Here is a 57,671-nt window from a genome sequence, read left to right as displayed (position 1 = left end):
TTAGGGAGAGAAGTAAAGGGATTACCTGAAACACAGCAAGAATTGCTACGTTTAAAACGTGATGTTGAGGTCAATAATGAGATTTACACATTATTACTAGCTAAAACACAAGAGTTAGATATTGTGCGTGCAGGTACAGTCGGTAATGTTCGTATTATTGATGAAGCGCAAGTCAATGTTTCAAGTCCAGTCAAGCCAAAAAAAGCGCTTATCGTACTTATGGCGACTTTACTTGGTAGTCTTTTAGCAATTGTAATTACGATTATTCAAAAGGCAATACATAAGGGAATTGAAGACCCAAGTGAAATTGAAGGGCTAGGCTTGCCAGTTTATTCGAGCGTGCCTTATTCCGAATATCAAGTTAAATTGACTGGTTTCGCTAAAGCAAGAAAGGGAAAAACGGCAAAAGCGAAGTCAATTCTTGCAGTGGATAACCCTGCCGACTTATCAATTGAGGCTTTGCGTAGTCTAAGAACAAGCTTACATTTTGCTATGATGGAAGCTAAAAACAATATCATAGCAATATCAGGTCCAAGTCCAGGTGTTGGTAAATCATTCATTTCTGTAAACTTAGCAACCGTTTTAGCGCAAAGTGATAAAAAGGTATTGATAATCGATGCCGATATGCGAAAAGGCTACTTGCAAACTCAATTTGGTATGCAATGGGACAATGGGTTGAGTGACTACTTGTCAGGCGCGATTACGCTTGAGCAGGCAACGAAAAAGACTCAAGTTGAAGGGTTAGATTTGATTACTCGAGGGCAAATCCCGCCAAATCCATCCGAGTTGTTAATGCATGAAAACTTTAGCAAGTTAGTCGAAGAAATTACTGCCAAATATGACTTAATACTCATAGATACACCACCTATTCTTGCTGTAACAGATCCTGCGATTGTCAGTGCACATGCAGGAACAACTCTTCTTGTTACTCGCTTTGGTCAAAATCACGTGAAAGAGCTTGAATTAACCCGAAACCGCTTTGAACAGAATGGTGTAGATGTAAAAGGAGTAGTATTCAATGGCGTTGTTAAGAAAGCGAGCAATGCATATGGATACTACGGTTATTACAACTATGAATATAAATCCGATAAAAAATAAGAGCTTCATTTAGGAAGAATATAATGATGTTTCCAAATTCAGATACTCGTATCGCAATCGTTGGCCTTGGTTATGTAGGGCTGCCATTAAGTGTTGAGTTGTCAAAGAAATATAATGTGTTAGGTTTTGATATAAACTCAACCCGGGTTGAGGAGCTCCAAGACAAACATGATTCTACTCTTGAAGTTTCAGACGCTGATTTGCGTGCTGCAACTGAATTGAAGTTTTCTTGTTCTAAATCAGACTTAAAAAGTGCAAATGTTTATATTGTTACGGTACCGACACCAATAGATGATAGTAACTCGCCGGATCTTACTCCTTTGCAAAATGCATCTCAGATGCTAGGGGATTATGTGTCAAAAGGCGACATTGTGATCTTTGAGTCAACGGTGTACCCAGGTGCGACTGAAGAAGTTTGCTTGCCAATTATCGAAAAGGTATCGGGTCTGAAGTTTAATAAGGACTTTTTTGCCGGTTATTCACCTGAACGTATTAATCCTGGTGATAAAGTAAACACGTTAACAAAAATTAAGAAGATTACTTCAGGGTCAACGCCTGAAGTGGCCACTTTTGTGGATAAGCTGTACGGTTCGATAATTGACGCTGGTACGCATAAAGCCAGTTCTATTAGAGTTGCAGAAGCTGCTAAGGTAATTGAAAACACTCAGAGAGACTTGAATATTGCGATTATAAATGAGTTCGCAAAAATATTTAACCGCTTAGGAATTGATACTGAAGAGGTACTCGATGCGGCTGGAACAAAATGGAACTTCTTGAAGTTTAAACCTGGACTGGTCGGAGGTCACTGCATCAGCGTGGATCCTTATTATTTAACTCACAAGGCGCAAGAGGTAGGTTACCGCCCTGAAGTCATTTTAGCAGGTCGTCGCATAAATGATGGTATGGGTGAGTATGTCGCCACTCAATTAGTTAAGAAGCTCTCAAGTAAAAAAATTCACATCGATGAAGCAAAAGTACTGATACTCGGATTTACATTTAAGGGAGACTGCCCTGATGTTCGCAATACCAAAATTGTTGATATTGTCAATGAATTAAAAGACTTCAATATGTCGGTTGATGTCTACGATGGTTGGGCTAATTCGGATGAAGTTAAACACGAGTATGGTATTGAGCTTATAAATGAACTTGAAGAAGGAAAGTATGATGGCATCGTACTTGCCGTTGATCATTCAGAGTTAAAAGAAATGGGCGAAGAAAAGTTACGATCTTTTGGTAAAGCAAATCACGTTCTTTATGACGTGAAGCATGTATTAAAACCATCAGAAGCAGATTTAAGACTTTAGGGGATTATTAAGTTATGAAAAATTTTGCATTAATTGGAGCGGCAGGTTACATAGCTCCGCGTCATCTTCGCGCCATAAAAGACACCGGTCATAATCTGGTTGTAGCGATGGATGTGAATGATTCAGTTGGCATCATGGATAGCCACTTCCCTGAAGCTGAGTTTTTTACCGAGTTTGAAGACTTTACAGCATTTGTTGAAGATCAAGAAATGCAAGGTCGCAAATTAGACTATATCGCAATTTGTAGCCCTAATTACCTTCACGCTCCACATATGAAATATGCGCTTAAAAATGGCATAGATGTGATTTGCGAGAAGCCATTGGTTCTTAACTCAGAAGATATGGATATCCTTAAAGAGTATGAAAAAAAGTACGGTGCAAAAGTAAACTCAATTCTGCAATTACGTTTACACCCTTCAATTATCGCATTGAAAGAAAAAGTTGCAGCGGCTCCAGCGGATAAGGTGTTTGATGTAGACCTTACTTATATGACTTCACGTGGTAAGTGGTATATGAAGTCATGGAAAGGGTTTGATCATAAGTCTGGTGGCGTGGCAACAAATATTGGTGTGCATTTTTACGATATGCTGCACTTTATTTTTGGCGAATTGCAAAGCAATGAAGTACATTATCGCGATGAAAAAACAGCGAGTGGTTACCTTCAGTATGAGAGAGCTCGTGTAAAATGGTTTTTATCAATTGATGCGAATAATCTGCCGGAAAACGCAGTTAAAGGCGAAAAGCTGACTTATCGTAGCATTACAATTAATGACGGCAACTCGACTGAAGAGTTAGAGTTTTCTGGCGGTTTCACAGATTTACATACTCAAAGTTACCAGCATATTTTAGCAGGAAACGGTTTTGGTGTGGATGAAAACCGTATTGCCATTGAAACGGTAGAAAACATACGAGTTCAAGATATTGTTGATGCCGGCGATAAAGCTCACCCATTGTTAACAAAGGTACTTTAATTTATGAACTACCAAGTGCATGCAAGTGCGATAATTGATGATGGTGCACAAATTGGTGATGACACTCGAGTTTGGCACTTTGCGCATGTTTGTGGCGGGGCTCAGATTGGTAAAGGTTGTTCACTTGGGCAAAACGTTTTTGTCGGGAATAAAGTTACTATAGGGAACAATGTCAAAGTACAGAATAATGTGTCCGTATACGACAACGTATATTTGGAAGATGATGTGTTTTGCGGTCCTAGCATGGTGTTCACAAACGTTTATAACCCACGCTCTTTTATTGAACGAAAAACAGAGTACCGCGACACGATAGTGAAAAAAGGCGCTACGCTAGGTGCCAATTGCACGGTTGTCTGCGGTGTCACGATAGGTGAATACTCATTAGTTGGCGCGGGAGCTGTCATTAATAAAGATGTAAAACCTTTCGCATTAATGGTTGGAGTCCCTGCAAAGCAAATAGGCTGGATAAGTAAGTTTGGAGAACAACTTGATCTGCCTTTGATAGGTAATGCTACAACTGAATGTGCACATACAGGACAAGTATATAAGCTTGTTGATGGCACAATTGAAACAGATTAAAGCTTATTAACAGAGAGTTTAAAATGCAATTCATTGATTTAAAAACACAGTATTCCCAACTTAAAGAAAAAATTGATAGTAATATCCATAAGGTCCTTGACCATGGGCAATATGTGATGGGCCCAGAGGTAATCGAATTGGAGCAAAAGCTTGCTGAATTCGCAGGGACCAAATACTGTGTGTCTTGCTCTTCAGGTACAGATGCTCTAGTAATGGCATTAATGGCATATGGCATCAGTGAAGGTGACGTTGTCATCACAACGCCTTTTACTTTTATAGCGACAGCAGAAGCAATTAAGTTTGTTGGTGCGACCCCATTATTTGTTGATATTGATAAAGATACTTACAATATTTCCCCTGAGAAACTTGAGCAAACACTAACATCAATTGCGGACAAAGAGTCAACAATTCACGACAGTATTTGTACAGATATAGGGAAAATTAAAGCCGTCATCAGCGTAGACCTTTTTGGCCTTCCAGCTGATGCGACGGAAATAAATCGAATTGCAAAGAAACATAATTTAATCGTCATTGAAGATGCTGCTCAAGGCTTCGGTGGTGCTATTGATGGTAAAAGAGCCGGCTCATTATCTGATATCGGCTGTACTTCATTTTTCCCTGCTAAACCATTAGGTTGTTATGGTGATGGTGGCGCAATTTTCACTGATTGTGAAGAGACAGCTGCAAGGTTGAAGTCTATTAGAGTACACGGTCAAGGTGAAGACAAATATCAAAATGTTCGCCTCGGTTTGACCGGTCGTCTTGATACCATTCAGGCAGCGGTGCTATTACCAAAGCTAGAAGTGTTTGAAACAGAAATAGAACAGCGACAGAGTGTTGCAGAGTCATATTCTAGTCAACTTAGAGATATTGAAGGTTTAACAGTACCTTCAGTGCAAGCCGGGTATGTAAGTGCTTGGGCACAATACACATTGATGGCAAAAAGTGAAGAGCATCGCTCTCAGATTATGGAACACTTGAAGAGTAATAATATTCCTGTGGCTGTTTATTACCCTATCCCACTTCACGAGCAAAAAGTTTTCGAATCCTTAGGCTATCAGTCAAATGATTTTGAGGTGTCTTCTTTTGCTGCGAAAAGAGTATTTAGCTTACCTATGCACCCTTATTTACGCAATGAAGAGATTGAACATATTTGTAAGCTAATCAAGGAACTGTAATGGATATTGAGGCATATATTGACCCTACGGCAAATGTAAGTCCTAACGCCAACATAGGCCGAGGAACCAAAATTTGGATTAATGCTCAAGTTAGGGAAGGCGTATCTATTGGTGAAGGCTGCATTTTATCTAAAGATGTTTATATTGATGCTGGTGTAAGTATTGGTAGCGGATGCAAAATACAAAACTCAGTCTCGGTATATCAGGGCGTCACTATAGAAGATGATGTGTTTGTAGGGCCAAACGCCTGTTTCACAAACGATAAGGTTCCACGTGCTTTTAACCAAGATTGGCAAATTACAAAGACTTTAGTTCGTTGTGGCGCGAGTATCGGTGCCAACGCAACGATCGTATGTGGCGTGGAACTTGGTGAGTACTGCATGGTAGCTGCAGGCTCTGTTGTTACAAAAGACGTACCTCCGTATTCATTGGTAATGGGTAATCCAGCTCGAGTTGTCGCAAAGGTCGACAAAGCTGGTAATAAGGTTTCATAGAGGGAATAAAGTTATGCCAATAAAAGCAGCTATTCTAGGTGTTGGAAATATGGGGAAGAATCATCTCCGTATTTTGAGCATGCTAAAAGATGTCGAAGTTAAGCATATTTTTGATTTTAACGAAGATTCACTAAAAAAGCTTTCTGAACAATATGGTGTTCCGTACACGACAGATGCCAAAGAGGCAATCGAAGGTGCAGATGCGGTTGTTATTGTAACACCGACTAGTACTCATTTTGAGTACTTTAAATTGTGTGCAGGTAAAGTTAAAAACGTTTTCATTGAAAAACCTTTAGCTGAAACACTTGAAGAAGCATTAGAAATCAAAGCACTCGCAGAACAACACGGTATGTTTGTTCAATGTGGCTTTATTGAGAGATTTAATCCAGTAGTTACGGAGTTGAAGCGGGTTTTAGAATCAAAGCAAGTTCTTAACGCTGACTTTACTCGAACTAATCGTTTAAGTTCTAGAATTACAGATGTTGATGTCGTACTTGATTTGATGATCCATGATATTGACTTAGCACTATTTTTGAATGGTCCAGTTGAAAAGGTAGTGGCTTATGGGCAAAGAGAAAATGGTCTAGTTGCTTTTGCATCTGCACTTTTACAGCATGAAAATGGTTCACTATCTCGTGTTCTCGCAAGTCGAATGACAGAGAAGAAAATGCGCTCCATTCAGGTTACAACGGCTGATGCATATATCGATGCTGAGTTAGTGAAAAAAGAACTAGTGATGCATACCCAATCGTCTCATAGTAAAGAAGAAGATAGACCGTATGTTGTGTCATCTTTAGAGCAGCAAATACAGGTTGTACCCCAAGAAGCTCTGTTAAGTGAGCACCAGGCTTTTGTTGCTTCTTGTATGGGTAATTCACCAGTCAATGTGCCTGATATTGAAAGTGGTGTTGAATCTTTGAGAGTAAGTGAAATGATTTTGGAGCAGATAAACAATGCTTAGAGAAAGCTATGTAAATAAGACGGTATTAGTGACTGGCGGTGCAGGATTTATTGGTAGTCATTTAGTTGATCGCTTAATCTCGGATGGTGCAAAGCAAGTTATTATTGTAGATAACCTATTTTTAGGTTCAGAAGATAATATAGAAGAAGCTGTTTCTAAAGGTGCTATTTTCTATAAAGAAGACATAGAATATAAAGACAGTCTAGAATACATATTCAACGCACATGACGTGGATGTTGTATTTAACTTGGCAACGAAAGCGCTTAACTATTCTTTTATTAATCCTGGAAATGCATTTACTACAAATGTAACGGGCACAGTCAATCTTTTAGAGCTGCAAAGACAAGGTAAATTTAAAACGCTTTGCCATTTCTCAACTTCAGAAGTCTACGGCACAGCTGTTTATGAGCCAATGGATGAAGCGCATCCAAAAGCGCCAACAACTACATACGCAGCAGGAAAAGCCGCGGCCGATTTGGCCGTAGAAAGCTATGTAAACATGTTTGATGTAGATGCTTTCATTGTAAGGCCTTTTAATAATTATGGCCCTAGGCAAAATCACAAAGGCATGCTTGCGGGCATCATTCCGATCACAGCGTGGAGAATTCATAACGCTATAGAGCCTGAGTTGCACGGAGATGGGCTGCAAAGCAGGGACTTTATATTTGTATTAGATACCGTAGATGCTGTAGCAAAACTGTTTACAGTTATGCCTCAAGGCGAAAGTGTGAATATCTCTACTGATAATTGCTGCTCAGTCAAAGACTTGCTCGATAAAATTATTAGTCATTACAACTATACAGGTAACCTTGTTAGAAAAGAGGCAAGAGGCGCTGATGTTTTGACTCATAATGCGAGTAATGAAAAGGTTAAAACACTTATCTCCTATAACTTAACACCATTTGAAGAAGGTCTAGCGAAAACACTAGACTGGTATGCAGTACAATTTTCGGATAAGTAACGTGAACGAAAGAATAAAGCTAATAAAACCATATATCTCTTATGAGGAAGTTACTGAAGAATTGAAAGAAGTATTTGATTCTGGACAGTTAACTAAAGGGCAGCATGTAGCAAAGTTTGTCGAATCACTGCAATCTTATACTTCGGCTAAGCATGCATTCTTAATGACTTCTGCCACTACTGCACTGACAATGTGTTTAAAAGCGATTGGTGTAAAAAAAGGGGATAAAGTCGCAATTTCGGATTTCTCTTTCCCTGCGACAGCAAATGTTGTTGAAGATTTAGAAGCGATACCTGTTTTTATTGATGTTGATAAGCAGACTTACAACATGTCGCCTGATGATCTTAGAAGCAAAATGGATGAGAGCGTTAAAGCTGTAATTTTTGTTGATGCTTTAGGGAATCCTTCAGGTATCAAAGATATCTTATCAATTTGTCGGGAATTCAATATCCCTCTTATTGAAGATGCTGCTTGTGCGATTGGAAGCGATGTTGATGGTGATAAAGTAGGTGCTATTGCTGATTTAACTTGTTTCAGCTTCCACCCTCGTAAACTGCTTACTACAGGTGAAGGTGGTGCGATTCTGACTAATAACTCAGAATACGCCAAGTGGTTTGACGTTAAATTGAATCATGGAGCTTCAGGCCTTAGAGGTAAGGTGTTTGATTTTGTCGATTTTGGCTTTAATTATCGCATGAGTGAGATACAGGCTTTAATGGGATGGAAGCAAGTCTTAAAGCTTGATGAGATAACCAAACAAAGAAATGCAATAGCAGAAAAGTTCTCGGATGAATTAGAAGTGGTAGGTATGAAACGCCAAAAGGCGCATGAAAATGCTTATCACAATATTCAATCTTTGGTTTTTACTGTGCCAGAAAATACAGACCGTGATGAGCTAATTGATTTTCTAAACTCAAATAATATTGAATCAACAATTGGCACTTACTGTTTAAGTGGTACCACTTATTTTCAAAATAAGTATGACCAAGTTCAGCCAGTATCAAAGTGGTTAGAAGACAATACGATTACTTTACCGTGCTACGACGGTGTTGACGTATCTCGAGTTTGTGCAGCTATTAGAACTTATTTGTCATGAACAAGAAATGCTTCTTTCACGGAATAAAGTTTAAAAGGGGATAGGTCGATGTCGGTTGTCGTAATTGGTTGTCTAGAAGAAACCTTAGATACATTGAATTGCTTGTATGCAAAGGGGGGGAAGGTTGATGCCTTGATCACGATCTCCGAGGATACAGCAAAAGCGGCTGGTACTACAAACTGGGTATGTTTAGAAGCGTTTTCAAAAATGCATGACATACCTTTGTTATATGCCGAGCAATACTCGATGAAGAACGAACGCGATTATGCATTGGTAGAAGGGCTGAAGCCCGAAGCTATCATTGTTTTAGGCTGGCAGCGACTGATTCCGGAAAACATCATTCAACTCTCAACATGTGGATGTATAGGGTTTCATGGTTCGGCGAATTTTTTACCTTGGGGAAGAGGGCGCTCACCTATAAACTGGAGTATTATCGAAGGCCGGAATAGGTTCATCCTTCATATGTTTTTAATTACACCAGGCATTGATGATGGTGATATTGTCGGCTTCGAGATTTACGATATTACCCCTCATGACACATGTCGTTCTGTATATTATAAAACAGCAATGGCTCAAGCTAATCTGATCGCGCAATTCCTTCCTCAGCTCAGAGCGGGGACATGCCCTGTATATCCGCAGGTTGGTGAGGAATATCACTATCCAAAAAGGACGCCTGAGGATGGAAAGATAGATTGGAACCAACCAGCTGAAGATATTTGCCGATTAGTGCGTGCTGTTACTGAGCCTTACCCCGGTGCTTATACATTATTTGGCGAAAGTAAAATCATGATTTGGGAAGCGCAAGACTTTGGTGACAATTTGATGTCTGCTAAAGCGAAACCAGGTGAGGTAATCTTCGTTTCAAGTAACATGCAAAAAGAAGTTGCTGTTAAATGTCGCGGAGGTGCAGTGTTATTAACGAAATATGATACTGATTTAGACTTAAAAATAGGAGATATAATAAATGGATAGTGCCCAAGACTTTTCTGAAAACAGGCTAAGAAAGTTGTATAGAAAAACGCTTGAAAATGGGTTTTCTCCAATTTTTTATGGTGAAGAGGATCATTCTGACAAATTTATTCTGTGGCGACATGATATTGATATTGAACTCCCCGCAGTAAGAAGAATGGCAAAAATTGAAGCCGAAGAAGGTATCAAATCAACATATTTCTTAATGTTTAACAGTGTGTTTTATAACCTACTCACCGAGGAAGGAAAGCAGACTGTTGAGTTGTTAAAAAGCTTGAACCATAAAGTGGCACTTCATTGCGATCTAGGTGTTCCGAGAGATGCGGAAGTTTCAGATGAGTTTGTGGAAGAAAAAGTACATCAAGATCTGTTGGTATTGGAGTCTTTCTTTGGAAAGGGAGTTTTTGAAAGTGAAGTATCATTTCATAATCCACCAAATGCAGTATTGAACAAGTCTTACAAATCTTTCTATAGCACTTACCAAGAGAAGTTCTTTGGAGAAATTAAATATCTTTCTGATTCAAATCGTGTATGGAGAGATGGCTGTCCAGAGCTATGGCTAGAGAAAGAAGAGAGAAATAAGTACTCAATCTTATTACATCCGGTCATATGGGCGTATGAAGGTGCGACGATGCCTGAGATGGTAACTTCTTATTTAAAAACAGAATCCGAAAGAAGACTTAAACACCTAGAAAACGACGGTATAATTGTTTAAACCCTAGATAGATGCTCCTTTCTATTGAATCTAGATAAAAATAGAAAGCTAGTAATTTGACTTATGAATAAAGTGCGATGCAACATCGTATTTTATTCATTGTTATTACGTCAATATATAAAAAGTCATTATGTCTTTATTTTTAATTTTTATGGGCACATTTGGAGTCAACTGTTGAGTAAGATAAATCGAGTTCTGTTTATAGGGAGTAAACAGCAGGGCCTAAGAGTATTAAAAACGATTTATGGCCTTTCACCAGAAGTGTTAGTTGGTGTTGTTACAATAGATGATCGAACAGATAGCAGAACTAATTATAAGCAGTTCGTAAATTTTTGTAATCAAGAGTCTATTGAACTAACAGTAGCTAATAACCGAAAAGAGTCGCAAGAGATATTTAGAAGTTATCAAGCTGATTTATGCATAGTTGCTGATTGGTATTGGTTGATTGACGAAAGTACTTTGAACTCAGTTCCCTTTGGCTTTATCGGTATACACAATTCTCTTCTACCTAAATACAGGGGGGGATCACCTCTTGTTTGGTCTGTTCTCAATAAAGATGAGTATGTTGGTTTCTCTGTGTTCACGTTAACTCCAGGAATGGATGATGGACCTATATGGGCACAGGGCCGCGTGAAGCTTCTCGAAGAAGATTATTTATCTACTATTAGGGAAAAAATCGAGAATAAAATTATCGATGTTTTGGAAGAAAACTATTTGGCTATCATTGACCGAAAGGTTAAACCATATGAGCAGCAGCACCACCTCGCAACATACTGTGCGCAGAGGTTCCCGACGGATGGTTTGATAGATTGGATGAAAAACGCACATGATGTTAGATGTTTGATCCGCGCCAGTGCTGAACCTAATCCTGGTGCGTATACCTATATACATGGCAAACAGCTAAAAATACTGAAAGCAGAGGTGTTTGATTGCACTTATTATGGTTCACCTGGGCAAGTTGCCAAAATTGACTCTGAACGCGTTTACGTTATCTGCGGAGAAAATACTGCAATTATACTTGAAGTTGTTGAATTTGAAGGTGAGAAGATGCACGCTTCACAAATTATTAAATCGATAAAGGTCAAGCTAGGTGTCAGCAACGACAGTTAACTTTTATTTTCTTGAATGACTGTTTTCGTTTGTTGAAGCAGTTTAACTTTCTAACTTTAAATGTTGATAATAATACTCAGTTAAAGCGGCATCAAAATACAGTTATGTCGTTTCTCGGCAAACTGTGTAGGTATGGATTTATGATAATAATACATTTTATTCAGCGACTTTTGCTTTATATGTCTTTTTTTGCTTCAAAAATATTTTTTGCTAAAACGAATAAAGAACAATGGGTTGTCGGCGTAGATGAAATATCAAGTATGATTAGCTTGTTGGGCAATGTTGTAGCTCCAGTGAAAACGGTTTCATTGAGTAAAAACCCCTATTACACATTGAAGTATGACTATCATATATCTTGTGAGAACAAGCTGCTGTCTTATGCAATTAGAGGTGTGTATGCGCCTATTTTGCTTGGGTACTTGGCAAATACTTCCGATAAATTTCTTTATGTGTGGAATACAGGATTTCTGTTTGATAGAGACTTTGAATTTAAATTTTTGAAATCTAAAGAAAAGAAGATTGTATGCATGTTTTTAGGAAATGACATCCGTGCCCCTAAATTAATGCTGGACTATTGTAAAGATAAAGGGCTAGATCATTTCGTCGACTATGTTGGTGCAGGAAACCCCTATTATCTATCTGATAAATTTTTGAATAAAAAGAAAAAAGCGGCTCAATCAGCAGATGCATACGCTGATGCTGTCTTTAACGCTCCTATCGATCAAATGTCATACTTAGAATGTAAGCAATATCCTTTGCCTTATATGTATAACAAAGACCTCATATCAAATAATAGCAGTAAGTTTGAAAACTTGAGTAAATTGAAAGTGCTCCATGCACCTTCAAGCCCCCTCTTAAAGGGAACTGGGTTGGTCAGAGCCGCTGTCAAAAAGCTTGAAATGAAAGGCTATGAGTTTGAATATGTTGAGTTGCAAAATGTCAGTAATGCAGAAGTGTTAGAGCATTTAAAAAGTTCTCACATTGTGCTAAATCAGTTTTACGCATTTTTACCTGGGGTGTTTGGAATTGAATCTATGGCAAATGGCTGTGCGGTATTGCAGTCAGCTAACCCTGAGATAGAAACAAGCTTACCTCAAAATGAAAGAGGAGCGTGGGTAGTAACAGGGTATTGGGAAATCTACGATAACCTCAAGTACTTACTAGACAACCCCAATGAAATTGAAAAAATTGCAAACAAGGGCGTTGATTATGTAAGGCGCTATCACACATATGAAGCAGCTTCTGAATATATTAAGTCTGTTCTAGCCGAAAATGGAATTGAGAGTTGATTAGGGGGTTACTTAAAGGAAGCTTGATATATCTGATTGGCGATATATTGGTAAAAGGAGTGCATCTGATCTCTTTACCAATAATCGTGAGTCAGTTATCGGCTGAACAGTTTGGTTTTTATGACTATATCCTGATGATAGCGGTTATAGTCAACACCCTAATAACGTTAGAAATAACGCAGGCAAGTGCGAGGTTTTATCCTGAGCTGACTGCTAAGAAAAGGCAGGAAGTTTACACGTCCACGGCTTTTTATTTTGTACTTACTGCATCATTACTGTTTATGGCCATTTGTAGTATTTATGCAGCAGACCTGTCTAGGTTATTGTTTTCAGAGAGTAAAGAATCGACGATATTAGTCGCTTTGGCGCATATCTCAGTAACGACTTTACTTCATCTGACACAGAGGCAGTTGAAGTGGGAATTAAACCCGAAAGGAAGTGTGACCGTCGGCTTTATAAATGCCTCTACTTTTTTAGTCGGCCTTACGTATTTTTCATACACAAACGAGATAACACTTGACACTTTGTTCCTCAGCTCTTCTATTGCAGCCTTCTTTGCTACGTTATTTTCTATATACAAATCAGAGAATTCGTACCGGTTTAAGGTTGATTTTGACGTTTTGAAAACGATGCTTCTTTTTTCATCGCCGTTAGTATTGAGCGGTATTGGAATGTATATAGCGGTCCATTTAGACCGTTTTGCCATTCTACACTTTTTGGATGCAGAGCAGCTGGGTTATTATTCATTTGCCAGTCGGTTTGCCTTAATTTCTATATTGGTAATGACATCGATACAAAGTTCTTTAACACCTTTAATTTATAAACATAGTAATGAGCCAACTACACCAGAAAAAGTTTCTTGTATCTTTAACTTATTTATGCCGGTATTTGTATTTGTAAGCGTCGGTGCATTATTGTTTTCCCCCGAGGTTGTTTGGTTGTTTGGTAGTGAAGAATATTACTCTGCGATCACTGTTTTACCGGTGCTGGTTATTGCTTCTTTAATTAACGGCATGTATATCTTTTTCCCCGGCCTATTTATAAAGAAGAAAACAAAGCTTATTTCAATCGTAACTTTGTCATCAGCTTTATTAAATGTCATTTTGAACTACTTGCTGATACCTGTTTGGGGCATTTTGGGTGCGGCGTATGCGACGCTGATTAGTTCAATATTACTGTTACTTTTATTTTATAAACTTGGAAATCAACATTATGAGATTTCATATAGTCTGAGCTCTGTAGTTATTATCACATTATCGTCTTTGATGGTGTGTTTTGTTAATCATGATGTTGTTGTAGTATCTCTTTCAGCTTTTATAGTTAAAGTTTTGATTGTTTTGGCGCTTTCTTTATGTCTATTTTATTACATAAAAAAGAATGGTTTGATGAAGGGGGTTGTTCGTGCTGGATAGAGCTACACATCTTCCAAGCGATGTCGCATGCTCAAATGAGCAACGAGGGTTTTAGCTTGCTTTGGCTACGCCAAAATTAAAAATGATTTATTGTTTTAAAATATAGGCTTTCATTTATGTAAGCCGCCGTCATTTTAAGGTTGAGAACACTTTTTGAGTTTCTCTTTTTATTGATTAAGAAAGTAGCTAGTGGACCTATATAAATTGTTATAGTTGTAAACTAGCTTCTATGTTGATTTTTGTTCAAATGTAATGTAGTCGCTGCGGGAGTAATTATGTGTGGAATTTTTGGAATAATTTCCGATAAAAATATAGATAAGGGACATATCGAGGTTTTGGCAAAACACTCAAGACAGCGAGGCCGAGACTCAAGTGGTTTGGTAAAGTTCGATGACAGCGGTTTTTCGACAGTACGTGCTGACTACGATATAAAAAAATTATTGAAACAAGTTAAGCTGAATAATAGCAAGCTAGCGCTTGGGCATAGTAGGCTAATTACCAATGGTTTAAGCGACAATCAGCCTGTTATGAGAGATGATATTATCGCAATCCACAACGGGATTATTGTCAACGATAATGAATTATGGCCTGAACTTTCTGTTGAGAGAAAACAACAAATTGACTCTGAAGTTATCATTGGGATCGCCCTTGAATGTTTAGATAATGGAGTCGCTTTAGAAGATATTCCGAAAGAGATCTTGAGCAAGTGTAAAGGTGTAGTGGCGAGTGCAATTTTATTTCCAAAGCTTGGAAAAGCTCTGCTCTTCTCAAACAATGGTAGCTTATATGTTTCTCAGTCAGGAAATACATGTTACTTCTCATCTGAAAGTTTCCCACTGACACTACTGGGCATGCCAAATGTTCGTAAAATAATTAACGAAGCTGTTGTTTTAGACATACCTAAAAGCGAAAGCATGGGCAGTGTTGTAGATCATCAATCAAGAAAATTAGATCTGGTCCCTGCGTTGTCTTTTAACAAAGAAAAAGAAGCGCTTCTTGAGTATGATGCTGAGCCGAATATTAAGCGTTGTACAAAATGCGTGCTTCCTGAAACAATGCCATTCATACATTTTGATGAAGAAGGTGTTTGTAACTATTGTAATTCATACAAACCTCGTAACCAGCCGAAACCAAAAGAGCAACTTTTTGAGTTAGTTGAACCATATAGAAGAAATGGTGCGCCGGATTGTATCGTTCCGTTTTCTGGTGGTCGTGACAGCTGCTATGGTTTACATCTTATCGTTAAAGAGCTGAAGATGAAGCCAATAACGTATACATATGACTGGGGTATGGTTACAGATCTTGGGCGTAGAAATATCAGTCGGATGTGTGCCGAATTAGGTGTAGAGAATATCATTGTTGCTGCAAATATTGACCAGAAAAGAAAGAATGTCGCGAAGAACTTAAAAGCATGGACTAAGTCGCCTCATCTTGGTTTGATGAGTTTACTCACAGCAGGTGACAAACACTTTTTTAGACACGTTGAGACGGTTAAGAAGCAAACGGGCATAAATATAAATTTATGGGGTGTTAACCCGCTTGAAGTAACACATTTTAAAACAGGGTTTTTGGGTATTGCTCCAGATTTTGAGGGCAAACATGTCTATACAAACGGCGTAATGAAGCAGCTTCATTACCAGAAAAAGCGTTTTGGTGCGATGATGGGCAGCCTAGATTATTTCAACGCATCTCTTTTCGACACTCTTTCTGGTGAATATTTCAGAAGCTTTACCAAGAAGCAAGATTACTTTCATTTGTTTGACTACTGGCGCTGGGACGAACAGCAAATAGATTCTACTCTGCTAGAACAGTATGATTGGGAAAAGGCGATAGATACACCTACAACGTGGCGAATCGGTGATGCTACGGCGGCATTTTATAATTATGTCTATTACACTGTAGCTGGATTTACAGAGCATGATACTTTCAGATCAAATCAGATAAGAGAAGGTGATATTACAAGGGAACAAGCTCTTGAATATATTAAAGAAGAGAATAAGCCTCGTTATCCAAATATTAAGTGGTACCTTGATGTCCTAGGTCTAGATTATGAAGAAGTGATCAAGGTTGTTAATTCTATGCCTAAGCTTTATTCAAATAATAACTAATAAGACTCGATGCTATGCCTTTAAAAGACAGCTGTATTGTTTATTTAACTTGGGGGGAGACCCCCCGTTCATATGGTGTTTTCGGGAATCAAGTCGTTGAGCAGTTTAAAAGAATTGCCAACCATTCTCGCGGGAAGTTTCATTTTATTTCAGGGGTACCTGTTATTCATAGTGGAATGGTCCGGGAGAAATGGAATTATCCCAAAGAAATCCAAATGATCAAGCAAAGGCTAGGTGATGTGATGTTTAGTCGCATCCCTGTCATTGCGCCTCAGACATTCGTGAATTCGAGCAGTAAAACATTTTCGTACTTTCATGGCATCTCCCACACGTTTTTGGCCAGAAAGTTTAGTAAAATTCAGCCTGACGTAGTGCACTGCCGTTCTTATCACGCTGCATGGGCCGCTTTAAAAGTAAAAGAACGATACCAGTTTGAATATAAAATAGTCTTTGATGGCAGGGATATGTGGCCTGAAGAAATGGCGCTTAAAAATAACTATGCTCAAAACTCATCTGATTACCTTTTTCTGAAAGGTATAGAAGGTGAGCTATTGAGTAAGTGCGAATTAAGCGTTGGCGTTTCAGATGAAATGTGCACACACTATCAAAAGTTGTCTGCTAAGAATGTGCAATGTGTGTATTTGAGTGCCGATACAGACACCTTTTCCTCTAGCTTTATGCGTGAAAAATATGATAGTGATGTGATTAGGTTTTGTTATGTTGGTGCTTTGGATGAAGGGGGCTGGCACAAAGTCTCTGAATTACATAAGTTGTATACTAAATTAAAAGAGCTATTTAAAAAAACGCATTTAACAATTGTTACAACCTCAGATCATGGGGCTATACGAGCAAAGTTTAATGATATTCCAGAAAGTGAAATGACACTAACTTCTTCAAGATCGAGAGAAGAGCTAGCAACTATTCTATCCACACAACATTTTGGACTGATGGCGTATTTTTCGCCAAAAAATAACCTGCATATTGCGTTAGGAAAGATACTGTTGGCGATTAAAACCGTAGAGTATTTATCAGCAGGGTTACCAATGATTTGTAATCAATATTGCGGTGGAGCATCCAGATTACTCAATGAGAATGACTTAGGGGTAAGCTACTCCCCAGAAGATATATCTTTGGAAAAAGAACGTATCCTTTCATTGTATAATTTGGAAAGTGGTGAAAGGTGTTTGGATTTTGCTCGTTGTAATTTCAATATGAATGAAAATGCAAAAAAATATTTATCTATTTACCAAGAGCTTCTAAAACCTTTAAGTGAAAATGCAGATGTTAAGTAGTGCATCTGTTTCTAAATCTATAGCGTTTAATGCAGGGTTTCTATAATGGTTACGTTAAGGTTTGTTTCCTATTCGTTTTTATGTGCAGTTTTATTTGTAATTTTGAGTGGTGCTTATAGAGCTGTATTGCCTTTTGGCGACGAACCTGATTTTGATGTTAGAGCACAACAGCTTGTTTTAGGCGAACACTCTATATGGTCGCCATATAATTGGTTTTCGTCATTATATTCACAGATGCAGTACTCCTCTTTTTGTAAAATTGAAGCAACAGCAACTTCTCCATCTGCAGATATAGATGAAATGTCGTGTACAGAGCAGTTTGAACAACGTGTTATCAGGTGGTTGTTGATGTTGTTTCTTTGCATTCCACTGATAATTTCGAGTGTGTTTTATCTGTTCAAAGAAGAGAGAGCCGATGATTTCGAAAGGAATTGTGTACTCGCTACCAGCTTAGTTTTCCCAGGAGTAATATATTATCTAGGTGTTTTTTCAATTGAACAGCTTACGCTTATTACTTCACTGCTTTGTTTTGTATTTTGGCGACACAAAACCATCCTGTTTTGCCTAATCTCTATTGTTTTGCTCTTAGATTTTGGAAATGGAATAGTAGTATTGCTTTTTGTTGCGATGCTTATATTTTACTCATATATACATAAGCAATTTGGACTGAAGTTTTGTGTTTATATGATGTTTGGTCAAGTTGTGCTCTGCTATGTTATAGGCTATAGCATCTTGGGTTATACACAAGGTTTCGCTCCTTTAGCTGAAAAATCGCAATCTATGTATCGCTTGCTGGAAAGTGGTGGTTTGGTAGAAAAGTACCCAGTTATACTGCGTCCAATAATTACTTATATGACATTAATATTTTTCACTCCTGCTTATCTAAAAGCACCTATTGTATACGCTATTTTTGGTTGTGCCTGCTTATTCATGGGGAGAAGAATTTATAGGACGCTGCAAGAGAAAAAGGTAGAGCAGTACGAAAAAATTGTGTTGCAATCAATGGTTGCAATCACACTTATAGTCTCTTTTGTGTTTTTCTTTCCTAATTATGCAAATGGTAAATATTACGTTTTTCTGATTCCATTCATAATTTATCCATTGTTTTTTGTCGTGCATAGAATTCGTTTGCTTTCATTCTTTCTTACAATGAATGTTCTTATTCTTATACATGTTATGTATTTTAGTTTGTGAGCAAGCTACACGATATACTATATATTGTTATAGTTACTTAATAATAATTTATTGCTTAGTTTTATAGAAAGCAATTAACTTAGGTTTGCAGAAATATATGAACTCGAAAATTAAGGGAATTATTCTCGCAGGTGGCAGTGGTACTCGCTTATACCCACTTACTAAGGTAGTAAGTAAACAGCTCATGCCTGTTTACGATAAGCCAATGGTCTATTACCCGATTAGTACCTTAATGTGTGCCGGCATCAAAGATATTTTAATTATTACAACACCTGAAGAACAAAGTCGTTTCGTTGATTTACTTGGTAATGGCAGTGACTGGGGTATCAATATTGAGTATACAGTACAGCCATCACCAGATGGACTTGCGCAAGCATTTTTGCTTGCAGAAGCGTTTCTTGATGGCGCCAATGCAGCGTTAGTGCTTGGTGATAATTTGTTTTATGGTCATGACCTTGTGAAATCGCTGCAAAATGCAGCTGCCCGACAAGAAGGTGGTACAGTATTTGGTTACCATGTTGCCAACCCTACTGCTTACGGTGTGGTTGAGTTTGATGAGCAAGGTAAGGCTATTTCTATAGAAGAAAAACCAACAGAGCCAAAGTCAAACTATGCAGTACCTGGCTTATACTTTTTTGACAGTAACGTCGTTGAGTATGCAAAAAATGTTAAGCCATCACCTCGTGGTGAACTAGAAATTACAGATGTGATCGAGCAGTATTTGAAGCAGGGTACGCTAAACGTAGAGATCATGGGACGAGGTACTGCATGGTTGGATACTGGGACTCATGATTCGCTGTTACAGGCTGCTCAATTTATTGAAACGCTTGAAAAGCGCCAAGGGCTGAAAGTCAACTGCCCAGAAGAAATTGCTTATCGAATGGGTTATATCAACGCTGAGCAGTTAAAAGCACTGGCTGAGCCATTGCGTAAAAGCGGTTATGGTGAATATTTACTTAATTTACTCAATCAAAAGGTTTTCTCGTGAAATTAACCAATACAAAAATAACAGATGTCAAAATCATAGAGCCACAAGTATTTGGTGACGAACGAGGTTTTTTTATGGAGACATTTCGCGAGTCATGGTTTCGTGAAAACGTAGCAGATGTCACATTCGTTCAGGATAATCATAGCAAATCGAGCAAAGGTATCTTGCGTGGTTTACATTTTCAAACCCAACAAACACAGGGTAAGTTAGTGCGTGTCACACAGGGCGAAGTATATGACGTTGCTGTTGATATGCGCAAAGAAAGCCCGACCTTTGGTCAGTGGGTTGGGGTTTTGTTGAATGAAGAAAATAAGCGCCAACTGTGGGTACCAGCGGGATTTGCTCATGGTTTTTATGTGACGAGTGATACTGCTGAGTTTGTTTATAAATGCACTGATTATTATGCACCAGAGTTTGAACAGAGTGTTTTATGGAGCGACCCGGAGCTGGCGATTGAGTGGCCAATATCGGAAAATGAGCAAGTAAAATTATCAGCCAAAGATGAAGCTGGATTGTTGTTTAAAAACGCAACTTACTTTTAATAACTGAGAATATGATGAGTAAAACAATTTTTGTAACAGGTGGTGCTGGTTTTATTGGTTCAGCACTTGTACGTTATTTAATTAACGAAACTGATAATACAGTTATTAATTTTGATAAATTGACTTATGCTGGCAATTTAGAATCACTTAAGTCAGTTGAAGGTAATGAACGCTATCACTTTGTGCAAGGTGATATTTGCGATCGTAGTTTGGTCGCGCACACGTTTGAAAAGTATCAGCCAGATTTCATCATGCATTTAGCTGCTGAGAGCCATGTAGATCGTTCAATCGATGGGCCAGGTGAGTTTATCCAAACAAATGTAGTTGGTACCTATGAATTACTTGAGGTTGCGCGTAGTTACTACAATAAGTTAGTAGATACTAAAAAAGCGAACTTTAGATTTCATCATATCTCAACCGATGAAGTATATGGCGATTTAGGTGAAACTGGATTGTTTACTGAGCAGACGCCTTACGAGCCCAGCTCTCCTTACTCTGCTTCTAAAGCCGCATCGGATCATCTAGTTCGAGCATGGCATCGTACTTATGACATGCCGGTTGTCATAACAAATTGTTCCAATAACTATGGCCCTTTCCATTTTCCTGAAAAGTTAATCCCGTTAGTGATTTTAAATGCGCTTGAAGGTAAATCTCTACCAATTTATGGAGATGGTAAGCAAGTACGTGATTGGCTATATGTAGAAGATCATGCTAAGGCCTTATATCGTGTTGTGAGTCAGGGCAAAGTCGGGGAAACTTATAATATTGGCGGTTTTAACGAAAAGCAAAACATTGAAGTTGTGACCACTATCTGTGATCACCTCAACAATCTGATCGCAGATAAGCCAAATGGCTTATCTGATTTTAAAGAGCTTATTACCTTCGTAAAAGATAGACCTGGACATGATGTTCGTTACGCAATTGACGCGAGTAAAATAAATAAAGAGCTTGGGTGGCATCCTGAAGAGACATTTGACTCTGGTATTTTAAAAACGGTGCAGTGGTATTTGGACAACCTTGAATGGTGCCAGCACGTACAGGATGGCAGTTACCAGCGCGAACGTTTGGGTGTAGAGAGCTAATGAAAACGCTTGTTATTGGTAAGAATGGTCAGGTTGCTCATGAACTATTGGCAACCTGTCCCGCGCAGATTACAGCTATTGCGTATGGTAGAAGTGATATAGATATATTAGACGTTACTTCAGTCCAAGCAGTAGTAGAGAAAGAACAGCCTGATGTGATTATTAATGCATCAGCATACACTGCGGTTGATAAAGCGGAATCTGATCAAGATTCTGCATTTGCCATTAATGGCGATGCGGTGGCTAACTTGGCACAAGTGGCTAAAAAGCAGGGCATTAGATTAATTCATATATCGACTGATTTTGTCTTTGATGGTCAACAGTCTAGGCCATACAAAACAGATGATACGCCGAATCCTATCAATATTTATGGTGCGTCAAAGTTAGCTGGGGAAAAGGCGATTCAAGAAATCTACCCTGAGAACTCTGCAATTGTTCGTACGTCATGGGTATACTCTTGTCATGGCAACAATTTTGTTAAGACGATGCTTAAGTTATTGGCTGAGAGAGAAGCGTTAAATGTTGTCTGTGATCAAGTGGGCAGCCCTACTTATGCCAAAGGGCTTGCTGAATATCTATGGAAATTAGTATCGATTGATACATTGGAGCCAATGCAGCACTACAGTGATTTAGGTGCCGCATCTTGGTATGATTTTGCTGTAGCAATTCAAGAGATAGGATTTGAGCAAGGTCTACTAAGTCAGAAGATCCCTGTGGCTCCGATCCCTGCTGTGAGTTATCCAACGCCAGCTCACAGACCCCAATTTAGCTTGTTAGAGAAGCCGCAATGTGGTGACTTATTACATTGGCGCACTGCGTTGAAAGGTATGCTGGAGAGTCTATGCAAAAGTTGATTGTAGGTATCGTTTCTCATGGCCATTACGATTATATTTCTAATAATACCGAACTAACTGAAATCGCGAAGTTAGATTATGTTGATGTGGTTGTAAAAGATAATATTGGGGATGATCGCTTGCGTGATTACTGTGATGCGCACAATTTCGATTATATCATAAGTTCATCTCCGCTTGGATTTGGTGATAATAACAATAGCATCTTTGATTATGCAACTGATCAACTTCATGCAAAAGGTGATGATTGGTTTATCATTTTCAATCCTGATGTCGAAATTACGTTACAAGACTTTAAGTTGTTGGCAAACGAATTGAATAAAGGGCAGAACCAATTCTATGCACCGAACTTATTTAAAGATACGCAATATACAGTGCCAGAAAATTCAATAAGGTACTTTGCAACGTATAAAGACTTGTTCAACCCATTCTTATTAAAGCCAATTAATAGGCCATATAAGAAAGATGAATTACAAGATCAACAAGCAGTCGATTGGGCATCTGGTGCATTTTTATGTATTCAGTTCAGTGCTTTTGAGGATGTTGGAGGTTTTGACTCCAAATACTTTATGTATTACGAGGATGTTGATCTTTGCTTCAGGCTTAAACAACAAAATCAGCCGCTTAAGTTTTTAAAAGGCGTTAAAGCAGTACATAAAGGTGAATATAAAAATCGTTCTGTTTTTTCTAAGCATTTTCGTTGGTACCTTAGTAGCCTTTTTAAATTTTTAGAGACACAAAGAGCGAGTTAGACGTTAATGGACAGGCTTTTAATTACAGGGTACTCCGGGTTTGTAGGGGGGCATTTGTTGAATGCGCTAGACGAGTCTTGCGAGATTAATTTACTTGGACGTTCGGCAGCGCCTAAATGTGATAAATATCTAGAAGCAAATATAGATCCTAGTTCTGATTATTCCTCGGTATTGCAATCAGTTGATGTGGTTGTACATATTGCTGCCCGTGTTCACGTCATGAGTGAGACCGCTGCAAACCCATTGGAAGAATTTAGAGAAGTGAATACTGCTGGCACACTTAATCTTGCGAAGCAGGCGGTAAAGGCGGGTGTGAAGCGCTTCGTATTTGTCAGCTCGATCAAGGTGAATGGAGAAAGCACCACAGGCAGAGCTGCGTTCAGTTCAACTGATAAGCCTGACCCAGAAGATCCCTATGGCATCTCTAAAGCAGAAGCAGAGTCACAATTATTAGCTTTGGGCAAAGAAACAGGCTTGCAAATCGTGATTATTCGACCTCCGCTAGTTTATGGTGAAGGCGTAAAGGCGAACTTTGCGTCGCTTATGGCATTAGTCAACAAAGGCTTGCCTCTTCCGTTTAGAGCGATAAATTGTAATAGACGTAGTTTAGTGTCGGTATATAACTTAGTTGACCTGATAAAAGTATGCATCACGCATCCAAAAGCTGTTGGTCAGATCTTCTTGGTGAGTGACGACGAAGATGTTTCTACGGCACAAATGGTTGCGATGATGGCAAAAGTGCAAGGAAAATCAAATTTTACTATCCCTATTCCTTTGTGGTGTTTTAGAATACTCGGCAAAATTTTGTCCAAAGAGCACGTAGTAGATAGGTTGATAGGTTCTTTGCAAGTAGACATCTCCCACACTAAAAATACATTAGGCTGGTGCCCGCCATACTCCATTGAGCATGGTTTTAAATTGGCATGTAAGCAGCAAAGATAGGATATTATAATGATTCGTATACTCGATATTTTCTTCTCGTTATTCGGCTTAATTTTTGCGATGCCATTTTTACTAATTCTCTATATAATTGGGCTTTTTGATACTGGATCTCCGATTTTTACTCAGGTAAGGGTCGGCCGAAACAAAAAACCGTTCACTCTTGTTAAATTCAGAACAATGAAGGTGGATACAGCTTCGGTTGCCAGTCATCTGGCCAGCAGTTCGTCTATTACTCGGTTCGGCAGTTTTTTGCGAAAGACGAAGCTGGATGAATTGCCACAGCTATGGAATGTACTTAAAGGCGAAATGAGTTTAGTTGGCCCGAGACCTGGTTTATTTAACCAAGAAGAGCTGACTCAAGCCAGAGACGCACAGAATATTTATGACGCAAGGCCAGGCATTACAGGGCTTTCTCAAGTTAATGAAATTGATATGTCGACTCCTGAGTTGCTTGCAAAAACTGACAAGCAGATGTTAGATGGCTTAAATCTAACAAGCTACTTTAAGTACATTTTGATGACGGTGACGGGGAGTGGCAGCGGTGACCGTGTCAATTAATGTATTAAAGAGCCCAAATTAACCTCCGTCTAAGGGCAGCTTAATGGCAGTTTTTACATTATTGTGTATTATTTTAAATAAACCTGTGCTAGTTACGTATAGAAACTCAAGGATTTACAATGGATAGTTTGTTCAGTTCTGTTTTAAGGGCACCTCGTTCAAAAAAACGTCTCCTAACTTTATTGATTGATACGTTCTTTATCGTAAGCGCTTTCTGGCTATCTCTAATTGTACGTCTCGACAGCATTCAACCCTTGTTCGAAATTGAAAATTGGTTATTACTTTCAATCGTAATACCGTGTAGTTTGTTTGCTTTTGTAAATCTAGGCTTATATCGGGCTGTGCTTAGGTATGTTGGCTCACATGCCGTTGGCGCTATCGTTGTTGGTACATCGATAAGCACTGTGGTCCTCGTTTTAGCCTCATTTTTTACTAATATAGATGTTCCTCGTACTATGCCTGTTATTTATGCTTGGTTACTGATTTTAGCTGTCGGTGGTTCAAGAATAATGGTTAGAGCTATGATGGGACGTTTAGCTACCGTTAACAAAACTCCTGTTGTTATTTATGGTGCCGGTTCTGCTGGTAGGCAGCTTGCACCCGCTATAGGAGCTGGTGACGAGTACTATGTTAGTGCCTTTATTGATGATGATAAGTTAAAGCAAGGTGCCATATTGCAAGGCATACCAGTAATTGCGTTCGACGGCATATATAGTTTATTGGAAAGTAATAAAGTTAAAAAAGTGCTGCTCGCTATGCCCAGCGAAAGTCGTGCTCGGCGCAAAGAAATTTTAGCTCAACTGGAGAACTTACCAGTAGAAGTTATGACAATACCAGGCATGGTAGATGTTGTTGAAGGACGAGCGACACTTGATGAAATAAAAGATGTCGAAATCGAAGATTTGTTAGGTAGAGATCCAGTTGAGCCTAAACAGAATTTACTGAATGCGAATATTATGGATAAGTCTGTAATGGTAACTGGTGCAGGTGGTTCTATTGGTTCTGAGTTATGTCGTCAGATTATAAAGCAATCTCCATCAAAGCTTGTTCTATTTGAACTCTCTGAGTTTGCGCTTTATTCGATCGAAAAAGAATTAAGTGAAGTAATTCGAGCTAGAGAGTTGAATATTGAGTTGATCCCCATAATGGGCTCTGTTCAACACATAAATCGTTTAGAGACCTGTATGATTGCCTTTGGTGTTCAAACTGTATACCACGCTGCGGCCTATAAACATGTTCCTCTTGTGGAACACAACGTGGTCGAAGGGATCCGCAATAATGTATTTGGTACTTACTATTCTGCAAAAGCAGCAATAAATGCCAAGGTAGAAACATTCGTGTTAGTGAGTACGGACAAAGCTGTACGCCCTACGAATGTGATGGGCACTACTAAAAGGATGGCAGAACTGTGTTTACAAGGACTTGCTCAAGATAAACAAAAAGGTATTCATAATACACGTTTCTCGATGGTTCGTTTCGGTAACGTCCTCGGGTCGTCTGGTTCTGTGGTTCCACTATTTCGAAGACAAATTAAAGAAGGTGGGCCAATTACACTGACTCATCCAGATATCACACGTTTCTTTATGACCATTCCAGAAGCTGCTCAGTTAGTTATTCAAGCGGGCGCTATGGGCAAAGGCGGAGATGTATTTGTTCTCGACATGGGGGGATCTGTCAAAATTAAAGACTTGGCAACTAAAATGGTCCATTTGTCTGGATTAGAGATAAAAAGTGATTCAAATCCGCATGGTGATATTGAAATTCAATGCACGGGGCTTAGACCTGGTGAAAAACTTTATGAAGAGCTTCTGATTGGTGATAACGTTCAAGAAACTGGACATGAGCGGATTATGACGGCACAGGAAGTTATGTTGCCACTTGCCGAATTAAAAGTGTTTTTAGAGGCACTAGATATCGCATGCCATAATTTTGAACATGAAAAAATCAGAGAACTCTTATTGGATGCTCCGACAGGTTTTGATCCAACAGATGGGATTTGTGATTTGGTTTGGAATGCAAAAACTGAGCTTGAGGAAAGCCATAGTAATCGACAGGTTAATGATAATAAGGTTATTAGCTTCAAATAGTACTTACTGTCACTGTAGTTGTTCAGATTATTTAGGGGAGATAATGAGATACGAATAGCTCGTTTCTCCTCTTTAACAAAAGCGCTATTTTGGGATATCAAGTCAGCTGATTAAAGTGGTAAAAAATTGTGCGAAAAAAAACACAACTGTATATGAATGGTGACTAGGTTATTATCATAGGTGTTTTTTAGCGATTAAAACTTCATACAAAACCTGCCACCCGTATTTCAAAAAGCCCATTGCAAAAACTTTCTTAATACCTAAAATTTATCATTTTTTCTTCACGCAGTTTGCTTACAATGCTATATTGCAGCGCATAAATCTGGATTAAATAATAACCTTTGGACCGTGGATCATGTCTAAATTAACTACCTTACTTGCAACAGGGGTTGTTGCAGTTGCAGTACCTAGCTTTGCATCTGAATCTTTAAATACCTATCAAAACTTTACAGGCTTTACTGGGTTAATCAACACAAGTAACGCAAAGGTGCTGAGTAAAGGTTCGTTTGGTATTAGCTATACCAATATGTTAGATAGTTTTGGCAGAGAGTTTGTCGATGGTCACAACTTTGTGTTTTCTGCAGGGCTGTATGATGGGTTGGAAGTAAGTGGCCAAATCGCTTCACACAGTACTCATGATAACTTATTTGATCCAAGAGTAAATAATGGAGATGAACAGCAAAGAGATTTATCTTTTAATGCAAAATATCAGCTATCTTTTCTACCAATAGACTGGTTTGACATTGCCGTTGGGGCGAAAGATATTGGTGGTGCTTTAAACAGGTATGAAACATACTTTGCTGTTGCGTCTAAGGAGTTTTCTGACTTTAGGTTTTCATTGGGTGTTGCTACTAGTGAACACGAAGCAGGCGTGAACAATGGCTTTTTGGCGGGTATCGAGTGGATGCCTGTTGATTGGTTCGCACTTCAAGTAGAGCATGATGCAGAAGCATTTAATGCCGCAGCAAGGCTGACTGTGCCTGAGCAGTGGCTATATGATATAGGAAAACTTACATTTAGCAGTCGGTTTTATAGTAATACAGAGCACTCTGAAAAAGATGTGTATTGGGGGGTTGATTTTGTTGCTCCATTTAACAAGGCAGACCAAACTTATAAATCAAAAACTGCGGCTGCGCCCGCGCCAATTAAAACTAATCATCCTGCTAAAAATAATCCACTTCAGAATGCCAGTGAGGCAGATGTGACAAAGCAGGCCAAGCCTGTAAAGTCTGAGGTTGTAGCCTCATTGGACAAACCGGAATTGAATCGGTTAGCAAGAAAGTTACGAAATGTACTGATAGCTGACGGCTTTGAGTCTGTGAGAGTTGGCTTTAATACGCAACCTGTTGTGATTGTATCATTTGAAAACGCAGTGTTTAACCATAACGAAGTAGATGCCTTAGGTCTTGTTGCCGGGCGCATCAGCGAATTATTCTCAGGTACTAATGCTGAGTTTGTTTTGCAGTTGAAAAACCACGGATTACCCATGCTTGCTCTTTCAGGAGATGTAAGCAGTTATGAGCGCTTTATCAACAATAATGAACGTCCAGTCGTAAAAGCAAAACTTGGCGCAATGCGTAGCATTGGGGGCGTGTCATGGGTAGGGTTACATGCCTCTAACACTTCTTATTTTAAACCTCGAGTGACAATCAGTCCTGAGCTTAGCTCTACTCACGCGACAGAGCTTGGTGTATTTGATTATTCATTAGCTCTTCGTGCAGATTTTACGGTTCCCGTTTGGAAAGGGGCTGGCTTTAATGTTTCTGCACAGACAGTTGTTTCTGAAAGTGATGACTTTAAAGAGTTCCGCGCATTTAATGAACGTTCGGAGCACAATGGTGTAAGTAGCGCCTTTTTCTATCAAACTTATGAGTTACCTTGGGGGATCTACAATCAAACTAAAATAGGTTTCTTTAGAGAGTTTCATAAGTATACAGGTATTATTAATGAGACGGCTTGGGTTAGTCCTGAAGGTGATCACAAAGTAACGAATACATATGGTTTTTTTGATTACAAAGACTATGATGCGGACCGCGATTATCATACGGTAGAGTATCAATATAATTGGGCTGAAAAAGATATTAGTTTTCATGTAACCGGTGGTAAATTCTGGAGAAAAGATAGCGGTTTTAAAGTGGAAACACGATTCTGGTTTGGTGATAGTTATGTTGCGGTATATGGAGAAGAGACTGATGCACAAGTTGCAGGTATCGCATTGAGTATTCCATTGTCCAAGCGTAAAAGCATGAATGTGACGAGGTATGGTCAAATTAAAGGGAACCATGCATGGCGACATCAAGTGGGTACACGTATAGGTAATAGTAGTAACTACTTAGTTTATCAGCAGGCGTATGCACCAAAGAGTAACATTAGTCTTAACAGAACCTTCTTTAATCAAGGTCGTAATTCAGTAGATTATATTTATGCAAATCTAGAGAGGCTACGAGAAGCTTACCTTACATATAAGTAAGGTGAGAGCTTAGCTGACACTTTATAGGGTTAAAACCTCGGTGTCAGCTAAAATGATACCTGTAATATATACGTCAACCCCACCACAATCCTCCGTTCGCAAGTAGAGCTACTATTAATAAAAGAGTGAGATTGTACAATGCGACAAGTAAGCACTCCAAAACGTAATTTGTAATTGATGGGCTGTATGAATGATGCATAAAGCTATGGGTATCTAATAGACTTCTTGAAGTGCTTGATAATGACCACCGTCAGTCGTTAAGGGTAGAGAGACAACCTTTGAGGCTAAGCTGCCATTAACACGTATTTGTCAGTCTGGGGAGTAAAAGGCAGTTTCTAGTGCATAAATGATATGTACTAAATACTTTGGAAAACTGGACTTCTAAATAATAGTTAAAGAAGCTTAATTTATGATAAGGAGAGGTCTATATCACGGTGGCGATTTGAGAAATTTAATCATAGAAAGGTAGAATCGGCTTTTTATTAGTTTGAGTTATTTTATGGTTAGATATTTGCAATCATGAATGACGTCATGAAGCTTTAGGGTTGCGAGCTTTTATGGGCAACCTTGAGTACTTAATGTAAGTAATGAACCTTACTAAAAGTAAGTGGGGTACCGTACTAGTTCCAATCGTTATATTTTTTTGCCTTAACTAAGCGGCTTAACAGGGGTATCTATTTCCACATGTACCCGTCCAGTATTTTGTAGTTATGATTACTAATCTGATTATTTAAGCTAAAAGCTATGCTAGAGGTCATATTGTACGAGCATGCAAAAAAAAAAGCTGCGAATTCGCAGCTTTATGTTCAGTTTACTTTAATTAGCTTCCAGAGCCTGTAACTGTTTGAACTGTACAGTTATCACGCGCAACGTTGAATGATGGGTTATCACCACCAGCAACGAAGTCAGCCACTGTTAGCGATGCATTACCTACATCTACACCTACAGGGATGACAGAGATTTGGTAAGTTGCATCGTTCTCTAGACCCGTTAGAGAGTATGTGCCAGCAGATGTCTCAGCAGCAATTAGAGGAGCCTTGCCAGCTTGATTGTAGCGAACTAAAGCACCAGTGAAGTCTAATGTTGTATCAGGCGTATCTGAGTTACTACATGAGTATGTCAGCGCAAATGTTTGGTCTGTGTAAGTAACTTGTGGAGCAAGCTCTAATGTAATCTCACCACATAACTCAACAGCGCTTGCTGAACCCCAAGAGTTCCCGTTGTCATCTTGAACTACGATGTCAACAGTTGAAGTTGCCGTGATACCTGCTTTTTGAGCTGCATCGGCAGTGAAAAGCGTACCGTTTGACTGTTTAATCTTTTGGTTAATTCTTAGAGAGTTAGACGCAATACTTAAGTTTAAACCAGATGCAGGCACTGCTGTACCTGTGAATGCAAATGATACAGGAGTCGAACACGCAGCTACTGATTCTACTGGTACGAAACTTGAAAAGTTCGATGTTTCAAACGTTGCTGGGAAGCTAGTGCCACTTAGCGCACCTAAAGTCGCATCGCTGCCTAAATCTGACCACTCACCAGTTACTTCGTTATAAGTGAATACATCAAAAGAATCGCCTGCTGCAAGGCCATCTTTGAAGTCACTCGCAATGTTAGCTGTTAGTGTTACTGCTTCAGAAAGCTTCTTAACTGCTGTACCGCCAGCATCGATGTTTACAGTAACAACTGCTGCAGGAACTAATACCTGACCAGCACCAGCAGTGCCGTTATTTAAACCAGCTGGAATAAGGTCAGCTGCACTTACGTCACCTTCACCAGTGTCAGCACTTGCAATAGCGATAGACACTGCACCTGATACAGGGTTACCATCTGCATCTTGAAGTTCTACGTCAGTTGAAATCGTTAAGTTGTCTGACTTAACTTCTTCAGCAAGCTTACCACCAGTAGAAGTACCAGTTACTGTTGTAACTACACCTTCTGCACTGATTAGTTTAACTGCTACGTCAATCACGTCTTCATCAGATGATAAATCAACTACAGCACTGTTCTGGATGTAGTTGTCAGCATTAACTACAACCACAAAGTCATCAGCTGTTACGCCGTCAGCAACCTTAAATGTGAAACTACCCGTTTCAGAACTAAGTTCTGTGATTGCCGTACCATCAAGGTCGGTAACACCTGTAAATGCTTCACCATCAGCTAGGAAGCTGATTGAAGAAGAAACAACATTGTCGTTTGCGTTGTCTGTTACGATCAAAGAAATGTAAGACGATAGTGCTGGTGGAGTGTCAGGTGAAGGAACGGTTACTGTACCGTTACCTGGATCTGGCGGAGTGACTGTGACATCGTTATCATTGTCGCTGAAACAACCTGTTAAACCAACTGTTAAACCCAATGCAAGGGCAAGTTTAGTTAGCTTTAAATTTTTATTTCCCATGATTTTTACCTTTTCCTTTAAATACAAGTAAACTGAGAGTTTTAACCAATTAAGTGCAGATGTAAGACAGCCTTGCCCTGCATGCAAATTAGTGAATTAGAGGATAAGCGTACATTAAATGTTCGTCAAGTGAACTAACCGAACTTTATCCAAAAATTCACTTTTAATAATAACACACTGATCTAGAATTGGGATCTGAACGCCACAATGTTAATAAAATAATAATATGACAACTTTAGAGCTGAGAAAAACCATCTACAAATTCGTTTAAAGCATCTAAATCAACCGGTTTTAAACCTGCATTTGTTCTTTCAATTAATCCTTTTTGCACAAGTTCACTCACGACACGACGGTATGCCCGTTCTGTTGTTGCAAATCTTTCAGCTTCAGCGCTGACTGTTGAATAAGCACGAAGTAATGTAGAATGTTTGTCTTCTGCTCGCAATAAACAGTCTTTAGCAATATTGTAGCTCAGTGGTAATAGCAGCTTATCAAGGTTAATTTTTTGGTTTTCGGTGAATTTAGCCGCAATAGTCTGAGCCGTATATAGACTTAAATCTGGTTGCTCTAATAATAATTGTCGCCAGTGCTTAAGCTCAATTAAATTGTATTGCACATCACTTAAACAGGTTACAGTATAGATGCATGGTTGATTGTTGAGTGCTTCTATTTCACCTATCAAAGTATTGTTGCAGTCCAATTGCCCAAGTAAAAGTCGTCTACCGTTACCTACATCATAGCTAAATGAAACAGTACCACTTCTGACCAAGATCAATTTGCTGAGCGGTTCATCTTGGTGGATCAGTATTTCTTTCTTTCTATGCTGAAAACTATTACCTGCAAAACTGAGTAATTGCTCAACCAAGGTGGTTGAAAAGTGATATTGGAACATCTGGTTAGCTCTCGGACAATTGTCCTATTTATTAAATTAGTATAAAGATAGCATGAACTGAGTTATTCAAAGCTATACACGTTGTTTATTTTAAGACTTTATTCTCGCTTATCCTTAACTAAGTGAATTAATTACTCCACTGTTCGAGTGTGAACTAAACTATTCATAACGCTCATAATTAATGGAGCAAGTGTATAGAAAATTGCGCTACACTTGCGCGCTTTAGGCTCAAATGTAGTCTGTTATTATCCCTAAAAATGACTTGAATATCGTTTTAGCCGCCAATGCTAACCTAACTATGAGGAGAGAACAAATGACTTGGGAATATTTAGGCTATGTGGCCTCTGTCTTTTTGGTTGTTTCTCTTATGATGACCAATGTTACTAAGTTGCGCTGGTTTAACTTAGCTGGCTGTATTTGCTTTACAGTCTACGGGGCAATGATTAGTGCTTGGCCTGTAGTATTGACCAACGGTTTGCTCGCATTGGTCAATACCTATCATTTATTCAAACTATTAAAATCTAAAGACTAATTGCGTTTGTATTTTTGCTTGCCAGCAATCCATGTTTGTTCGACTTTAATGTCAAAGATCTGGGCGTTTTCAACTGTAAAGTAATCGCGGTCAATTAAAATGAAATCTGCCCATTTCCCATGTTCTAGGCTACCTAGTTTAAACTCTTGAAAAGCCGCATACGCCGCGTCTAAGGTAAACGCATTGAGCGCTTGTTGTTTTGTTAAGCGCTCTTGGTTTCTCCAGCCTTTCTTTGGTTTCTGTGCCTTATCCATTCTGGTGACGGCTGCGTATAAACCATCAAATGGATTAGCGAGCTCAACAGGGAAATCAGAGCCAGCAGCCACTCGGATATTATGTTTTAAAAACGTTTGCCATGCATAAGCGCCTGTTAATTGTGAGTCTCTTAAGCGATCTTCTGCCATATGCATATCCGATGTTGCATGGACGGGTTGCATTGATGGGATAATTTTTAATTGCTTGAAGCGAGGAATATCCTGAAGGTCAACAATTTGTGCGTGTTCGATGCGATTTCTCAGTAGCTGGCCTCCAGTATGTTTAAAAACGTTCTGATAGCTATCTAATACAATTCGGTTGGCACGATCTCCAATGGCATGCGTATGTGCACTAAACCCGTGTTTAACACTTAAACGAATGAGCGACTCTAAGGCTGATTGTTGTTCAAGCATTAAACCTTTGTGTCCAGGCCTGTCTTTATAATCTTTTAAGAGCGCAGCCCCACGGCTGCCAAGCGCACCATCTGCATAGATTTTGATGCTGCGTATAGTCAGGTAGTCAGTTTGCTCTTTGACTATGCCAGCTTTGAGCATTTCTTCTAGATCTGGATCTGAGGCGCTTAACATGGCATATATTCTCAAAGGCATAGAATGCCGCTGCGCTCTGCGTTTATAGAGTTGCCACGTTTCTTTATCAATGCCTGCATCATGTACTGACGTTATTCCTAAACTTAACAAATGATTTGCTGCAGTATCTAACGCATTGTTTAATTGTGTAGACGACCGTTTTGGTACTTTGTGTAGTACCAGTTGCTCGGCTTTGTCGATGAATATCCCACTCGGGTATTGGTTGGCAAAGCGAATGATTTCACCGCCCTCTGGTGACATTGTATGCTGAGTAATATGTGCTAATTGCATTGCTTTAGAATTCACCCAGATAGCATGTCCGTCAACTCGGGTTAAAACAACCGGTCTGTCAGACACATATTTGTCTAGATCATGTGCTGTGGGGAATTTATTGGGAGACCATTTAGTTTGGTCCCAACCTCTGCCAATAAGCCAGCCAGACGGATTTTCTTTGGCATAGACTTTGAGCGATTCACCAACTTCTGCTACCGACTTTGCTTGGCGAAGATCAAGACGAGACAGGTTCTCGCCAAGACCAATAACATGGCCGTGAGCATCGATAAGTCCCGGTAACATGGTTAACCCTTTACCATCTATGGTAGTTGACTGGGGGTATTGTTTGATGGTTTCACTATTGCCTATTTTTACTACTTTACCATCCTTTATTACTAAAGTGCTGAAGCGTTCGATGTCACCTGCTCGAGTCGGGGTGTATCCATTAACGTTGTGGACCACTGTAAACTGAGCTTGAACCCAGTTACTTACGAGACACAAGCAAAGTAGTAAGAGTTTTTTCACGGTGATACCTTTTTTATAGTTATGATATTTATAAATTAATTATTTTTTATTCGATATCAAGTTTTAACGTTAATTTAAAGGCTTAAGTTCCGTGTAGTGAGCGTGAGGTGACAAATAAACTTAATCTTCTTTGTCTGATTTAATGGCGATTTTGATGGCAATGATAACAATGGCAAACATCAAAAAGGGAAGCGCAGCGAGGCTATACTCTGCCCAGTGATTATTTTGGTAGCTTGGTTGCAAAATAAAGTGTCCCCCAATACACAGTGCAATGCTGATCAACAACAAGGGGAGCATTATCAATTCCTTTTTGTAATTTGGCTTTTTCATCATCACCTCCGAGTAAAAGTATACATGCCATGCCTTAACTAAATTTGACGTTGATCATAGTTCATGTCAGTGGGTTTAATGAAACTCACTTTAATATCAGGGCTGTGTCCTTGAAATAAATTCTATTAATCTGTTTGTTTAGTATTCAATGTTCGTTATGCATGGTATAAAAAAAGTCTGTTAAAGATCTTTGGTAGTAGGTCAGATGGCTACGAATAAAGTCATTGTTATAAAGTTAGGAACTAGTGTGCTGACGGCTGGTGGAGCACTTTTAAATAAACCTAGGCTGGTGGAACTTGCGAGTCAATGTGTAGAACTACGCGCGGCAGGATGGCAAGTGATTCTCGTTTCTAGTGGCGCAGTTGCCGCTGGGCGCGCAGCCTTGGATGAGGAGATCGGCAATTCTATTGCGGAAAAGCAAATGTTGGCTGCCATTGGGCAGGGGCAGCTCATTCATTTGTGGCAAAGCTTGTTCTCGATTTTTGACGTGTCCGTTGCGCAACTATTATTGACTCGCGCTGATGTTGAGGACAGATCACGGTATTTGAATGCCAGAGATACGCTTACGCAGCTGCTACGCCACGATGTGGTCCCTATTATCAATGAGAATGATGCGGTGGCCACAAGCGAAATAAAGGTAGGTGATAACGATAATCTATCTGCAATGGTTGCCATTTTAGCTAACGCAGATCGATTACTTTTACTGACAGATCAATCAGGTTTATTTACTGCGGATCCTAGACAAAATCCTGATGCACGTTTGATCGAGACGGTAGGCGAAATTAATGAGCAGATCATTGCACTTGCTGGAGGTACAGGTACTTCACTGGGAACTGGGGGGATGGCGACGAAGTTACAAGCCGCTCAGATCGCCCAGCGCGCAGGTATCGAAACTGTCATTGCCAAAGGCAGTGAGCCGAATGTTATCGCAAATATTCAATCAGGCTTGGCAAAAAGTACCAAGTTTATTCGTTTTGATGCCCCACTCGATGGGCGAAAAAAGTGGTTACTTTCAGGGCCTAGATGTAGTGGATCGCTTTTCTGTGATGAGGGAGCTATTAGTGCTGTGTGTTCTCAGGGGGCCAGTTTATTGGCCAAAGGCATTACTGATTTAAGCGGCCAATTTAAACGTGGTGACCTTATTGAACTCAGGAGTCCTGAAGGTAAGGTTATTGCTAAAGGTTTGGTGGCATTTGACAGTCAAGAATTGCAAAAAATAAAAGGGCTGCATAGTGCTGATATAAGCGATGCATTAGGTTATCAGGGCGCAAATGTTGTGATCCATAGAGATGATCTTGTATTGTTAGAACACATTGCAACCTAACTAGAAGGGGCTAAGCTATACAATGTGAGGGTGTTGGGAGGTTTCAGTGTGGATATATCGCCATGTGGACATGAGTTTGCAATCAGTTTATTGCAAATGCGCAGTGAAAATAACTTGTATAAACGTATCCAACAAATCCTTACAGAGCTTCTTCCGACTATTCCAATGGCGATGTATTTGGCACCGAGTTTGTCTGAAAAAGAGCGCTTGAAGTTATTGGCTTTATCATCTGCAGACACTCCTCCGGATCTAGCGTACTTGATTGCCAGAGCTGAGACCTTAAAACATCAAAACATTTTGCGTGGAGAAAACCACGTCTGTATTGTACTGAGAAATAATAAGGCGGTAATGGGGCTATTGTGGATTGGAGAAAAGTTACCTATTGCTCGCAGCTTTCTAATTGCGCATTTAATTAATGTCTTTTATCACCAACTCAATACGCTCGCTTTAAGTCGCATAGATCCCCTAACTCAGTTACTTAATCGGCAAACTTTCGACGATAAGGTTATTGAAATTACTACCGGAGAAGGGTTTGTAATTGAAAGAGAACAACAAGGAGTCCGAAAGTGGTACTTGGCGCTGTTTGATATTGATCATTTTAAAGTGGTTAATGATAATTTTGGTCATGTGATTGGCGATGAAGTCCTGCTGTTGGTTGCCCAGCAATTGAAAGATAATTTCCGTGCTGAAGACTTTGTTTTTAGGTATGGTGGAGAAGAGTTTGCAGTGTTGTTTCAAGCACATGATAGAGATGAAGCAAAACTACTGCTAAATCGCGTCAGACTGGTTATTGCACAGTTTAAGTTCCCACAAGTTCAACGCTTAACCATCAGTATTGGCTACACTATTTTAGAAGAAATAGCCCAAGTCTCTGAACTAGTGCATGAAGCGGATCTTGCCCTTTATTATGCAAAGAAACACGGTCGAAACCAAGTCATTGATTTTGAAGAGCTGGGTATAGCTGGACAAGCAAAAGCAGAAACCGATATTGAGCTGTTTTAATTCACTCTTTTGAGAAGTACAGCAGTATTTGGTTTGAAACACCGTTCATGAAATATACTTTATAGGAACTTTTGCGCGTAAGTTGTGCAGTTTTATGGTATTCTAGCGCCGATTTTGACTGGGAGAATATTCATGAAACTGATCCGTTGGTTGCTTGGTCGCCTTATCTTATTATTTGACTTTATTTTTACGCCAAGAAGTAAAAAGCGCACGGCTCAAGCACAGCAGCAACTCGACACGATTACGCAAAATCTGAAACTATATCAGTTTAAGGCTTGTCCTTTTTGCGTCAAAGTAAGACGCGCTGCAAAACGTGAAGGCTTAAAGCTTGAAACACGTGATGCAAAAAGCAATGCAGCTTATCGGCAAGAGCTGCTCGAACAGGGCGGAAAAGTCAAAGTGCCTTGTCTGAGAATTGAAGAGCAAGGTCGTGTGACTTGGCTTTATGAGTCCAGTGATATTGTGAACTACCTTCAAGGGTTAGAGCGCTCAGCGTAAACACAGCCAATATGTTAGCTATTTTCCCCATGCTGAGGCTGTGCTAGCATTCCATTTATTATTTTAAGTAACGAATTTAAGAGACATATCATGACAATCCGTACACGTGTTGCGCCCTCTCCGACAGGTGATCCGCATTTAGGTACTGCTTACATCGCCTTATTTAACTACTGCTTTGCAAAACAACAAGGTGGTGAGTTTGTATTGCGTATTGAAGATACCGATCAAGTAAGAAGCACGCCTGAATCAGAGCAAGCTATTATGGATAGCTTACGTTGGTTAGGTCTTAATTGGGATCATGGTCCAGACGTTGGCGGTGAGTTTGGTCCATACCGCCAGTCAGAGCGCACAGAGTTATATCAAAAGTTTGCTCACCAGCTAGTGGAAGAGGGTAAAGCGTTCTACTGTTTTGCAACAGCAGAAGAGCTTGATCAAATGCGTGAAGAGCAAATGGCTGAAGGTCTTCGTCCTAAATATGATGGTCGTGGTTTACGTTTAAGCAAAGAAGAAATTCAAGCAAATTTAGACGCTGGTAAACCTTATGTTATCCGCATGACTATTCCTGAGGAAGGCACGTTTAAGTTTAACGATTACTTGCGTGGTGAGATTGAGATCCCTTGGGAAAACGTAGACATGCAGGTTCTGTTGAAAGCGGATGGTTTTCCAACTTACTTTATGGCGAACGTCGTGGATGATCATCACATGCAGATCAGCCACATTTTCCGTGGTGAAGAGTGGATCAATTCTGCGCCTAAGCTGTTAAAGCTGTATGAAGATCTTGGTTGGGAGGCACCTGTACTAGGTCACTTGCCTTTACTACGTAACCCAGATAAATCTAAGCTGTCAAAGCGTAAGAACCCGACTTCTATTAATTATTATAAAGAAATGGGCTTCTTACCTGAAGCTGTACTTAACTACTTAGGTCGCATGGGCTGGTCAATGCCAGATGAGCGTGAAAAGTTCACCTTAGCTGAAATGATCGAGCACTTCGATATGAAACGTGTATCACTGGGCGGACCGGTATTCGATGTCGATAAGTTAAGCTGGTTAAACGGTTTGTGGATCCGTGAAAACTTATCTGATGAAGAGTTAATTCAGCGCTTTGTTGATTGGAAGTTCAATGCGCAGACACTAGCTCGAGTATTACCTGAAGCCAAAGCACGTATTAATACGTTATCAGATCTGGTCGATCTTGCTGGTCACTTTGTTGGCGGTATACCAAGTTATGATCCTGCATTATTGACTGCTGGTAAAGCAGATGATGCCGTGATCACCCAAGCACTTCAGTTCTTTATTTGGGAATTGGAAAAGCTTCGTAGCTGGAATAAGTCTGAGATTTTCGCAATTGCAAAAAGTGTTGCGACGTTCCATGAATTAAAGATCAAAGAGTTCTTGGAGCCGATTTTTGTTGCGATCACCGGCAAGACGTCTTCAACGTCTGTTGTGGATGCGATGGAAGTACTGGGCTCAGATCTTTCTCGTGCACGTCTACGTGTGGCGCTTAACCACATCGGCGTGTCAAAGAAGCAGGCTAAAAAGCTAGAAAAGGCATACCGAGAGTATCCAACAATCGGCTAACCTGTGACGCATGGTAAGTGTCTTACTTACCATGCATTTCTGTGACCATCAGCTGGTCAAGCAGTTGTTTGAGCTCGATGAGTTTTTCTACTGGCATCTCGGTTTGCTTTAGCATTTGAGAGGGGATGCAAGCACATAAACGCTCTAAATTTTTACCTTGCTCAGTCAAATACACATAGCATTGTCTTTCATCTTCACTGTCCCTTTGACGTGTCACTAATCCGTTTTGTTCTAGTCTCTTTAACAAAGGGGTTAGCGTATTGCTTTTGAGTTGCGCACGCTCCCCAATGTCTTTGACCAATATGCCATCTTTTTGCCATAGGATCAGCAATACAATGTACTGTGGATAGGTTAAGTTATGCTGTTTCAGTATGGGCTGATACAAGCGTGTAATGTGTCTTGAAGCTGCATATAAACTAAAGCAAAGTTGATTATCTAAGTTCAATTCAGGGTGCTTGTCGCTCATGAAGTGTGTCCAAGCGCATTGATGATATCTGCTTTAATTTTTTCAGGCTTAGTGGTGGGCGCATAACGCTTAATTGGTTGTCCATCTTTGCCAATTAAAAACTTGGTAAAGTTCCACTTGATGTTGTTGGTTAATATCCCCGGTAGCGCTGATTTAAGATATTGGTAAAGTGGATGTGTCTGAGCGCCATTGACTTCAATTTTTTCCATCATGGTAAAGTCGACACCATAATTGATTAAGCAGCCTTGTTGGATCTCTGACGCAGTGCCTGGTTCCTGTTTACCAAATTGGTTACATGGGAAACCGATGATCTCAAGCCCTTCAGCGTGAAGCTCTTTATGAAGCTGTTGAAGTCCTTCATATTGTGGTGTAAAACCACATTGACTCGCGGTATTCACGACAAGTACAACTTTTCCTTTTAAATTTGAAAAGTCATAGGCTCGGCCTTGTAGGGTATTGGCAGTAAATTCGTAAATCATTTATATCTCCAGTGATTTAATCGTGTGCGATTTAAATGTTAGGTTAGATTTACGGTGATCGCAATAGAAATGATCACTTAGTGTGCAAAAGTAAAAAGTCGATCAGGAGTCGAACACGCAGTGGTATTAGATCTTTACGGGGATAAACCAGCCAACTAGCATTGTCATTCACCTGGTAGTCGTCAAGTAATGAGACTAGTTCTCCACTTGCAAGGCTTTGCTCTGCAATGTCTTCAGCGAGGTGGGCGATCCCAAGGCCAGATCGGCAAGCATGAAGGATGGCTTGAGGATTATTGCTCCGCCAATTGCCCGAGACCTTGATCTCATCCACGTCTTCACCATTTCGGAATCGCCAGCGATTGGAAATCGCAATGAGACAATTGTGTTGGGACAAATCTTGCGGCGTGATTAAAGGAGGTGCTTTTTCTAAATAAGCAGGGCTTGCTAATAATTTCATATAGCGTGTACTAAGCTTACGGGCAATAAGTCTGGAGTCTTGTAAGCGGCCAAAGCGAATAGCTAAATCAAAACCATCTTCGACTAAATCGACATTACGTGCGTTGAAATCAATATGCACATTAACCTCAGGATAAAGTTGGCAAAACTTAACAATCACAGGGGCAACTCGATTTGCAACAAAGTCGCCAGCACCTGTAATTCTAATAGGGCCTTTTGGAGTGTGTTGGACGCCTTGGAGCTCATTGTTGGCATCTAATAATGCGTTTTGAATGTCTTTAAGTTTAGCGGCATAGGCAAGTCCTTCTTCAGTCAGCTTTATACTGCGAGTCGTACGTTGTAATAATACTGTACCCAGTCTAGATTCTAATTGCTGGATCTGACGGCTCACATGGGAGGTGGACACGTCCAAAGCACCGGCTGCTTTGCTGAAACTACCATGCTCCACAACCGCTAAAAAAATATCTAACCCTTGCCACATATTTTGTATCACCTGTGCAAATATGAAGGTTAATAATACTTCATTATTGCATGTGTGCAAAAGTGAATTGTCTTTTGAATAATGATCTTCGTTGAGCATGCCATTAAACTGTCTCGCAATTAATTTATACACCGTCATTGCAGGAGCAGTTATGCTGAACTTTAATTTTTACAACCCGACTGAGATCTTTTTTGGTGAAGGACAAATCGCTGAAATAACCAAAGCTATCCCGAGTGAAGCAAAAGTATTGGTGGTCTATGGCGGGGGCAGTATTCATAAAAATGGTATTTATGAGCAAGTCAGTGCGGCTCTAAGCGAATTTAACTGGAGCGAGTTTGCTGGTATTGAGCCTAACCCTACTTACCAGACCTGTATGCAGGCAGTGGAAAAAATTAAGGCAGAAGAGTTTAACTATATCCTTGCTGTGGGAGGGGGATCGGTGATTGATGGCAGTAAATTCATCGCTGCAGCTGCTAACTTTGAAGGCGAGCCATGGGATATCTTGAGCAAAGGCGCAGAAGTTAAATCAGCATTGCCAATTGGAGTGGTACTAACCTTACCTGCAACGGGCTCAGAATCAAACAGTTTTAGCGTGGTGTCAAATAGCGAAACACATGACAAACTGCCGTTTGCTTCAATTCTTGTCCAACCTAAGTTTGCGGTACTTGATCCAAAAGTGATGGAAACACTCCCAACGAGACAATTGACCAATGGCGTTGTTGATGCATTTGTTCACACTATGGAGCAATACCTAACGTACCCTGTTGATGCAAAAGTACAAGATCGGTTTGCTGAGGGTCTATTGATGACATTAATGGAAGAGGGTCCAAAGCTGCTGTCAGGTGAGGTGGATTATAAAGTACGCGCCAATGTGATGTGGTCAGCAACTATGGCGCTCAATGGGCTCATTGGTGCGGGTGTACCACAAGATTGGGCAACGCACATGATTGGCCATGAGATCACGGCAGTTTACGGTTTAGATCACGCACAGACGCTGGCAATTATTTTACCAAGAATGATGTCAGAGCAAAAAGAGCACAAGCGAGAGAAACTACTACAGTACGCAGAGCGTGTTTTAGGGCTGGACATCTCAGATGAAGAGCAAGCAATCGCATCGGCAATTGAATTAACAGAGCAGTTTTTCCACCGCGTTGATATGAAAACACGCTTAAGTGATTATGGCGTTGGTGAAGAGGCGGTGGATAAGATAACAACTCAATTGGAGCGCCACGGTATGACAGCATTGGGTGAACAACAGGCTGTTACACTGGATAAAAGCCGTCAGATCATTGCTGCGAGCTTATAAGCTATTAGGCTGAGTTGGGCGTCAAATCGGCGCCCTTATTCACAATGTTAATCTTTATTCCCCTACCTTTTGTCCTGTCGCAAAAATTCTGCGTTTTATAACGCAAAACCATCGTTTTTGTTTATCCCCTCAGGTACTCTCACAATCACACAAAAATAATAGGGGCAATTATGATCAAAGTGTGGGACGGATTTATTCGAGGGTTTCACTGGCTACTCGTCATTGGCATTGCTGTTTTATATGTATCGGGAGATGAAGGCTGGCTTGATCTTCACTTTGTGACTGGGTATGTGTTATTAGCATTGATGATCACGCGAGTGTTATGGGGTGTGTTTGGTAGCGACACCGCCAAACTTAAGGCATTATTTCATCATCCAAAAGCGACTTTTGCAGCACTAAAAAGTAAACAAGCGCATATTGGGCACAACCCTGCAGGTAGTATGATGGTGCTGTTTTTCTTTGTGGTTATTTTTGTTCAACTGATATCTGGGCTAATGACCACGGATGACATTTTGATGGATGGACCACTCGTGAGTTATGTCAGTTATGATTGGGTAGAGCTTGCGGGTGATATTCATAAAACCAATATTGACATTTTGTTGGTCGGTATCGCTGTGCATATCATTGCCATTGGACTGTACCGTATTAAAGGCATTAATTTGTTGCGCACACTCCTAACTGGAAAAATGGCCTCATCGGATAATGCACCAACCATTAAAAACGGTTTGTGGGCTTATGTATTATTTATTCTAGTAGCGAGTGGTATTTTGGTTTTATGGGGGATAGAACCGCTTAGTGCGCTGTTGTAGTTTTAGTATTGTCGTTCGTCTTGCATTGATACGCTTTTGATATACCTGTTTTATTAACACATTCATTATTTTCTGACATCACAGATAAAAAATGCAGATGACATCAAAAGTTACAACATTTAGCATAGAGATATGACCTCTCTGTGCTTATTTTCTGCTAATATAGCGCGATTTTCATGCAAGAAAGAAGTTAACTATGCTTACACCCTATTACCAACAAGAAACCAATAAACTCGTGATCAACCGTGAACAAGGCAGTCAATTTGCAAAGCAGGTGGCTGATGACTTTAACCCTTTGCACGATATTGATGCAAAGAAATTCTGTGTTCCTGGTGACTTACTGTTCTCATTGGTCCTTGACAAGTATGGTGTGAGTGAAAATATGCACTTTACATTTGCGGGTATGGTTGATGAAACATCGGTGTTAGAGTTTCCCGAAGGCACTGATGAGTTTGATATCGTGTCAAATGACAAAACCATGTTGTCTGTGAAGCGCTCAGGCCAAAATAAGCAATGTACTCAACTTGTAGAGAGCTTAATCAAAAACTACGTTGCCTTTTCTGGTAAAGCCTTTCCTCACGTGATCATACCGCTGATGGGCCAGCAAGAGGTAATGATCAACCCTGCGCGCCCTATGGTAATCTATGAATCCATGTCTATTCATTTGGATACGCTGGACATTGAAGAGGTAACACTGGAAGCTGCAACACCTGACTTCAGCTACGAAGGTAAGCGCGGCAAGATTATTCTGCGTTTTGAACTATTAAGTAATGGTAAAAAAGTCGGCTTCGGTGAAAAGCATATGTTGGTGTCTGGTATTAAAGAATACTGCCAGCAGGCAATTGATGATTTGATTGCTTATTACAATGAGCGTAAAGTCACATTAAAGTAAGCGAAGAGCCAGCAATTAGCTGGCTTTTTCTTTCGTAAAGCAACACTTTTCGATTAAATCTAAAATCACATTTTGACTTGGGATGATCTTATCCATATCTAAATGCTCGTCCGGCTGGTGGGCTTGGTTAATTGAGCCCGGACCCATGACAATCGTCTCACAGCCCAACTGTTGCAAGAAGGGCGCTTCAGTGCAGTAATTCACAGCAATGGCTTTTTGCTTCGAGAGTTTTTCAGCTAACTTCACGAGCCCAGAATCTGTGCGTCCACTAAAAGCAGGTATTGGGTCATGAAGCGCAATGACATCGACACATCCAGGAAATTGCTCATTAATCGGCTTGAGTGCATTTAATAGCATCTGCTCAAGTTCAATGATGCTCAGACCTGGCAATGGTCTAATATCAATGTGAAGTTCACAGCAGCCGCAAATCCGATTAGCATTGTCTCCACCATGAATATGCCCAAGGTTTAAAGTTGGGTGCGGTACAGCGAAATGTTCAATTGAATATTTATTCTTTAATTCTTCTTTTAAATGTAACAATCTTGAGATCACTTGTTGTATCACTTCAATGGCGTTAAGACCTCTGTCTGGATCAGAACTATGTCCTGAGCGTCCTGTGACACGTATAGCGCTACTCATATGTCCTTTATGAGTAAATACAGGCACCATGTCTGTGGGCTCACCGATCACACAGTATTTCGGTTTGAGTGAAGTATGCTGGGCAACTTGCTGTGCGCCAGCCATGGTCGTTTCTTCATCTGCCGTGGCGAGGATCATCAAGGGCTCACTTTGATATTTGTGATCAAGTTGTGAAATGGCATTGAGTACAAATGCGAAAAAGCCCTTCATATCAATGCTACCAAGGCCAAATAATTTATTGTCTTTTTCAGTGAGTTCAAAGGGATCGGATTGCCAGCGGGAATCGTCAAAAGGGACTGTATCTGTGTGACCTGCGAGCATTAACCCGCCATGATTTTTACTGCTATCAAGTGGCTCCCTACGGGCCAATAAATTGTATTTTCCAGGCGCGTGGGTGAGCTCTGTAATCTCTACTTCAAACCCGAGATCGCGACACCAGTTGGCGAGCGCATCGATAACTGCTTTGTTGCTAAGATCTAGCGATTCATCAATGGCGCTGATTGATGGCTTAGCAATGAGGGTTTTATACATGTCGAGAAAATCTGGTACTGACATAATACTCCAAAATATTTATTCAAAGATGTTGCATAAAAATTTATATCTGTTTAGTATGAATATCAATTCATTTTTGAAGAATAATTATTTTAGGGGTGGCGATGCGAAGAACATGACATCTATAGCAAGTGTGACTCCCCAATCAACTAACTAAAAAGAGTTATCGATGTTAAATGTTTCTATTATCGGCGCCAGTGGATATAGTGGTGCAGAATTAGCCAAATTGCTAGCAAATCATCCTGAATTTAATTTGATCAGCTGCTACGTGTCCGAACACAGTCTGGACAAAGGTAAGCAGTTGAGCGCTCTATATCCAGAACACAGTGGGTTACTGGATATCGAATTATCCCCCCTCACAGAGCAAGCATTTGCGCAGATTGCTGCGCATTCGGATTACGTTTGCCTTTGTACTGACCACAAGGTAAGTGTGTCTCTGGCTCCAAAATTTCTTGAATTAGGTCTGAAGGTTTTTGACTTGTCTGGCGGATTTCGCTTGGCTGATGCGTCTCAATATCAAGCGTTTTATGGATTTGAACATCCACATCAAACACTGCTAGATGAAGCTCAATATGGATTGGCCGAGTGGTATTCTGCTGCGATAAAAGAGGCACAGTTGGTTGCCGTCGCAGGGTGTTATCCAACCGCAGCGTTAAATGCATTAAAACCACTTAAAAATGCTGGGCTACTTGCTGAATCGCCCATTATTATTAATGCGGTTTCCGGTGTCACAGGCGCGGGCAGAAAAGCGTCATTGACAACCCAGTTTTGTGAAGTGTCTTTGTCGCCATATGGATTGTTTAACCATCGTCATGGTCCTGAAATCAACCAGTATTTGGATCATCCAGTTCTATTTACGCCACATTTAGGTAATTTTGCACGTGGTATTTTGGAAACTATCTACGTGCAGTTAAAAGAAGGCGTGACATCTCATGATGTTGAAGCGGCTTATCAATGCCTTGCGGACGAACCCCTTATTCGTCTCAAAGGCGAAAACATGCCATCGATTAAAGGCGCGGCAAACACCCCATTTGTTGATATAGGTTGGCAACAACAAGACCAGCAGTTAATCGTGGTTGTTGCAATTGACAATTTACTGAAAGGCGCAGCGGGCCAAGCACTTCAATGTATGAATATTGTCAGTGAGTTTTCACCTACTTTGGGGTTAAAAGGATGAATCAATTAACAAAAAAAACTTGGGTGATCAAAGTGGGTGGGGCGGTACTGAATACCGAGCAAGCTGCCCTTTCGCTATTTCAGGTTTTACACGACCTGAGTAAAGATCAAGACAAGCAGTTTGTACTCGTACACGGTGGTGGCGCACTGGTTGATCGCTGGCTAGAAGATGCGGGTTTTGCCACAGCTAAACATCAAGGCTTGCGGATAAGTCCTAAAGAGCAACTTCCATACATAGTCGGCGCTTTGGCGGGATGTGCTAATAAACAGCTTATGTCACAAGCCATTGTTGCGGGACTCAAGCCTGTTGGCACTTGCTTGTATGAGGCGGGGTTTCTAGCTACGCAAAAACTCAAGGCGCTCGGGCAGGTCGGTTCTTGTGTTGCTGAGGAAGGGCTTGGGCTTTTAGATAACTTATTAGCGCTTGGACGTATTCCTTTAGTGAGTTCTGTTGGGATAGGTCAAGATGGTGCCTTGTATAACATCAATGCTGATGAGGCTGCAGCTGCCATAGCACAAAACATTGGCGCTGAATTGGTGTTCATGACCGATGTAGAAGCGGTGTTAGATGCTCAAAAACAGCCTCTGTATTCGCTAGATGCAGAGCAAATCAATAATTTAATACAACAGAAGGTGATTGTGGGCGGGATGGAGGTCAAAGTTAAGACCAGTCTTCACGCTGCCCAACATTTACGACGTGGTGTGTATATCTCAAGTTGGCAAAAGCCTGAAAATTTAATTGCCTTATTACAAGGCGACCATGTTGGAACAAAAATTTTACCTTAGGATATAACATGACTCAGTCATTTATTTCGGGTCTAGAACTCGACCAAGCAGCACTTTTAAAACTATTTAATCTTGCGCACCAAATTAAAGCGCAGCCACAGGATTTTTCGCAGGCTTTGGCTGGGCAATCAATAGTTACTTTATTTGAAAAACCCAGTTTACGGACTCGTTTATCATTCGATATTGGGATCAATAAACTCGGTGGTCATGCTGTGTATTTAGATCAGCAAAATGGTGCGATGGGTAGTCGTGAGTCAGTAAAAGACTTTGCGCTGAATATTTCTACTTGGGCCGATGGTATTGTCGCCCGAGTCAATCAACACAGCACGTTGTCGACACTTGCCGAATATGCCAGTGTCCCAGTAGTTAACAGCTTATGTGATTTGTATCACCCCTGTCAGGCACTAGCGGATTTTATGACATTGCAAGAAGTGTATGGTGATGTGAGCGGCTTGAAATTGGCTTATCTGGGGGAGGGGAATAACGTAACGCACTCGTTGATGCTATTAGCCGCCAGTTTAGGCACTGACTTTGTTGCAGTCTGCCCTAAAGGTCATTCACCCGACGCGCAAATCGTCAAGCAAGCAGAGCAGATGGCTGCGGTGAACGGCGCCAGTATTTTGATCAGTGACCGAGTTGAAGCCGCGGCTGGGGCAAATGTATTGTATACAGATACTTGGGTATCAATGGGCAGTAATGTGTCATTGGAACAAGCCACAGATACATTTATGCCATATCAAATTAATACTCAGCTGTTAGAACAGACTGGGGCTCAAACTGTATTACATTGCCAACCTGCGCATAGAGAGTATGAAATTACGTCTGCTGTAATGGATGGCGAAAATTCAAAAATTATTCAACAAGCTGAGAACCGGATGCATGCCCAGAATGCGCTACTGGTCACTTTGTTAAGCAAGCAATTTTAAAAGGGTTAAGAAAAGATGAGTGAAGTAAAGAAGGTTGTTTTGGCGTATTCTGGTGGGTTAGACACGTCTGCCATCGTACCGTGGTTAAAAGAAAACTATGGGTGTGAAGTAGTCGCCTTCGTTGCAGATGTTGGTCAAGGTGAAGAAGAGCTTGCAGGTGTAGAGGAAAAAGCCATTGCCTCTGGTGCCAGTGAATGCTACGTCGTTGACTTAAAAGAAGAGTTAGTAAGTGAGTATATTTACCCAACTTTGCAAACTGGGGCCATCTATGAAGGCACTTATTTATTAGGGACGTCGATGGCGCGTCCTATCATTGCCAAAGCTCAGGTAGAAGTAGCCCGTAAAGTCGGTGCTGATGCGCTATCTCATGGCTGTACAGGTAAAGGTAATGATCAGGTTCGTTTTGAGTCCTGTTTTTCTGCCTTAGCACCTGATCTTAAAGTAATTGCACCTTGGCGAGAGTGGACGTTATCTAGTCGTGAGTCACTACTTGATTACCTGGCAAAAAGAGCTATTCCTTGTGCTGCATCAGCAACAAAAATATATAGCCGCGATGCCAATATTTGGCATATTTCTCACGAAGGCGGAGAACTTGAAAACCCATGGAATCAGCCGAGCGATCAAGTCTGGACTTGGACCTCATCACCTGAACAAGCGCCCGATAAACCAGAGTTTGTTTCTGTGATGGTTGAGCAAGGTAAAGTCGTTGCTGTTAATGGTGAACGTTATAGCCCATATCAATGTTTAGTGACGCTCAATGATATTGCTGCTAAACATGGTGTTGGCCGTGTTGATATTGTGGAGAATCGCCTTGTCGGAATGAAATCTCGTGGCTGCTATGAAACACCAGGTGGTACTGTGATTATGGCGGCGCTCCAAGCAATTGATGAACTGGTGCTAGATAAATCAAGTCGTAAGTGGAAAGAAACGTATGCGAGTGAGTTTTCTCACCTCGTCTACGATGGTCGCTGGTTTACACCACTGAAAGACTCTATTTTGGCTGCTGCACAGGCATTAGCTGACGGTGCAACGGGCGAAGTGGTGCTAAAGCTATATAAAGGACAAGTCGTTGCCGTTCAAAAGCAATCCGTGAATAGCCTATATAGTGAAGACTTTGCTACATTTGGTGAAGATGATGTGTATGACCAATCTCACGCAGAAGGGTTTATTCGTTTGTTCTCGCTTTCAAGCCGAATTGCGGCTTTGAATAAGCAAAAACAGTCCTAATTGATAAAGGAGTTATACGTTATGGCACTATGGGGCGGGCGATTTTCTTCAGGTCCAGATCAAGCATTTAAGCAATTTAATGATTCATTACCTTTTGATTATCAGTTGGTTGAGCAAGATATTGTCGGTTCGATTGCATGGGCTGGTGCACTTGAGCAAGTCGGAGTGTTGACAACAGAAGAGGGTGGGCAGCTTGTCGCTGCTCTAAACTCACTGCTAGAGGAGTCAGTGCGAGATAGGGCGTCGATAGCAAGCAGTGGCTATGAAGATATCCACTCTTATGTAGAAGCAAAGCTGATAGAAAAAGTGGGAGATTTAGGTAAAAAACTACATACGGGCCGTAGTCGCAACGATCAGGTTGCTACTGACTTTCGTTTGTGGTCACGTCAAACAGCTGAGCTAATTGTCACGGCAATTAAGTCACTGCAATGTGCGCTTGTGCAATTGGCTGAGCGAGAGTTAGAGACTATTTTACCTGGTTATACACATTTGCAGCGTGCGCAACCTGTGCTGTTTAGCCATTGGTGCATGGCCTATGTAGAGATGTTAACCAGAGATATATCGCGCTTGAATGACGCCATTGAACGTCTTAACGAATGTCCACTCGGATCGGGGGCATTGGCTGGGACAGCTTATCCCATTGATAGAGATCATTTGGCGACACAACTGGGATTTAAATGCGCTACGCGTAATAGTTTAGATGCGGTTTCAGATAGGGACTTTGTGGTGGAGCTTTTAAGCTGTGCGTCTATTTCAATGATGCATTTATCACGACTCGCAGAAGATATGATTTTCTATAATAGTGGTGAGTCAGGCTTTATTGAACTAGCAGATAACGTGACCTCTGGCTCATCTTTAATGCCTCAAAAGAAAAATCCAGATGCACTGGAGTTAATTCGAGGCAAAACAGGACGTGTATTTGGCGCATTTAGTGCCATGATGATGACGCTTAAAGCACTGCCTTTGGCCTACAATAAAGATATGCAAGAAGATAAGGAGGGGCTGTTTGATGCATTGCCAACATGGATCGCATGTATACATATGGCGGAGTCTTGTATAAAAGGAGTAAAAGTCAATGCTGAGGCTACTTTAAAAGCTGCTCAAGGTGGACATGCCAATGCGACTGAACTTGCAGATTATTTGGTAGCCAAAGGAGTGCCTTTTAGAGAGGGGCATCATATTGTTGGGCAGCTGGTTCAGATAGCCATCGAACAGGGCAAAAATTTAGAAGAGCTTGCGCTAGAAGAGTTTCAATTGGTGTGCCCAAAAATTGACAGTGATGTTTATCCGCGGCTAGAAATTGCCGCTTGTATTGCCGCAAGGCAAGCGTTGGGCGGCACATCTTTGCCGCAAGTGCGTGAAGCTATCCTCGCTTTTAAGCAGTCGATAAAAGAATAAACACCCTCCTCATTTCATTGAGCGAAATTCTTATAGGGTTTCGCTTGAATTTACACCTTATTATCTTTATTGTGTCATTTAATCTATTTTTGTCCCTATTATTTTCAGTGAAAATCAAATAAGTAGGCTGAATATAATCTGGTAGATCTATTTTAAATTTTATCACTCGTATGATTTTAATAGGTTTTTATTTTGTATTTTTACTTTTTTTGGTGGCCGAAGGGACTTGTGGAGATGTTAACTTTTTTATTAATTTATATACAATTAAATTATTCATTTTTGTTTTAATTGGGATTTTTATATTTGTTTACATATAAATCAATAGGTTAATTATTGTTCGTTTGATGCGTTGGTAAATATTTTGTTTTATTTTTGTTTTAATTTGGCCTGCTTGTTGCTTAAATATGACTTCTAGAGTTTTAGCTTTCAGGTATTGTTGTGTCAGCTAAAATGAATAAATTCATAAAGAGGGAAAGCAATGTTTAACTTAAATATCGAAAACTTAGATTCATCTAAAAATGCTGGAAAAACAAAGACAACTTCTGTTAATGTAATTACATCTTTAGAGAATTTGAAAGCGGTTTCAGGTGGTCGCGCTAGTGGTAATTACCCTAAAAGGCGCCTTTCATATACCCAACGTAGATAATGGCATTTGACTATTTCGGATTAAGCATTGGGGCCCTTGTGATTTGGGGGTTCTTTATGGCCAGTTTGCTGCATGTAACTTTTTACATACTGGCCGTCAATAAGAATGTGCAAGCTTTAGCTTGCGCATCGATTCTCGCTGCCTCCTATAGTCTCAGTGATTTAACTACACCTGCGAACTTTGAATCCATCGATTTTGCGGTTTATTTTCTTTATGACGTTGTCACCCTTGGGGCGATAATACTCGCTAAATACCTCTTCTTCAGAGATGCAAAGAATCATCCATGCTATGTCTATTGCTGCATAGGTCTAACGATAAATGCACTACTATTTTTTGCGATGTTTGTTGATTCACATTTATTGGGGACATATGAACCGTGGGCATTATGGTATTTTTATTCTTCAACTGTGAACATCGTTGATTTGGTGATGGTCAGTGTTGTGATCCTGAACCGTGACTTTATTGGCTTGCAATTACTGTCTCGAAAATTCCTAAGTTCGAAGGCAGTCGTTTAATTTACAGGCTGCTATAACTGCGATGCCATAGCAGCGTTTGGATTTAGTAATTAGTATTGATATTCCCAACTTACACCCAGCGCTTGGTGCGTGTCGTCTTGTTGGTCAGTTTGGTCTTGCCAAATCGTAAAACTAGATTTAAACAGGCCAGTCCATAGTTCTGTCTGGATACCCACTTCAAGTAAGGTTCGGTCCATATTAAGAGATTCAAACTCAGTCAATTTCAATTTTGCGTACCCACCAGAGCCTTCAATTTGAAAGTAGTCAGCTGCAAAAGTGATGCTTTTTGCTTGCGGACCACTTGTTGCACCGAGCCATAGGCCGTATTCTTTGTAGTCTGAACCTGCGTCAGTTTGCTGGAAGTTACATTGAAAACTGACTGACTCTGCTAAGCAATCTGTAGTTGTATCACTATATTCGATATAGCCTTTAACACGGTAATCCTCATCAGCCCAAAAACTCTCAATACCGGCAGTGAAAAGAGCCTCATCAGGGAGTGCGCCGTTGTCGTTGTTACCACTGTATTCGCCGTATAAAGCTATGGGTTGCCCACCTAAAATTGATGAAAATTTAAAATCTAGACTGGTAATACGCTGTTTTTTAAGCTCGGTTTCAATGCTTAGCTGAGTATAAACAAAGTCACTACCTGTCGTCGCAAAGCCTAGCTCTAGCCCTTTGATCGGTGTTGAAGAGAATCGCGCCCCCCAAAAGTCACCTGATTTATTGTTAGGTTTGTGGCGCGCAGCAATGGCGGTAATTTGCCATGGTCCAATAAAGGACAAAAACTGTGGCCCACGATAATTGGTATTGGCTCTACTTAAACGTACTGCCTTCATTGGGGTTGCATTGTTGGATAAGAGCAGTGCACTCTCATTACCGGGGCCCCACCAATAGTCTAACCTTTCAGCACTTAAAGACCAGTCTCCCAATAAAATGGCTAAGTGACTACCATGATGATTAACGTACTTGCCATCGAGTGCGTCATCTGCGTAATTAACCTGAACGCGAGCGCTGACGTTGCTACCGGTGATTTCACCGAATGTCGTAATGCCCGATTTTTCTCTTTGGTTATCCCCTATGCCCGTATCTGAGTTAGGTTTTTCCCTAAAATGCGCTTTAATACCAGAATGTGTTTCTTTTTTTGCGTATTGCAGAGCATGGCGAAGGTGGCTGACGGCAAAAGCTGTATCCTCATTCAAAGTGGATGAGTCGATATGCTGTAAGTCATGTGCAATGCCTTGCCACAACAGTGGATATTGATTAACTGGACGATTGATCAGTCCATAGCTGACCAACAAATCAATCGAGTGCTTTAATGCACTATCTTCAGCAGATATCCAAGGTCCGGCATAGCTGTGAAGTGATAATGTGCATAAACAGACAGCACTGAGATGCTTTAATTTCATGAGTGGAGCTTCTCCTTTAGTGCTTTCGCGACCAGTGGGTCAACAAACTCACTGACATCTCCGTGATGCAGTGCAACTTCTTTGACTAAAGTTGAAGAAATGAAAGAGTTTCTCTCTGATGGTGTTAAAAATACACTTTCTAACTGCGGGTACAGTCTACGATTCATATTGGCAAGCTGAAACTCATAGTCAAAATCAGAGACGGCACGGATCCCCCTAATCAGCACATTGGCATTTTGTGCTTTTGCTAGATCAACTAATAAGCCTGAAAATCCAATGACTTTGACATTAGGTATGTCATGCAGCACCTGTTGTGCTAATTCGACACGTTCCTCAAGGGTAAAACATGGCTTTTTTGAAGGGTTGTGTGCGATGGCTAATACAACCGTATCAAACATATTAGCTGCACGTTTTATGAGATCAGAGTGCCCATTTGTAAGAGGGTCAAATGTACCAGGATATAGAGCTATAACTTTCATCAGATTGTTGCAACACAAAAAATTTTTGATATGTTAGCAGCCTTCTAAAGCAAATTCACTGGTCTGCTTTCAAATTTGCTCATTTAACCTTGCATATGTTTAGTGCTATTTTCAATTAACCAAGTGGCCGCCAAGCCGTGATATTAATTAAGCGTGTAAAGAGAGTTGGATATGAATACCAAGGAAAAAATAATTCGTACAAGTATTGCCTTGTTTAATCTACATGGTGAACGAGCGATAACCACCAATCATATTGCCTCCAATATGGGAATAAGCCCGGGGAATTTGTATTATCACTTTAAAAACAAAGAAGACATCATTAGGCATATTTTTTCTCTTTACAGCGAGCATTTAAGCACACATTTTAAACCACTGAGTATTGAACATGAGCCTCTGGAGCAATTGACACAGTACTTGGACTCTTTGTTTGAATTAATGTGGCGATACCACTTCTTTTACGACAACCTGACTGACATTTTGGCGCGAGATAAAGGGTTGAAAAAGGATTACATTGAGTTTCAATCACAGCTGTTTGAGCAGGTAAAGGCTGTGGTTATTGGCTTGCGTAGTGCAGGAGTGATTGATATTGAAGATTATGATGTCGATGAACTTGCACATATGCTCAAAATGGTTGTGAGCTTCTGGACTCCCTATGTAAAGGCGAGAAGATTAACGGGTGTACTGGAGCAAAAAGATATTTACAACGGAATCGTAAAGGTATTGATGTTATTTAAGCCTTATGCGACACAAATGAGCAGTGAAAAAATTGCACAGCTGCGTGATTATTACCAAGAACAAGCAGATACGAGTTTACCGAGTATCGCTTAAGTGCACATTATCAAGCTGCCAGCCAATCACTGGTAGCTTTCATTATGTCTATAATCGATTACTAGTATTCAACTAGCACTGTCGTTAATACCGTAAACTATTTGCCAACCAACCTGATTATTTCCTAGTCTTTAATAAGTTTGCTATAATCCCGCGCCTTAAAATGATTCAACGTTTTGTGCGTTTATAGTTTCACACCAGCGAGTAACTTCATATGCTTAAATTTATCGTCAAGCTGCACCCTGAGATCGTCATCAAAAGTAAATCGGTGCGTAAGCGTTTCACTAAAATTTTAGAAAAAAATATCAAGCTTTTGCTGGGTCGAGTTGATGAGAAAGTTTTTGTGAAAAACAACTGGGACAACATTACGGTTGTGAGTCAGTTGAGTGATGATAAGACGCGCTTGGCACTGATTGATGGCTTAAAACGTGTGCCTGGTGTGACATTGTTTTTAGAAGTTCAGGAAGTGACTTTCGAAACTTTAGATGATATTTACCAACATACTTTACCACTCGTGCGTGAGCAAATTGAAAATAAGACGTTTTGTGTACGAGTGAAACGCCAAGGTAAGCATGATTTTACTTCAAGTGATGTAGAGCGTTATGTTGGTGGTGGTTTGAATCAAAATGTTGATACAGCTAGTGTAAAGTTAACGCGACCACAAGAAACGGTCAAAATAGAAATTAAGGATCAGTTTGCCTATATCGTGCGTGCTCAATACCGCGGTTTAGGAGGGTTCCCACTGCCTACTCAAGAAGATGTGTTGTCATTAATGTCTGGTGGGTTTGATTCTGGTGTTGCCAGTTACCAAATGATCAGAAAAGGCGCTCGCACGCATTTCTTGTTTTTTAACTTAGGTGGCGCGGCACATGAAATTGGTGTGAAGCAGGTGAGTCATTACCTATGGAAGCAGTATAGCTCAACACACAAAGTCAAATTTATTACGGTTGATTTTGAACCTGTCGTAGCGGAAATTTTGGAAAACGTAGAAAACAGCCAGATGGGTGTTATCTTAAAGCGTATGATGATGCGAGCAGGAAGCGCGGTTGCACAAAAACTTGGCATTCAAGCGCTTGTTACAGGCGAGAGCATTGGTCAGGTTTCCAGCCAAACACTGGCAAACTTAAGCGTGATTGATCGCGTGACTGAAACTTTAATCCTAAGACCGCTGATTCAGAATGACAAAGAAGAGATCATTCGCATTGCCAGAGAAATTGGAACTTGTGAAATGGCAGAGGCAATGCCTGAATACTGTGGTGTGATTTCTAAAAAGCCAACCGTTAAAGCGGTACTTGAGAAAATTGAAGCGGAAGAAGCTAATTTCGACTTTGATGTATTAGATACCGTAGTCGATAATGCTGTAATTAAAGATATTCGCGACATTGAAGTTGAAGCAAAAGAAGAAGTCAAAGAGGCCGAAAACGTAAAAGAATTACCACAAAACGCAGTGGTCGTTGATATTCGCTCTCCAGAAGAGGAAGATGCAGATCCATTGGAAATTGATGGGATTGAAGTGATCCATTTACCGTTTTTCCGCTTAGCTACTAAATTCGGTGATTTACCTCAAGACAAAGATTATTACTTATATTGCAGTAAAGGGGTAATGAGTCAACTGCAAGCACTGATCTTACATGAAAATGGTTTTACTAAAGTAAAAGTATACAGACCATAAATAATAAAAGAGCAGGCTCAAGCCTGCTCTTTCTGTTTAATTTGCTGCCATAACTTGTCGTTTATATCCGCATGGTGGCCATGCTTTTGCGCTGTTAAAGAAATAAAACCACAAATTGCATCTATTTCAGAACGCCTTTTAAGCTTGACATCTTGTGCCATAGATGACGTATTATTTGCGGTTAAAGTCATTACTTTGTAGGCTCGCACGAGTTCTTCATTTAACTTTAATTTGACCCCTTCTAGATTTGCAATAACACAGGCTTCATTAAGTAAATTCAACACTTGCTTCGCATATTTTGGGGCTCTTAACGCGCCGTTGTGACACTGCTCAATGGCAGTTAAGGGGTTGATGGCAATATTGACACAAAGCTTTTGCCATCGGATCAAGTTGATATCATCAATGGTTTCAAAAGGGTCAAAATGGTGTGAGAACAACACCTGATATATATCGTTTAGATTATCTTGGGCCGGTAAGTTACAGGCTCCTAACTGAGTGAGCCCAGGGCCTTTAAATATTACGGTGTTGGGGGCAGGTTTCATCCCGCCCATGGCAGTACTGAGAAAAAATAGTGCTTGTTTTGACTTCAAGTTAGCTTGGATATCAGCGAGATCATACATGCCATTGTGGCTGAGAATAATATTGGCATCATGGCTTAAGTGGGGCGAAATATCTTTAAAAGCTTGTTCTATTTGATAGGCTTTGACCGGCACGATACATGTTTGAATTTTTTTATTCAGTTGCTTTAGCGTGGTAACGTCTACATTAAGGCGATGTTGTTTTTGGCCACTGATTAGCATGTATTCAGTTTGAGAACTATCTCGAGTGATAAGTATGACACGGTGGCGCTGAGCAAGTTTTTCAGCGAGTAGCAGTCCTATCGCACCACAACCAAGAATATACACTTCACTCATTATTTAGCCTTCGCTGTTTAAATCGTTGATATATCCATATGGCAAGGAAGTAGCTGGTAGCTCCTGCCACATCCGCGATAAAATCTCCTAAGGAGGCTTGTCTGTAAGGCAGTGTAGACTGCATCCATTCGACAGCCGCACCATAACTGATTAATAGAGTAATATGAAACCATACTCTAAACCTGAAGGCGTGATGAGAGAAAAATGCTAACGCAAAAAATACTCCAAAGTGCACGACTTTATCTAAGTGTTCTATTCTTATTGCATGACTTTTCACTTCTTTTGCAAAAAGATATGTGATGACTACTAAAAATAGTAAAAGTAACGTTCTATATACTTTTCTAGTCACATTTGCTCCAACTTCTATGCGATGAAAAATCAGTATAACACCGAAATATTAAAAGTGGCTTAATAGTAAATACTT

At 40.2% G+C, this 57,671-nt stretch carries 53 protein-coding genes and 1 pseudogene (1 of these 54 cut by a window edge); 42 read left to right on the top strand and 12 right to left on the bottom strand.

Annotated features, from left to right (window positions below):
* The 26 genes from S4054249_RS18610 to S4054249_RS18485 all read left to right on the top strand — a co-directional run.
* Positions 1 to 1,098, top strand: partial view of a polysaccharide biosynthesis tyrosine autokinase gene (locus S4054249_RS18610; protein WP_046355712.1) — the end only. Its footprint begins 1,143 nt before the window's first position; the window shows 1,098 of its 2,241 coding nt (coding positions 1,144-2,241); its start codon lies beyond the left edge, outside the window; the stop codon is at positions 1,096 to 1,098.
* A 26-nt stretch (positions 1,099 to 1,124) separates the two neighbouring features.
* Positions 1,125 to 2,402, top strand: coding sequence for a nucleotide sugar dehydrogenase (locus tag S4054249_RS18605; RefSeq protein WP_187301405.1), 1,278 nt, complete (start codon positions 1,125 to 1,127; stop codon positions 2,400 to 2,402).
* Positions 2,403 to 2,416: 14 nt separating this feature from the next.
* A complete protein-coding gene (locus S4054249_RS18600) occupies positions 2,417 to 3,373 on the top strand; it encodes a Gfo/Idh/MocA family oxidoreductase (protein ID WP_046355710.1) in 957 nt (318 codons plus the stop codon).
* 3 nt (positions 3,374 to 3,376) lie between these two features.
* On the top strand, positions 3,377 to 3,952 hold the full coding sequence (locus tag S4054249_RS18595; RefSeq protein WP_046355709.1) for an acyltransferase: 576 nt from the start codon (positions 3,377 to 3,379) through the stop codon (positions 3,950 to 3,952).
* Positions 3,953 to 3,975: 23 nt separating this feature from the next.
* Positions 3,976 to 5,130: a DegT/DnrJ/EryC1/StrS family aminotransferase gene (locus S4054249_RS18590; protein ID WP_046355708.1), complete on the top strand. Its 1,155-nt coding sequence runs from the start codon at positions 3,976 to 3,978 to the stop codon at positions 5,128 to 5,130.
* On the top strand, positions 5,130 to 5,624 hold the full coding sequence (locus tag S4054249_RS18585) for an acyltransferase (protein ID WP_046355707.1): 495 nt from the start codon (positions 5,130 to 5,132) through the stop codon (positions 5,622 to 5,624). The genes S4054249_RS18590 and S4054249_RS18585 overlap by 1 nt, the downstream gene beginning before the upstream one ends.
* A 13-nt stretch (positions 5,625 to 5,637) precedes the next feature.
* A complete protein-coding gene (locus tag S4054249_RS18580) occupies positions 5,638 to 6,585 on the top strand; it encodes a Gfo/Idh/MocA family protein (RefSeq protein WP_046355706.1) in 948 nt (315 codons plus the stop codon).
* Positions 6,578 to 7,546: a GDP-mannose 4,6-dehydratase gene (locus S4054249_RS18575; RefSeq protein WP_046355705.1), complete on the top strand. Its 969-nt coding sequence runs from the start codon at positions 6,578 to 6,580 to the stop codon at positions 7,544 to 7,546. Before S4054249_RS18580 ends, S4054249_RS18575 begins: the two co-directional genes overlap by 8 nt.
* A 1-nt stretch (position 7,547) precedes the next feature.
* Complete coding sequence (locus S4054249_RS18570) at positions 7,548 to 8,642, top strand: DegT/DnrJ/EryC1/StrS family aminotransferase (RefSeq protein ID WP_196764518.1); 1,095 nt, start codon at positions 7,548 to 7,550, stop codon at positions 8,640 to 8,642.
* A gap of 48 nt (positions 8,643 to 8,690) precedes the next feature.
* The gene (locus S4054249_RS18565; RefSeq protein ID WP_046355703.1) at positions 8,691 to 9,614 is read left to right on the top strand and encodes a methionyl-tRNA formyltransferase; all 924 of its coding nucleotides are present in this window, start codon (positions 8,691 to 8,693) and stop codon (positions 9,612 to 9,614) included.
* A complete protein-coding gene (locus tag S4054249_RS18560) occupies positions 9,607 to 10,326 on the top strand; it encodes a hypothetical protein (protein WP_046355702.1) in 720 nt (239 codons plus the stop codon). The genes S4054249_RS18565 and S4054249_RS18560 overlap by 8 nt, the downstream gene beginning before the upstream one ends.
* Before the next feature lie 174 nt (positions 10,327 to 10,500).
* On the top strand, positions 10,501 to 11,436 hold the full coding sequence (locus tag S4054249_RS18555; RefSeq protein WP_046355701.1) for a methionyl-tRNA formyltransferase: 936 nt from the start codon (positions 10,501 to 10,503) through the stop codon (positions 11,434 to 11,436).
* Between the two features lie 29 nt (positions 11,437 to 11,465).
* A complete protein-coding gene (locus tag S4054249_RS18550; protein WP_145925050.1) occupies positions 11,466 to 12,725 on the top strand; it encodes a glycosyltransferase in 1,260 nt (419 codons plus the stop codon).
* 59 nt (positions 12,726 to 12,784) lie between these two features.
* The gene (locus S4054249_RS18545; RefSeq protein ID WP_235611272.1) at positions 12,785 to 14,137 is read left to right on the top strand and encodes an oligosaccharide flippase family protein; all 1,353 of its coding nucleotides are present in this window, start codon (positions 12,785 to 12,787) and stop codon (positions 14,135 to 14,137) included.
* 275 nt (positions 14,138 to 14,412) lie between these two features.
* Positions 14,413 to 16,245, top strand: a complete 1,833-nt coding sequence (locus tag S4054249_RS18540; RefSeq protein WP_046355698.1) for a glucosamine 6-phosphate synthetase — start codon at positions 14,413 to 14,415, stop codon at positions 16,243 to 16,245.
* Positions 16,246 to 16,460: 215 nt separating this feature from the next.
* On the top strand, positions 16,461 to 17,537 hold the full coding sequence (locus S4054249_RS18535) for a hypothetical protein (protein WP_046355697.1): 1,077 nt from the start codon (positions 16,461 to 16,463) through the stop codon (positions 17,535 to 17,537).
* Positions 17,538 to 17,582: 45 nt separating this feature from the next.
* Complete coding sequence (locus S4054249_RS18530) at positions 17,583 to 18,731, top strand: hypothetical protein (protein WP_046355696.1); 1,149 nt, start codon at positions 17,583 to 17,585, stop codon at positions 18,729 to 18,731.
* Positions 18,732 to 18,828: 97 nt separating this feature from the next.
* Positions 18,829 to 19,719: a glucose-1-phosphate thymidylyltransferase RfbA gene (rfbA, locus tag S4054249_RS18525; RefSeq protein WP_046355695.1), complete on the top strand. Its 891-nt coding sequence runs from the start codon at positions 18,829 to 18,831 to the stop codon at positions 19,717 to 19,719.
* On the top strand, positions 19,716 to 20,261 hold the full coding sequence (gene rfbC, locus S4054249_RS18520) for a dTDP-4-dehydrorhamnose 3,5-epimerase (RefSeq protein WP_046355694.1): 546 nt from the start codon (positions 19,716 to 19,718) through the stop codon (positions 20,259 to 20,261). The genes rfbA and rfbC overlap by 4 nt, the downstream gene beginning before the upstream one ends.
* Positions 20,262 to 20,275: 14 nt before the next feature.
* Positions 20,276 to 21,343: a dTDP-glucose 4,6-dehydratase gene (gene rfbB, locus S4054249_RS18515; RefSeq protein ID WP_046355693.1), complete on the top strand. Its 1,068-nt coding sequence runs from the start codon at positions 20,276 to 20,278 to the stop codon at positions 21,341 to 21,343.
* The gene (gene rfbD / locus S4054249_RS18510) at positions 21,343 to 22,197 is read left to right on the top strand and encodes a dTDP-4-dehydrorhamnose reductase (protein WP_046355692.1); all 855 of its coding nucleotides are present in this window, start codon (positions 21,343 to 21,345) and stop codon (positions 22,195 to 22,197) included. The genes rfbB and rfbD overlap by 1 nt, the downstream gene beginning before the upstream one ends.
* Positions 22,185 to 22,946, top strand: coding sequence for a glycosyltransferase family 2 protein (locus S4054249_RS18505; RefSeq protein WP_046355691.1), 762 nt, complete (start codon positions 22,185 to 22,187; stop codon positions 22,944 to 22,946). Before rfbD ends, S4054249_RS18505 begins: the two co-directional genes overlap by 13 nt.
* Positions 22,947 to 22,952: 6 nt before the next feature.
* Positions 22,953 to 23,888 carry a UDP-glucose 4-epimerase family protein gene (locus tag S4054249_RS18500; protein WP_046355690.1) on the top strand — a complete coding sequence of 312 codons (936 nt, stop codon included), beginning with the start codon at positions 22,953 to 22,955 and terminating at the stop codon, positions 23,886 to 23,888.
* Between the two features lie 9 nt (positions 23,889 to 23,897).
* Entirely contained in the window at positions 23,898 to 24,446 is a 549-nt protein-coding gene (locus S4054249_RS18495; RefSeq protein ID WP_046355689.1) for a sugar transferase, read from the top strand.
* 119 nt (positions 24,447 to 24,565) lie between these two features.
* Positions 24,566 to 26,533, top strand: a complete 1,968-nt coding sequence (locus tag S4054249_RS18490) for a polysaccharide biosynthesis protein (protein WP_046355688.1) — start codon at positions 24,566 to 24,568, stop codon at positions 26,531 to 26,533.
* A 355-nt stretch (positions 26,534 to 26,888) separates the two neighbouring features.
* Positions 26,889 to 29,003, top strand: coding sequence for a YjbH domain-containing protein (locus tag S4054249_RS18485; protein WP_046355687.1), 2,115 nt, complete (start codon positions 26,889 to 26,891; stop codon positions 29,001 to 29,003).
* An 820-nt stretch (positions 29,004 to 29,823) separates the two neighbouring features.
* Here S4054249_RS18485 and S4054249_RS18480 read toward each other — a convergent pair.
* On the bottom strand, positions 29,824 to 31,398 hold the full coding sequence (locus tag S4054249_RS18480; RefSeq protein WP_046355686.1) for a hypothetical protein: 1,575 nt from the start codon (positions 31,396 to 31,398) through the stop codon (positions 29,824 to 29,826).
* 235 nt (positions 31,399 to 31,633) lie between these two features.
* Positions 31,634 to 32,290: a Crp/Fnr family transcriptional regulator gene (locus tag S4054249_RS18475; protein ID WP_046355685.1), complete on the bottom strand. Its 657-nt coding sequence runs from the start codon at positions 32,288 to 32,290 to the stop codon at positions 31,634 to 31,636.
* A 313-nt stretch (positions 32,291 to 32,603) separates the two neighbouring features.
* On the opposite strand from S4054249_RS18475, the gene S4054249_RS18470 reads away from it, so the two are divergent.
* Entirely contained in the window at positions 32,604 to 32,822 is a 219-nt protein-coding gene (locus tag S4054249_RS18470) for a YgjV family protein (RefSeq protein WP_046355684.1), read from the top strand.
* On the opposite strand, the gene S4054249_RS18465 is transcribed toward S4054249_RS18470, so the two are convergent.
* Both S4054249_RS18465 and S4054249_RS18460 read right to left on the bottom strand, forming a co-directional pair.
* Positions 32,819 to 34,462, bottom strand: coding sequence for an amidohydrolase (locus S4054249_RS18465; RefSeq protein WP_046355683.1), 1,644 nt, complete (start codon positions 34,460 to 34,462; stop codon positions 32,819 to 32,821). The genes S4054249_RS18470 and S4054249_RS18465 overlap by 4 nt on opposite strands.
* Before the next feature lie 120 nt (positions 34,463 to 34,582).
* Entirely contained in the window at positions 34,583 to 34,759 is a 177-nt protein-coding gene (locus S4054249_RS18460; RefSeq protein ID WP_419555179.1) for a hypothetical protein, read from the bottom strand.
* Positions 34,760 to 34,997: 238 nt separating this feature from the next.
* Here S4054249_RS18460 and proB point away from each other — a divergent pair, with 238 nt between their 5' ends.
* The 4 genes from proB (at position 34,998) to gltX (ending at position 39,194) form a co-directional block, all read left to right on the top strand.
* Positions 34,998 to 36,116, top strand: coding sequence for a glutamate 5-kinase (proB, locus tag S4054249_RS18455; RefSeq protein WP_046355681.1), 1,119 nt, complete (start codon positions 34,998 to 35,000; stop codon positions 36,114 to 36,116).
* A gap of 48 nt (positions 36,117 to 36,164) precedes the next feature.
* Positions 36,165 to 37,118: a GGDEF domain-containing protein gene (locus tag S4054249_RS18450; protein ID WP_052960937.1), complete on the top strand. Its 954-nt coding sequence runs from the start codon at positions 36,165 to 36,167 to the stop codon at positions 37,116 to 37,118.
* Positions 37,119 to 37,250: 132 nt separating this feature from the next.
* The gene (locus tag S4054249_RS18445) at positions 37,251 to 37,616 is read left to right on the top strand and encodes a glutaredoxin family protein (protein WP_046355680.1); all 366 of its coding nucleotides are present in this window, start codon (positions 37,251 to 37,253) and stop codon (positions 37,614 to 37,616) included.
* Positions 37,617 to 37,706: 90 nt separating this feature from the next.
* Entirely contained in the window at positions 37,707 to 39,194 is a 1,488-nt protein-coding gene (gltX, locus tag S4054249_RS18440; protein ID WP_039608265.1) for a glutamate--tRNA ligase, read from the top strand.
* Between the two features lie 22 nt (positions 39,195 to 39,216).
* Here the strand turns inward: gltX and S4054249_RS18435 are convergent, their stop codons facing one another.
* The 3 genes from S4054249_RS18435 to S4054249_RS18425 form a co-directional block, all read right to left on the bottom strand.
* The gene (locus S4054249_RS18435) at positions 39,217 to 39,660 is read right to left on the bottom strand and encodes a MarR family winged helix-turn-helix transcriptional regulator (protein WP_046355679.1); all 444 of its coding nucleotides are present in this window, start codon (positions 39,658 to 39,660) and stop codon (positions 39,217 to 39,219) included.
* Positions 39,657 to 40,139: a glutathione peroxidase gene (locus tag S4054249_RS18430; RefSeq protein WP_046355678.1), complete on the bottom strand. Its 483-nt coding sequence runs from the start codon at positions 40,137 to 40,139 to the stop codon at positions 39,657 to 39,659. The genes S4054249_RS18435 and S4054249_RS18430 overlap by 4 nt, the downstream gene beginning before the upstream one ends.
* Positions 40,140 to 40,212: 73 nt before the next feature.
* Positions 40,213 to 41,214, bottom strand: coding sequence for a LysR family transcriptional regulator (locus tag S4054249_RS18425; RefSeq protein ID WP_230851878.1), 1,002 nt, complete (start codon positions 41,212 to 41,214; stop codon positions 40,213 to 40,215).
* 13 nt (positions 41,215 to 41,227) lie between these two features.
* Between S4054249_RS18425 and S4054249_RS18420 the strand changes: the two genes are divergently transcribed.
* The 3 genes from S4054249_RS18420 to S4054249_RS18410 all read left to right on the top strand — a co-directional run bounded on the left by S4054249_RS18420 (position 41,228) and on the right by S4054249_RS18410 (position 44,083).
* The gene (locus S4054249_RS18420; RefSeq protein ID WP_046355677.1) at positions 41,228 to 42,382 is read left to right on the top strand and encodes an iron-containing alcohol dehydrogenase; all 1,155 of its coding nucleotides are present in this window, start codon (positions 41,228 to 41,230) and stop codon (positions 42,380 to 42,382) included.
* A 170-nt stretch (positions 42,383 to 42,552) separates the two neighbouring features.
* On the top strand, positions 42,553 to 43,191 hold the full coding sequence (locus tag S4054249_RS18415; RefSeq protein ID WP_046355676.1) for a cytochrome b/b6 domain-containing protein: 639 nt from the start codon (positions 42,553 to 42,555) through the stop codon (positions 43,189 to 43,191).
* A gap of 196 nt (positions 43,192 to 43,387) precedes the next feature.
* Positions 43,388 to 44,083: a DUF3581 family protein gene (locus S4054249_RS18410; RefSeq protein ID WP_046355675.1), complete on the top strand. Its 696-nt coding sequence runs from the start codon at positions 43,388 to 43,390 to the stop codon at positions 44,081 to 44,083.
* A 15-nt stretch (positions 44,084 to 44,098) separates the two neighbouring features.
* Here S4054249_RS18410 and argE read toward each other — a convergent pair whose 3' ends face one another.
* Positions 44,099 to 45,277 (bottom strand): acetylornithine deacetylase, encoded by a 1,179-nt coding sequence (argE, locus tag S4054249_RS18405; RefSeq protein WP_046355674.1) that lies wholly within the window; start codon positions 45,275 to 45,277, stop codon positions 44,099 to 44,101.
* A gap of 166 nt (positions 45,278 to 45,443) precedes the next feature.
* On the opposite strand from argE, the gene argC reads away from it, so the two are divergent.
* The 6 genes and pseudogenes from argC to S4054249_RS18375 all read left to right on the top strand — a co-directional run bounded on the left by argC (position 45,444) and on the right by S4054249_RS18375 (position 51,948).
* Complete coding sequence (gene argC / locus S4054249_RS18400) at positions 45,444 to 46,451, top strand: N-acetyl-gamma-glutamyl-phosphate reductase (protein WP_046355673.1); 1,008 nt, start codon at positions 45,444 to 45,446, stop codon at positions 46,449 to 46,451.
* Entirely contained in the window at positions 46,448 to 47,236 is a 789-nt protein-coding gene (locus S4054249_RS18395) for an acetylglutamate kinase (protein ID WP_046355672.1), read from the top strand. Before argC ends, S4054249_RS18395 begins: the two co-directional genes overlap by 4 nt.
* 8 nt (positions 47,237 to 47,244) lie before the next feature.
* The gene (locus S4054249_RS18390; RefSeq protein ID WP_046355671.1) at positions 47,245 to 48,162 is read left to right on the top strand and encodes an ornithine carbamoyltransferase; all 918 of its coding nucleotides are present in this window, start codon (positions 47,245 to 47,247) and stop codon (positions 48,160 to 48,162) included.
* Positions 48,163 to 48,177: 15 nt separating this feature from the next.
* The gene (locus S4054249_RS18385; RefSeq protein WP_046355670.1) at positions 48,178 to 49,389 is read left to right on the top strand and encodes an argininosuccinate synthase; all 1,212 of its coding nucleotides are present in this window, start codon (positions 48,178 to 48,180) and stop codon (positions 49,387 to 49,389) included.
* Positions 49,390 to 49,410: 21 nt separating this feature from the next.
* Positions 49,411 to 50,772 (top strand): annotated as a pseudogene (gene argH / locus S4054249_RS18380) (argininosuccinate lyase); the annotation flags it as partial.
* Positions 50,773 to 51,432: 660 nt separating this feature from the next.
* Positions 51,433 to 51,948 (top strand): hypothetical protein, encoded by a 516-nt coding sequence (locus S4054249_RS18375; RefSeq protein ID WP_052960936.1) that lies wholly within the window; start codon positions 51,433 to 51,435, stop codon positions 51,946 to 51,948.
* Positions 51,949 to 51,998: 50 nt separating this feature from the next.
* On the opposite strand, the gene S4054249_RS18370 is transcribed toward S4054249_RS18375, so the two are convergent.
* Together S4054249_RS18370 and coaD are read right to left on the bottom strand one after the other, a co-directional pair.
* A complete protein-coding gene (locus S4054249_RS18370) occupies positions 51,999 to 53,354 on the bottom strand; it encodes a capsule assembly Wzi family protein (protein ID WP_046355667.1) in 1,356 nt (451 codons plus the stop codon).
* Positions 53,351 to 53,833, bottom strand: a complete 483-nt coding sequence (gene coaD / locus S4054249_RS18365) for a pantetheine-phosphate adenylyltransferase (RefSeq protein WP_046355666.1) — start codon at positions 53,831 to 53,833, stop codon at positions 53,351 to 53,353. The genes S4054249_RS18370 and coaD overlap by 4 nt, the downstream gene beginning before the upstream one ends.
* A gap of 171 nt (positions 53,834 to 54,004) precedes the next feature.
* On the opposite strand from coaD, the gene S4054249_RS18360 reads away from it, so the two are divergent.
* Complete coding sequence (locus S4054249_RS18360; protein ID WP_046355665.1) at positions 54,005 to 54,661, top strand: TetR/AcrR family transcriptional regulator; 657 nt, start codon at positions 54,005 to 54,007, stop codon at positions 54,659 to 54,661.
* Between the two features lie 214 nt (positions 54,662 to 54,875).
* On the top strand, positions 54,876 to 56,333 hold the full coding sequence (gene thiI / locus S4054249_RS18355) for a tRNA uracil 4-sulfurtransferase ThiI (protein ID WP_046355664.1): 1,458 nt from the start codon (positions 54,876 to 54,878) through the stop codon (positions 56,331 to 56,333).
* A gap of 17 nt (positions 56,334 to 56,350) precedes the next feature.
* On the opposite strand, the gene S4054249_RS18350 is transcribed toward thiI, so the two are convergent.
* Together S4054249_RS18350 and S4054249_RS18345 are read right to left on the bottom strand one after the other, a co-directional pair.
* Positions 56,351 to 57,247: a ketopantoate reductase family protein gene (locus tag S4054249_RS18350; protein ID WP_046355663.1), complete on the bottom strand. Its 897-nt coding sequence runs from the start codon at positions 57,245 to 57,247 to the stop codon at positions 56,351 to 56,353.
* Positions 57,240 to 57,596, bottom strand: a complete 357-nt coding sequence (locus S4054249_RS18345; RefSeq protein WP_046355662.1) for a VanZ family protein — start codon at positions 57,594 to 57,596, stop codon at positions 57,240 to 57,242. The genes S4054249_RS18350 and S4054249_RS18345 overlap by 8 nt, the downstream gene beginning before the upstream one ends.
* Positions 57,597 to 57,671 lie beyond the last annotated feature (75 nt).

It is taken from the genome of Pseudoalteromonas luteoviolacea, assembly GCF_001750165.1.
GTDB lineage: Bacteria > Pseudomonadota > Gammaproteobacteria > Enterobacterales > Alteromonadaceae > Pseudoalteromonas > Pseudoalteromonas luteoviolacea_G.
Note: the sequence above shows the minus strand (reverse complement) of the source record. Positions and strands in the feature narration are given on the sequence as shown.

Excerpts from the sequence above, each read along its gene's own strand:
- S4054249_RS18485 (WP_046355687.1), top strand. The coding sequence starts at position 26,889 with ATGTCTAAATTAACTACCTTACTTGCAACAGGGGTTGTTGCAGTTGCA.
- S4054249_RS18480 (WP_046355686.1), bottom strand. The coding sequence starts at position 31,398 with ATGGGAAATAAAAATTTAAAGCTAACTAAACTTGCCCTTGCATTGGGT.
- gltX (WP_039608265.1), top strand. The coding sequence starts at position 37,707 with ATGACAATCCGTACACGTGTTGCGCCCTCTCCGACAGGTGATCCGCAT.
- argC (WP_046355673.1), top strand. The coding sequence starts at position 45,444 with ATGTTAAATGTTTCTATTATCGGCGCCAGTGGATATAGTGGTGCAGAA.
- S4054249_RS18595 (WP_046355709.1), top strand. The coding sequence starts at position 3,377 with ATGAACTACCAAGTGCATGCAAGTGCGATAATTGATGATGGTGCACAA.
- S4054249_RS18590 (WP_046355708.1), top strand. The coding sequence starts at position 3,976 with ATGCAATTCATTGATTTAAAAACACAGTATTCCCAACTTAAAGAAAAA.
- rfbA (WP_046355695.1), top strand. The coding sequence starts at position 18,829 with ATGAACTCGAAAATTAAGGGAATTATTCTCGCAGGTGGCAGTGGTACT.
- S4054249_RS18605 (WP_187301405.1), top strand. The coding sequence starts at position 1,125 with ATGTTTCCAAATTCAGATACTCGTATCGCAATCGTTGGCCTTGGTTAT.
- S4054249_RS18500 (WP_046355690.1), top strand. The coding sequence starts at position 22,953 with ATGGACAGGCTTTTAATTACAGGGTACTCCGGGTTTGTAGGGGGGCAT.
- coaD (WP_046355666.1), bottom strand. The coding sequence starts at position 53,833 with ATGAAAGTTATAGCTCTATATCCTGGTACATTTGACCCTCTTACAAAT.
- rfbB (WP_046355693.1), top strand. The coding sequence starts at position 20,276 with ATGAGTAAAACAATTTTTGTAACAGGTGGTGCTGGTTTTATTGGTTCA.
- argE (WP_046355674.1), bottom strand. The coding sequence starts at position 45,277 with ATGTCAGTACCAGATTTTCTCGACATGTATAAAACCCTCATTGCTAAG.
- S4054249_RS18395 (WP_046355672.1), top strand. The coding sequence starts at position 46,448 with ATGAATCAATTAACAAAAAAAACTTGGGTGATCAAAGTGGGTGGGGCG.
- S4054249_RS18415 (WP_046355676.1), top strand. The coding sequence starts at position 42,553 with ATGATCAAAGTGTGGGACGGATTTATTCGAGGGTTTCACTGGCTACTC.
- S4054249_RS18430 (WP_046355678.1), bottom strand. The coding sequence starts at position 40,139 with ATGATTTACGAATTTACTGCCAATACCCTACAAGGCCGAGCCTATGAC.
- S4054249_RS18420 (WP_046355677.1), top strand. The coding sequence starts at position 41,228 with ATGCTGAACTTTAATTTTTACAACCCGACTGAGATCTTTTTTGGTGAA.
- thiI (WP_046355664.1), top strand. The coding sequence starts at position 54,876 with ATGCTTAAATTTATCGTCAAGCTGCACCCTGAGATCGTCATCAAAAGT.
- S4054249_RS18390 (WP_046355671.1), top strand. The coding sequence starts at position 47,245 with ATGACTCAGTCATTTATTTCGGGTCTAGAACTCGACCAAGCAGCACTT.
- S4054249_RS18385 (WP_046355670.1), top strand. The coding sequence starts at position 48,178 with ATGAGTGAAGTAAAGAAGGTTGTTTTGGCGTATTCTGGTGGGTTAGAC.
- S4054249_RS18585 (WP_046355707.1), top strand. The coding sequence starts at position 5,130 with ATGGATATTGAGGCATATATTGACCCTACGGCAAATGTAAGTCCTAAC.
- S4054249_RS18470 (WP_046355684.1), top strand. The coding sequence starts at position 32,604 with ATGACTTGGGAATATTTAGGCTATGTGGCCTCTGTCTTTTTGGTTGTT.
- S4054249_RS18460 (WP_419555179.1), bottom strand. The coding sequence starts at position 34,759 with ATGCTCCCCTTGTTGTTGATCAGCATTGCACTGTGTATTGGGGGACAC.
- S4054249_RS18565 (WP_046355703.1), top strand. The coding sequence starts at position 8,691 with ATGTCGGTTGTCGTAATTGGTTGTCTAGAAGAAACCTTAGATACATTG.
- S4054249_RS18375 (WP_052960936.1), top strand. The coding sequence starts at position 51,433 with ATGGCATTTGACTATTTCGGATTAAGCATTGGGGCCCTTGTGATTTGG.
- S4054249_RS18445 (WP_046355680.1), top strand. The coding sequence starts at position 37,251 with ATGAAACTGATCCGTTGGTTGCTTGGTCGCCTTATCTTATTATTTGAC.
- rfbD (WP_046355692.1), top strand. The coding sequence starts at position 21,343 with ATGAAAACGCTTGTTATTGGTAAGAATGGTCAGGTTGCTCATGAACTA.
- S4054249_RS18535 (WP_046355697.1), top strand. The coding sequence starts at position 16,461 with ATGATCAAGCAAAGGCTAGGTGATGTGATGTTTAGTCGCATCCCTGTC.
- S4054249_RS18475 (WP_046355685.1), bottom strand. The coding sequence starts at position 32,290 with ATGTTCCAATATCACTTTTCAACCACCTTGGTTGAGCAATTACTCAGT.
- S4054249_RS18600 (WP_046355710.1), top strand. The coding sequence starts at position 2,417 with ATGAAAAATTTTGCATTAATTGGAGCGGCAGGTTACATAGCTCCGCGT.
- S4054249_RS18505 (WP_046355691.1), top strand. The coding sequence starts at position 22,185 with ATGCAAAAGTTGATTGTAGGTATCGTTTCTCATGGCCATTACGATTAT.
- S4054249_RS18410 (WP_046355675.1), top strand. The coding sequence starts at position 43,388 with ATGCTTACACCCTATTACCAACAAGAAACCAATAAACTCGTGATCAAC.
- S4054249_RS18490 (WP_046355688.1), top strand. The coding sequence starts at position 24,566 with ATGGATAGTTTGTTCAGTTCTGTTTTAAGGGCACCTCGTTCAAAAAAA.
- S4054249_RS18495 (WP_046355689.1), top strand. The coding sequence starts at position 23,898 with ATGATTCGTATACTCGATATTTTCTTCTCGTTATTCGGCTTAATTTTT.
- S4054249_RS18370 (WP_046355667.1), bottom strand. The coding sequence starts at position 53,354 with ATGAAATTAAAGCATCTCAGTGCTGTCTGTTTATGCACATTATCACTT.
- S4054249_RS18435 (WP_046355679.1), bottom strand. The coding sequence starts at position 39,660 with ATGAGCGACAAGCACCCTGAATTGAACTTAGATAATCAACTTTGCTTT.
- S4054249_RS18580 (WP_046355706.1), top strand. The coding sequence starts at position 5,638 with ATGCCAATAAAAGCAGCTATTCTAGGTGTTGGAAATATGGGGAAGAAT.
- proB (WP_046355681.1), top strand. The coding sequence starts at position 34,998 with ATGGCTACGAATAAAGTCATTGTTATAAAGTTAGGAACTAGTGTGCTG.
- S4054249_RS18425 (WP_230851878.1), bottom strand. The coding sequence starts at position 41,214 with ATGACGGTGTATAAATTAATTGCGAGACAGTTTAATGGCATGCTCAAC.
- S4054249_RS18575 (WP_046355705.1), top strand. The coding sequence starts at position 6,578 with ATGCTTAGAGAAAGCTATGTAAATAAGACGGTATTAGTGACTGGCGGT.
- S4054249_RS18360 (WP_046355665.1), top strand. The coding sequence starts at position 54,005 with ATGAATACCAAGGAAAAAATAATTCGTACAAGTATTGCCTTGTTTAAT.
- S4054249_RS18560 (WP_046355702.1), top strand. The coding sequence starts at position 9,607 with ATGGATAGTGCCCAAGACTTTTCTGAAAACAGGCTAAGAAAGTTGTAT.
- S4054249_RS18540 (WP_046355698.1), top strand. The coding sequence starts at position 14,413 with ATGTGTGGAATTTTTGGAATAATTTCCGATAAAAATATAGATAAGGGA.
- S4054249_RS18350 (WP_046355663.1), bottom strand. The coding sequence starts at position 57,247 with ATGAGTGAAGTGTATATTCTTGGTTGTGGTGCGATAGGACTGCTACTC.
- S4054249_RS18530 (WP_046355696.1), top strand. The coding sequence starts at position 17,583 with ATGGTTACGTTAAGGTTTGTTTCCTATTCGTTTTTATGTGCAGTTTTA.